Here is a 57,671-nt window from a genome sequence, read left to right as displayed (position 1 = left end):
CCGATTTGATTTTATATTCGGCACTCACCCTGCTCAATTTTATCCAGCCTATCCCTGCATTTATTTCGGCCTCTTCATCATCAATACCTTTAATGCTTTTAAGCTGGTGTTCCGCACTGGAACCGGTGCAGCACCATATCCCCCTGTCTTTTATGCTCAGCCATACATTTCTCCCATCCTTGCAATGATGTAGATCCTCCGTGCTTTTCGGTACGGTGAGATATTTGTTGTAATCCAGCAGTATATCTCCCTTCAATTCGGGAGTGACATAGGATTTCAGATTATTGTTGCATAGGGGAAAGTACATTCTTGAGTTCATTACAGGATTTTTCATCAGTAATGAACCATCCTTTTTATCAGTAAAAGTCCATCCAAACTCATTTTTTATTGCCATGATATTCTCTCCTTATTTTTATTTGATGCCAAACAGCTGTCTGAGAGATTTTTCTCATCTATTATTTCAGACCTGTAGTCGCAATATTTTCAACGATATGTTTTTGGAAAATCAGGTAAATAATCAGTATGGGAACAATTGAAAGGGACACTCCTGCATACAGAACACCGTAGTCGGTGGTGTACAGGCCCATTGAAAGTCTTGTCAATGCCACCTGCAGCAGCATTTTACCCTCGTCATTTATAAATGTAACCGGAACTATAAAACTGTCCCATTGCTGCAGGAACACAAGTAGCCCAAGTGTCAGCAGCGGTGTCTTGGCCAGAGGCATGTATATCCTGGAGAATATCTTAAAATGCCCGCAGCCGTCCAGAATTGCAGCTTCGTCAAGCTCCTTGGGGACATTGCTGAAAAACTGCCTCATGAAAAATATCCCGAAAGGTGAAGCTAAAAAGGGCAAAATCAGCGAAATATAAGTATCGGATAACTTCAAATCCACCAGCGTAAGATACAGGGATATTATGAGAATTTCAATGGGCAGCATTAACATGGAAATAAAAATCATAAATATAAAGCCCTTGCCCACAAAATTGATCCTTGCAAAGGCATATCCCGTAAGGGAGTTGATTACCAGACTTCCGGCCGTTACACTAAAGGCAACAATGAGTGTATTTATTATAATTTGCACCATGTTCAGCTGCTGGAACATCCGGTCAAAATTTACAAGTGTAAATTCCTTTGGAATAAATGTATATAGGGACAGGTCTGTAAACTGGCCTATTTCCGCATTTGGGCGGAAGGCATTTCCAACTACCCATATAAAAGGCACTGTAACCAGCAGGGCTACCAATGTCAAAAATATGTACATGGCAAACCTTAGAATAATGTTGGTTCTTCTGGCTTTAGAATTTGTATCCATCTTTTTCCTACCTTCCCTCCTCGTTATTTCTGCCGTCTATTTTAAATTGAAGGAACGTTATTATGATTATTATCAGGAAGAGTACCGTAGACATTGCTGTGGCCGGCCCCACCTGCTGCAAGCGGAAAGCCTGTCTCCAGATATAATGCACCGCAGTATCGGTGGAACCTAAAGGCCCGCCTGCAGTCATTGTAAAAGATGGGATAAACAGCTTGATGGCGTCCATTGTGGTGATTATTACCACAAAAATAGTTACCTTCCGCAACATGGGTATGGTTATATGGAAAAATCTCTGTACATTGTTGGCACCGTCTATATAGCTGGCCTCCTGAACCTCTCTCGGTATTTCCTGCAGCCCGCTTATGAAGATTACCATAAAGTAGCCCCAGGACTTCCATATACAGGTAATACCAACCGCTATAAGGGCCTGGCTTTTGGAGGAAAGGAATTGAAACGGTCCCAGATTAAGTAGGCCCAAAACCGAATTTGCAAGCCCGAAGGTTGGGTTGTATATCTGTTTCCACATAATGGCTACCGCTACAAAGGAGGTTATGGCAGGAATAAAGTATATTGTTCTGAACAGTTTCATACCCTGAAGCTTTTGGTTTACAAACACTGCCATTATCATTGAAATGATTGTCTGTACGGGTACAATAAACAAAGCCAGCTTGAAAGTCACCACAAGAGAATTGAGAAAATCCCCGTTGTCGGGCAGTGACTTAAAGTTGGCAAATCCCACGAAACCCATCTTTCCCGACATCAGATTATAATCCGTATATGCCAGGCTGAAGAGCTCGATTGCAGGATATATAAAAAACACACCGATTATTACCAGCGCAGGAAGAATAAAAAGATAACCCTGAAAATTCTCCATCACCGTCTTGCCGATTCTACGATTATTTAAGTTTGTCATTTTTTCACCTCAATGTGACCGATATGGCAGTAATTCCGGTACAATACCAATTACCGCCTCTGGAAACCAATAGTCCAGGTTTCAGACCGGAGCCTTTCAAACTCAGGAACCTGAAACCCGAACCTCCGGTTTATATTACTTGGCGGCTGCCAACGCTTCGTTCATCTTTTTTGTTGCCTTTTCCACAGCCTTGTTGACATCTTCACCAAAGGCAACTTCGGCAAAGCAATTGGTCAAGGCTTCCGAAATCTGCGGATATGCAGGTGTAACAGGTCTCGCTTTTGCTGTTTTTACCAGCTGGCTGTTAATTATATCAAATGGATATTCCTTGTAAGCAGGATCGGCTTCCAGGACAGATTTTCTGGCCGGAAGGTTTCCGGTTTTTGTGCACCACACAGCCTGCCCGTCCTTGCCTGTAATGGCCTGAAGCACTTTGTACGCATTGTCCTTGTTGGCTGAGGCCTTTGCTATTGCTATATTCCAGCTGCCTGCACCTGAAGCGCCCTTGGCATCCTGAGGCATTGGAGTTGCGCCCCACTTGACATCAGGAAAATCTTTTTTCCAGTTTCCTATGCACCAGGGTCCGTTGGTCCACATAACAACCTTTCCGGTTTCAAAGGCATTTACAATATCCTCAGTGGTGGCATAACCGTTTTTAAAAAGATCGGCATAGAACTGAATGCCCTTCTTTGAGGCTTCACTGTCAAAATAGCCTGTAGCCGTGGTGCCGTCAGGTGACAGAACATCTCCGCCCGACATCCATAACCAGAGCATCTGTGTATAGGTCATTCCCTCATTCTTGTTTGCAAGTGAGAACATCTGGGGCTGTATTGCATATCTTTTACCGGGTATTGTAACTTTTTTGCAAACTTCCATTAATTCGTCAAAGCTCCAGGCATCCTCCACCTTGGTTGGAGCTACAATTCCCAGTTCGTCAAAAACCGTTTTGTTGTAGAAAAGTACTGTGTTGGATTCATTCAAGGGTGCAGCCCATATCTTGCCGTTCCAGGTCATGGCTGCTTTTGATGCGTCAACCAGGTCATCAAAGTCCTGTTTGTCCCAATACCCGTCAAGGGGCTCCAATACATCACTGGCTGCATAGCTGGCTATATTGGGTCCGTCCAGAAGAATCAAATCTGTAGAAGTGCCTGAACCAAATGCCATTTTGATTTTGTTTTCGTATTCATTCTGCGGATACTCGATGATTTCCAGCTGGGTATCGAGCTTTGCGGATGCGACTGCTGCAAGTAACGCATCCTTGGGCTGATCCGGAAAGGATGCCAGTGTCACCTTTGCGGAAGCTCCGGCCGATCCGCCCGAAGCGGCTGCCTGTGAGGTCTGCGCAGCAGTCTGTGCTGCGGTTGACTGTGTGCCTGCAGTATTGCTGCTCCCGCAGCCGGCGGCCAAAGGCACCACCATAAATACCGATAAAGCCAGTGCAATTAATTTTTTCATAACATATCCTCCTTTAATATTGACTTACGCTTAAATTATAAGCCAGGAGGCCTCATATTGATTTTCACTATCTTTGGATAACTTTATAAAAATATTGGGTAATAGCAAAATTACTCCGGCAGCAAAAAAAAGCTGCGCCAGATCAACTCCGCACAGCTTTTTTACACATTCTCCCTCATTCGGTTAATTTTCCAATTGATCACGATAGCTTTTAGGTGTCACACCGGTCACTTTTTTAAAAAGAGAACTGAAATAGCCCTGTTCCTTTATTCCTACCTGATAGGCCACCTCATACAGTTTCAAGGATTTATCCTTCAACAGCTCCTTTGATCTGGCAATACGTTTATCCCGTATATACTGGCTGAAGGTCATGCCCACTTCCCTGCTGAAAAGATCCGACAAATACCAGACATTGAGATAGACCGCTTCGGCCACTTCTTTTAAGGAAATGTCCTCCTGGTAATTCTTATCGATATATTCAATGGCTTCGGCTATGGATTTCGAATATGCATTTTGATTGACATCATATTTTAAATCCTGAAAATATAAAATAGGTTCGTTGTTATTCACAGCTTTATCCAGAGCATAACTGGCCTGATTATAGCAGTCAAACAGTTCCTCTATTTCAGTCTTTACCTCACTTGCGCCAATATGTATTTTTACTTCGAATTTTTCCCACAGCATATTGACTGCCCGGAGGGATAAGTCTCTGACATAATCCTGCCAGCTGTCTTTGAGGAAGTTGTTTTCGGAAATGACAGTAAAATTTTGAATGCTTTCGGTAAGAAGTATATAGTGGCCTGCTTCATTTATAATTTCAGAAAAAATATTCTTTACTATAAAATCCATCAGCACAACATCCTCATAATTGGAACCGAAATTTTTGTTTTGGGACTCATAGTTCACATTGAGCACCATGAAGGTCTTAAAGTCTATTTCGTATTCAGTGCATTTCTGCAGGACATCCACACTTACAGGCAATAACCCGTTCATAACGTCCCGGAGAAATTTTTCTCTTAACGCTGTCTTGTTTTCACCGAGTTTTTTAATCAGATCATTTTGAAAATTCTGCTTTTCCCTTCTCTCCCTCAAATGCGTTTCAGCTCTTGTAAGGCTTTCAATGATGTCGTTATACCGTGTGGGCTTAAGCAGATAGTCAAATATATTCAGTTTGATTGCCTTTTGGGCATAATCAAATTCCGAATAGCCGGTGAGGAGTATCACCAGGATATCCTGATTTATCTTTCTGATTTTTTCGGCCAGCTCTATACCCGAGATGTTATACATGCGGATATCTGTTATGACTACATCAGGGCAGAGTTTTTCAATAACCGGCAGGGCATCTTCACCGCTGTTGCATTCCGCAACAATGGACCAATCCCTGTCTAACCGTTTTATAACGGTACTGATCCCCTGCAGCACGATACTTTCATCATCTACCAATATAATTTTCATAATAAGCCCCCCTCTATATTTTATCCTATAGCAGCGGGGGATTTAAATGAGGTGATTTTCAGATTTCATTTGTGATTTTCGGAATGTGAATGAGTATGATGCATATCCGGCGTATGCCTGTGTATGTGTTCCATTCTCTTATGAGTATGAATATGACTGTGTTCACTTTCAACTTTATAATCATGTATGTGGGTATGGTGATCATCGCTGTGGTTGTGCCGGTGTTCGTGGGTGGTTTCCTGGTGTATGTGCATGTGTTTGTGGTGCTCGGCTCCTGCGAAATATGCACCTGTTATCATCATTACCAGTGCAATGATAAACGATGTGGTAATTTGCTGGCTAAAGATTATAACAGATAAAAGCACCCCGATAAAAGGAGCCACGGCATAATAGGCACTTGTTCTTGCAGCACCAAGTTCCCGTTGCGCAATAATATAAAAATATATGCTGAGGCCGTAGGCTACAAAACCCAGCAATAATGCCATAAACAGGTATAAAATGTCTGTGCTGTACTGCTTTAGCACAAGTGCAATCACCAGTGATCCCATACCTGACCCAAATCCCTTGACTATGACTATTTGCAAAGGATCCTTTAAAGACAGCATGCGGGTACAGTTGTTTTCAAAGCCCCAGCAGATACATGCCAGCAGAACAAATATTGAGCCTGTTGAAAATGAAATGCTGTGAAAATCCTCAACCGATAAAATCATACTTGACAGGGTTATCAGTGAAATAGCGATCCACATTCTTTTTCCAATAGCCTCTTTGAATATCAATAAGGCTATAAGCGACGTGGCTGCAATTTCAAAGTTGTTCAGCAGGGATGCATTTGCAGAGGTTGTCATGGTCAGGCCCAGCATAAGGCAAACAGGTGCGGCTATATCAAGAACAATCATGCCGATGATATACGGCATTTCTTTCCTTGTCATCCGGGCTTCAACCCGTTCATTCTTGCCAAGTCTCTTTATAATATTAATTGTCAGCATTCCTATGCCCGCCCCCAGATATAGCAGCGAAGCCATCAAAGTAGAAGGTATTTCTGCCAGTAATAACTTTGAGACAGGCGAGCTTATTCCAAAAAGTGCCGCAGCCAGTATTGCCATAAATATTCCTGTTGCTTTATTTTTCACAATTTCAATATCCTCCGTATCCTCCGTCATCAGCCTTATGATATCGTTCAGCTGAATATCACTGTCAATACACTGTCAATATTTAGTTTATTATACTTGTTATTTGTTTTCAATGCATAAAAAAATTGCCTGTCCGGAGGTTTCATCCTCAAGACAGGCAATACAAAATGAATATGAATCAAATTAAAAACTGCTTTCCATTTTATTAGGTTTTTATATAAGCTTTGATTTTTGCAATAGATTTCTGACAATAATAGCTACCTCAGCCCTTGTGATATTGGACTTTGGTGCTATGATACCATTGCTTTGTCCCTTGACCAATTCAGCTTTCAGGCATGCCGCTATTGCTGCTTTGGAATACTCTGCGGCTTTAGTTCCGTCCTTAAATGCCGACAGCAGCTTTTCCTGTTCCCCGGAAGCCAATTGAACCTTCAAGCCTGTAATATTCATTGCCTTTGAAATAATGGCCATAGCCTGTTCACGGGTCACCTTATCATTTGGTCCGAATTTTCCATTGCCGCAGCCTGCCACCAGACCATACTCACTTGCAATGGATACCGCGTCATAATACCACTTATCCTTTTGCACATCAGTAAAGTTGGATTTTCCCGTTCCGGGACGCATTAATCCGAGTCCGTTTACAACAATTGCTGCAAATTCCGCTCTGGTTATATCTTTTTGCGGTTCGAACATTCCGTTGGGGCTGCCGGTAATTACAAGTCTTGAACCCATATCATTAACAGCGTCTTTAGCCCAATGTTTTTCAACGTCGGCAAAGGTCCTGGGGCTCCAGATTACAGAATAGGAGCTATTGGTTAAGCTGTTTATTCTGGCATAGTATTTTCCGTCTATAACCGTAATTTGAGTCGGTACATGTGAGAAGGTACCGTTTGAATTATACACCACTCCTGTAGTTATTTTGGATGTATCCACTCCCTGGGGAACAACAAGCATCCTCTCAACATAACCGTTAAATTCTGTTACATTCACTGATGAATTTCCCTTATAGCAGGTAATGTCAAAGTCAACCGGATTTACAACAACCTTATAGCCTTTGCTGTTTGCGGTATCTTCAACAAGTTTGGCAATGGCATCCGAAGAAGCCGAAATTTTTATGTCAACGGTGATATCCTTAAGAGCTGTCTGCCTGCCAAGCTTCTCGCTTAAATCATCAATATTTATTTGTGCTGCCGGTATAGTATATGTGGCATTTTCTGTTTTAATTTCCAGTACGGCCTGTTTTGACTCCATGTATTTTACAATCTGTCCGTTTAATTTACTTATATATATATCAGCAGATTTTTTTACAGGAATTGTAACAATGGCATTATTTCCTTCCTGCTCTATTTTTTCTTTTACTTTATTCTCATCAATAGTAAAGGTTAAAACAGACTTCCCATCTAATTTTGATACATTAACAGTTGCCGCATTCTGAGTTTTACCGTTAACCAGTATGACAACGCCGGTATCTTCGGCGGCAGACGTCTGAACAGTTGTACTATTTGTGTTGCTTCCGCTATTTCCACTGCCGTTACTTCCTCCGCCATTGTTTCCTCCGCCGTTATTCCCTCCGCCGTTATCTCCTCCGCCGTTATCTCCTCCGCCGTTATCTCCTCCGCCGTTATTCCCTCCGCCGTTATTCCCTCCGCCGTTATTCCCTCCGCCGTTATTCCCTCCGCCGTTATCCTGTGCCTGCGGAGTCACCTCATTTGAAGCGGAGGACTCAGGCCCTTCTCCTGCAGCGTTTACTGCTTTAACAGTAAACGAATAGGCTACTCCGTTGGTCAGGCCATCCACTGTTATAGATATTGCGCTGCCTGTTGTTGTAATTCCACCCGGGCTTGTTGTTACGATATACTCCGTAATGGGGCTTCCTCCGTCAAAGGGTGCATCAAAGCTCACTGTTACCTGACCATTTCCGGCTGTTGCCGTAACATTCAAGGGAGCTTCCGGTACAGTATAGGTACACGGAACATTATTGACAACCTCCTGGAGTTGGAAGTTCTCCAAAGCTCCTGTATCAAGTGCTTTTATGCTCCCTTTCGTATAGGAAAGCCTTACAGACTGCCCATATGCAATTGAAAAGGGTAAAGTCAATTCCAAGGTAGAATCTGAGTTATCATTACTCACTTCTATAGCGGAATAGTCTACATTATCAACAGTAACAGTAAATTGTTTATGCCTTCCAGCTGGATTACCCATCATATCTTTATCGAAAGTTGCATAGACTTTTCTGCCTGATGTATCGGTATAAGCACCCGTGAGAACAGGTGCCGCCTGAGCAGCAGTATTTCCTATCACTACCGTATCAATTGAGGAATTGCCATTTTTATCGGTAAGTTTGACGGTAACTATTCTGTTTCCGTCACCACTTGCCGAAGTGTTAAAAATAAGCATATTAACAAATCTGCGCACCAGCTCGTTTGTGGCATTGTTATTGAATTCTACGGTAAATTTCGAGCTGCCGGTAACAAAATACTTCAGATGCGTATTTGCCCCGGTGGATATAACAGGAGGTATGGTACCAAAAGTCACACCGTTTGAGGATACGTCGGTTCCGGAAATATTCAGAACCGGGGTTAACAGGGTTTCTTCGTAAACACCTATCCTGTCATTAACATTTGCATTTGAAGTTATCTGTACTTCAAGAGTACCGCCGTTCCAATCCTTATCACCGTCACGGTCATTGACAAATCCATACCCGAAGCCCGGTTCATGGGCACTGGTAAAATTGCATGCAATTATGCCGTCATTTAAATTTACAGTAGGAGCCGAATTAGCCGGAGATATCTCTCCGCCGGTTCCAACATTATTCCTGTTCGATAAAATAACATCTATGATATCAACCGGTCTTCCATTAAAAGTAATACGGGTATCATCATCCAGCTCATCTCCGTCAAAATCTCCGTATATGGCATTATCCAATATACTTCCTGTTGTAATTTCCGACACCAGTACCCCATCATGTTCCAGAAGCAATTTATCGCCGAACTTCAAATCCCATATAACTGTCCTGACGGCATTATCGGCCGAGTCAACTATAAATGTATTACTTCCGCCCATGCCAAAAAGGTTGTTATAGCCTGCGCCGCCATTTATAACATCATTTCCGCTGCCGAAATTGGGATTGTTCAACAAAAGAGTCCTGAGTACAGTTTCTGTGAAATATCCGAAAATACTGCCTGTACTGTCGTCATATGTATATTGATTGTCATCTCCGTCAGATCCTTTTAAACCGTTTGAGCCGCCGCCTGCATTTCCCCCTGCAGCTCCGCCGAAACCGGCTCCACCGCCTCCTGCAGATGCGGCTGACAAACCGCCCTGCCCGGGCACTTCACTTTCATTTGCCAGAGCACTGTTTCCGCCATTTCCGCCATTAGGTCCGTTTTGATAGCCTCCAGAGTTTCCAACTCCGGCAATCAAGGTTGCTCCGGGATAGCAGATTCCGCTGCCTCCGGCTCCTCCACCGCCTCCGCCGATTCCACCGATCCCTCCGGTAGGGGGTTGTCCAAAGATACCACCGGAACCACCGGCTCCTCCGCCGCCCAAGCCGCCGTTACCGGGATACCAACCCAAATAATCCTGTCCGTTGAAACCATCTCCGAATATGATGTCATCTCCGGCACCTCCGAAAATTATATCATCCCCTCCTCCGCCGGTTCCACCGCGCGGATTAAGTGAACTTCCTACGCTTCGGCATCCGGCTCCTCCGCCGCTGCCGTCACCAAATATAACATCATTTCCTGAGGTTCCTGTAATTGTGTCATTACCGCCGCCTCCATTACCTCCCGCTCCGCCGGCCAGGTTGGCTCCACCCGCTCCTCCGCCGCCTCCTCCGCTGCCGTCACCAACGATGTATTGTCCCTGTTCCGGCTGTACTGCACCGGCACTTGAAGGAACAAATACCGTAGTCAATACTATGGCTGCCGATAATACTGCATTAAGAACCCGTAATTTTTGTCTTCTCATAGCATTTCTCCCTTTAAAAGCATTATTTTTATCCTTGAACTTATAGCATTTCTCCCTTTTAAGGGCATTACTTCTATCTCTAAATTTACAGCAGATTACACTATATGAGTCCCGCCTTTTGCAGCATATTTCTTACAATAACGGCAACTTCCGCTCTGGTAATGTTTTTCTTGGGATCCAGAATATTGCCGTTCCTGCCCTGTACAACTCCTGCCTTTATGCATGCAGCAATGCCGTCCTTTGCGTAAACTGCCGTTCTCTCCCCGTCAAGGTAGGCGCCAAGAAGCTTCTGAACCTCACCCCCGTCCAGTTCCACCTTCAGAGGTGTGATCTTCATTGCCCTGGCGATTATAGCCATGGCCTGCTCCCGGGTAATGCTGTCTTTGGGTCCGAATTTTTCCGCATTGTAACCGGAGATTAAATTGTATTCAAAAGCAGTTTTAATATAGCCGCTGTACCAGTCGTAATCCTGAACATCGTTGAAGCTGACCGTTCCCATTCCCGGCTTCAGGCCCAGAGCCGTTACAACAATGGCTGTAAATTCCGCACGGGTTATATCTCTGTCCGGCTGGAAAATTCCGTTGCCCACTCCGCTTATGACCATTCTGGAACCCATATCGTTGATGGCCTCCTCAGCCCAGTGTCCGGCGGCATCCTTAAATTCCAGCGGATGCCATACAACAGAATATGTACTGTTGGTCAGGCTGTTAATTTTTGCATAATATTTGCCGTCTATTACCGTAACCTGTGTAGGTACATGTCTTACCGCGCCGTCCGGGTCCATGACAATTCCCGTTGTGATTTTATTTGGGTCAACCCCCTCGGGTATTGCAAGGGTTCTTTCCACAAAGGCATTGAACTTGCTCACTTCCACAGTCCTGCCTCCATAGCTGCCCTTTATCCAGAAGTCTACCGGAGGCGCCACTATGGCAAAGCTGCCCTTTTGCGCCGAGTTTTCAGCTATTTTTACAGTTTCAGGTGATGACTGGGTAATGGCTATCTGCACCTTGATGTCCTGCAATGCCACATCCCTGCCCATCTGTTCGGATATGAAATTAACATTGATCTGTTGTGCAGGCAGGGTATAGGCTGCTGTTTCAGTCTTTACCTCAAGTACTGCCTGCCTGTTTTCCATATTCCTGACCATTTGGGCGTTGAGCTCACCTATTACCACATCTGCTTTTGTGTTTACAGGAATTGTAACCACCGCATGATCTCCCTCTTCATCCAGCTTCTGCTGAAGTTTCTGGGAGTCCACCATAATGGTTGTCACTTTTTGACTTCCCTGTGTTGTGGTATTTGCAGTTCCCGCATTTTCAACTTTTCCGTTGACCAGTATATCCACTCCGGAATCAGGTTTTGAAGGTACAGAAGGGGAAGAGCTGCCCCCTCCTCCGCCCGAAGGTGTTGAAGGGGAAGAATTGCCTCCGTTTCCGCTGGAAGGGCTATAAGGCCTTGCTGCATTGGACGGTGCCGAGCCCGCACTCATACCGACACTGTTGATGGCTTTTACGATAAAGCTATAGTCTGTACCGTTGGTCAAACCGGTGATTGTAATGCTTGTACCCGTTCCGCCTGCGGTAATGCCGCCGGGATTTGCAATTACAATATATCCTGTAATGGGACTCCCCCCGTTGTCGGAGGGCGGAGTAAAGCTAACGGTTGCCTGGCCGTTTCCGGCTGCAGCAGTCACTGCGGTGGGCATCCCCGGATTTGTTGCCGGAGTGGCACTGATTTGTACGGAAGCTGCAATAACATTCATATCAGCGTCCATTGCCTTAACTTCAAAGTTATACGTTATTCCGTTGGTAAGTCCGGCAGCCGTATATGCACTTCCACTTACAGTTTCTATGAGTAAATTGTCCTTATATATATTGTAGTAAACCGCATCAGGAATATTATTCCAGGTTAAATTTACAGCTTGGTTGCCGGGCACGGCAGTAAGAACCAGTGATTCAGCCTCGTTAACTGTGAGAACAGCCGTATTGCTGGTTGTGTTTCCTGCCGAATTGCTTACATAGCAGGTATAGCTCCCTTCATCCGAAACCTGCACATTGTTTATTGTCAAAATATTGGAGGTTGCTCCGTCTATATCGACGCCGTCCTTTTTCCATTGATAGAAAAGAGGTGAACTCCCTGCAGCCGTCACTGCAAAGGTTGCCGTCTGTCCTATCCTTACAGCCCGGCTTTCCGGGTGCGATGTTATGCCGGGTGCTGTCAATACAGGCTCGGCCGTGGGTATTACAGCATTTGAGGGTTCTGATTCTCCGCTTTCCCCAATTTCATTCACAGCCCTTACCGTAAATGTGTAGCTCACATCATTGGTAAGCTCCGTGACAGTAATCGGACTCTCTGTTCCCGAAACCGTAATCCCTCCCGGGGAAGTAGTTACCACATATCCTGTTATGGGACTTCCTCCATCGTCAACAGGTGGGGTAAAGTATACCGTAACCTCTCCGTCACCTGCTATGGGAGTCACTCCTGTAGGTGCCTCAGGCAAACCTGCCGGTGTTGAAGCAGCCTGATCTGATATGGCAATAACTATGTGGTCGTCATTCTCTGCTTTGATTTCAAAATTGTAGGCCGTGCCATTTGTAAGATTCTCAACCATATAGGAATATTCATCCAACACCGTATCCACATAGGCACCATCTCTGTATATATTGTAATAAAGTGCATCCGGCACTGCATCCCAGTTCAGCCTTACATGCCTGCTGCCCGGTACCGCAGTCAATGCAAACCAGCCCGGAGCATCCACCGGCTGAATTACGCTGAAGCTAACGCCTTCGGGAAATTCATCCGAGGTGACGGTAACCATTGCATTATAGGTCCCTGCAGGCAGCCCTACTTTGGATGCCACCGTAAACGTTCCTGCCTCCCCATTGCCCAGAGTATTTATATCACCTGATAAAGTGAAGCAATCGGCATCATTGCCGCTTAAAACCACTTTCACATTACTGTTTGTTCCCGTGGAGGTAATCTTTACATTGAGGGTTTCCCTGTTTCCGGCACCATACCCCTCCATCAGACTATAAAAGCTTTTTGTATTCCCGGGTACATTATGTGCAAGAACCGATTTTGCCGGTTCATTATCTATAATGGTAAGCACTGCCGTATTCGGCGTTCCGAGAGTTGCCCCTCCTGCAGCATTGCTCAATGTAAGGTTTACGGTTTTATCTCCCTCATAGACTGAATCATCTATTATATCTACCGTAAAGGTATTGCTGGTTTGTCCGTTTGCAAAGGTCAGCGTTCCGCTGGCGGCGGCATAATCGCTTCCTGCTGCGGCTGTCCCGTTGCTGGTGGCATATTTCACCGATACGCTGCCATCGCTTCCTCCGGTACGGTCTACAGTGATGATAGCACTGGTTCCATCCTCTGCTGCGCTGTATTCACTGCTGCTGAATGCCAGCGTTCCCGGTTTGGGTGCCGCAGCCCGGCTTATTGCCACCGCATAATACTTTACAACGGAAGTATCCTCCGCAGTGACTTTAATATATGCTGTGGTGGTTCCCCCATCGGCAAGCGCAAGAGATGAGGTTGCATTTGAAAAATTGCTGTCACTGTACAAAGCAACTGCCGAACTTGCATCTGAACGTACAATATTGGCAGTAGTAAGGGTGGATACACTGTTGAGAACACTTATCTCCCATGCAATAGGACTTGTTTTAGTACCTGGCTGAGGCCCGGGAGTACTATCTGTCTGCCCTGCTACGCTGGCCAGGCCGGCATTTGTACTTTTGGGCTGTACTATATTCCAGCCATACCATTTATTATCGGTGGTATTGCCGTCATTTACCGCTCTGTAAGCTGCGCTGGCATTGGCAAAAGCCGTACCTGTCAAAGGAGTACCTGTTGAATCCACCAAAATCAGATCCCTGTCGGCAGGGTCATCTTCAAAGGGATCCTCGAACAATGAAACCGGAGGCACTCCTGTGAGCTTCAGGGTTGTGAGTTTCGGATTGCGGGCCAGAGCGAGGCCGCCAAGATTTGTCAAATTGCTCAGCACGGTAACTGACGTAAGATTTGCACAGTAAAAAATCGAAGTGTTGCCAATGCTTATCACGTTCTTCATTGTAAGTGATGTGAGACTGTCACATCGACGGAATACAGAGTGGTCAATAACTGTAACATTATCCGGAATATTGATTGCCTTAAGTGCATAGCAGTTGTCAAATGCAGCAAATCCAATGCTGGACACCGTACTCGGTACATTTATTGTTTCCAAAGCAGAACAGTAGTAAAAAGCTCTTTCGCCAATTCTTACCACATTATAGGTAGTGCCGCCGTTTGTCACCTGACTGGGTATTGTGTAACTTGTCCCCGTATAATTGTTTTGAGCTACTTCTACAGTGCCGGAGGTAAGTACATTATACAAAAGTCCGCCTGATACAAATGTAGCCGCAGAAACCGGAACCAGTGGCAGCATGGCGAAGATAAAGCATATGATCAGCCACATGGAAAACAGTTTACGCTTATTTTTATAATTTTTTTTCAGCTTTTCTTTTCTTTTGAACATTAGCATATTCTCCTTTAATATCTTTTTAATTGCATTACAATTTGGAAAATCTACTCTGTATTTCCCTCTCTTTTTTCATTATTTGACATTTATTTTATTTTATATGACAGCAATAAACAAAAAATAAACAAAAAAAGATTCCGGTGTTTCTCCGGAATCTTTTACAAACTGTATACCTGCTTTATTGAAAGAGTCTTCGTATTTTTGCCTTCGGCCTTATTCCCAGTTCCTCCCTTAAAAGTTTTTCCAACACCTGATACTGCTGACGGGCTTCATTTTTCTTTCCCAAGCCCATGTATAGAAGAATTATTTGATAATGGACATCTTCTCTTAAAGAATCAGTTTCAAGAATTTTGAATAACTTTGCCAACGCCTTTTGCGGCTGTTCTGATTCCGCATAAAACCGGGCTGCTTCCTCCAACAATTCCATATAGTCCTTTTCAAGATTACGAGCCTTTTCAAGAGCCCATTCATAACCTTTCCCGTTCAGAAAGCCTCCCGAATAGAATTCTATGGCTTTCTCACAAGTACCCGCATCCTTTATGCCGTTTTTTTTACTTTCTTTGATTAATCTTTCAAATTCAAACAGATCACAGGCAACCCTTCCCTTTTCAATACCGATTTCCTTTTTGCCCGTTTTTATGCAGTCCTCCAGCCCATAAACACTCAAAGCCTTACGGATATAATATATATTGGAATTTATATTCTTTAATGCCTTATCAAAGTCAAAGCCCTCCCACAGTGTATCAACAATTTCTTCCCGGTTTGTGGTTCCCTTATATACAATAAAGGCAAAAAGCTCTTCGGTTTTGGGGCTTCTCAGCTTTATTTCCCTTCCCTCATCTCCTGCCGTGCAAATTTTAAACCCGTTAAAAAAGGAAACCTCTAAACCGGGATTTGTTTGCACATACCTGCGTTTCTTTTTAATTTTATCCAGGGTCTTTTGCAGCCGTTCCGAAGTCACCGGCTTCAGGAGATAATCAATGGCATTCAGTTCAAAAGCTTTGACCGCATACTCATCATATCCCGTTATAAAAACTACATCGATGTCACTGTCCATATCCCGCAGCATACCGGAAAAAGTCATTCCATCCATATCCGGCATTGAAATATCCAGAAAGGCTACATCGATTTTATTTTCTTTTATGTATTCATAAGCCTCAAATGAATTGGAAAACGTATTGCATATTTGTATTTGGCCGCACTCTGTCAGAATTTTATTCAACCGTTTAATTGATAATTCCTCATCATCTACCAGGATGGTTTTTAACATGATTTCCCCTGCCTTTACACTTTACCGTATATATTTCTGCGCTGCTCCAATATATAACCGAATTTGAGATTCGGATTCCATATCTATACCGGAATATGGAATGAAACCCTGGTGCCTGCTCCTTCTCTGCTTTCAAATTGAATGCCTTTTCCATAAAGCAGCTTCAGCCGCTGGTTTATATTCCAGATCCCGACTCCCTTCGTTTCAACATTGGAGCCGAGTATTTCCTCCAGCTTTGCCCTGCTGATTCCGCTGCCGTTATCCTCTACAATGAAGCTAACACTGCCGGTCAGCTTTTTTATGGTTATTTTGACTGTTCCGCCCTGTAAATTTGACATCAGACCATGCCGGACCGCATTTTCCACCAAAGGCTGCAGGATCAGCGGAGGGATGAGGATATTCAAATATTCATCAATATCATATTCTACATTCAGCCTTGCACCAAAACGTGCTTTTTCGATATTTAAATAAGCTTTTAGCAGTTCCAGTTCTTTTTCTATGGTAACCAGGGAATCCAACTTTTTAAAATCAAAGCTGTTTCTTATGTACGCTGAAAGCTGTATTATCAAATCCTCCGCCTTCTGAGGCTCGTCTATGCACAATGCCGCAATGGAATTAAGCGCATTATACAGGAAGTGGGGTTTGATCTGTGAACGCAGAAACGCAATCTCGGCATCTTTTGCACTCTTTACGGATGTTTTAAGCTTGGTCAAGGTCTTTACTCTCATTTTCAGCTCTTCGGCCTCAAAAGGCTTACCAGCAAAATCATTAGCTCCATTTTCCAGTGACATGACAATATCTGCAATACGGTTCTTTGCCGTCAGCATCAAAACAGGCAGCTCAAACAGCGAAAAACGCTCGCGTATCTTTATCAGCACCTCATACCCTGACATATCCGGCATCATGATATCAAGAATGACCAGAGCCGTATCAGGACATCCGGCTATTTCGTCCAGCGCTTTCTGTCCGCTGTTTACTGCAGTAATTGAGTACTTCTCCATCTTAAGCAGGTTTATAATGGACTGAAGATTTGCATAATCATCATCCACTACCAGGATATTTTCTGGCAAATCGCCGCGAATGCGGATGGGATACGCCGAATCCGGTTCGTAGGTTTTCCCGGGCTGCGGTTCATAATGCGTTGTCTCATCCACAGCTGCCGGGCTGCCATGGGACACCGGCAGTGTGAAGGTAAAGGCTGCCCCCTCTCCCAGACTGGACTTCACACTGATTTCTCCGCCATGAAGCTCTACCAGCCTCCTGGTTATGCTCAATCCCAAGCCTGTTCCTTCATACCTTCTTGTTTCAGAGGTATCGACCTGTTCAAAGGATTTAAATATGACTTCCTGCATATTTTCGGCAATACCGATCCCTGTGTCTGAAACACAGATCTTGACCTTATCCTGGTACAGGGCGGCACTTACCTCAACATGACCTCTTTCAGTAAATTTTACGCCGTTTCCGATCAAGTTGTACAGGATTTGCGTCAGCCTGTCACGGTCTGCATAAACGGCCGGAATGTCAGCCTGCACATTATTGATCAGTGCGATTTCCTTGCCTCCCGTAATAAACCTGTAAACCTTGATTACCGACTCCACAATGGTTTTTACATCTATACTGCTCTTATACAGTTCAATGTCTCCGTTTTTCATTTTTGAATAATCCAATAAATCGTTTACAAGGTTTGAAAGCCTTCTTCCGCTTCCGACAACAATGGAAAGATTCTGAGCCTGCAGGTGGTTTACAGGGCCTTCCACCCCTTTTATAATGGAATCGGTTATACTGATGATGGCATTTAAAGGTGATTTCAATTCGTGGGAGGTATTGGCCAGAAAATCATCCTTCAGCCTGTCCAATTGGAGAAGCCGGTTTGACATGCTTTTGATGGTGCTGTATGCATCAAAATAGCGGAGGAATAACAGAAAGATCACCATGATGGCAAAGCAGATTATATAAATCTGTCCGTACCAGATATTTGTTTTTAAAGCTGCTCCAAGCAGGATGAGCTCGACGGAATACAGGTTTATGATCAGCACCGCAATAAAAAGTATCAAATGCTCAATGGTATCTTTTCTGCGGCTTTTAACAAAAAGTACTGCCGTTCTTGCAAGTAAGCCAATGAGGAATATCTCATCTAAAAGCACTATAAATATCTGAGCCCTTATATAGGTATGTATCGGCAGAAAAATAATTGCCAGGAGGTATACACCAAAAACAAAGGATATAAGTTTGGTAGTTCTTAAAGAAAGAATGCCTTTTTTTAATTGGTACATCAGACATGCCAACGCTATAAAACAGGCAAATATGAAGAAGTCCCTCAGCTTAAACACAACCACAAAGGGAATACGCGGCAATATGTCCAGAATGGGTCTCTCGCTTGTAAACGCATTGCTGACCGCAAGTATCAAACATAATACGGCAAAGGCCAGTAGTGAATAATCTTTTCTTTGGGATAAAACGGCGGTCATAAAAAATATAAAATATATCAGTGCAATAGTTCCCAATATGACGAAGACACAGAATTCAAGCAGACTGTTTTTTTGCTGGGTAGCCAGTATTGTTGATTGTTCTCCGATAACTATGGATACAGGAATACCTGAATTAATATATTCGTAATTGGCAACCTGTATAAGGATTTCCATTTCCCCGCCGTTGCTGTCGAAAAAGGCAATCTTCGGTAAATTACCCGACCTGTACTCTCCGTCATCTTTTGACGGATTCCCGTCTTCCATGAACTTGCTGCCATTAAGAAAAATTCTGCTGGAAAAACGGATAATGTTCTTTTTTAAACCATAAACCTGATTTGAAGGCATATTCTTCAGAACAAGCCTGTAAGTGGCACAGCCATATGCAGGCAGGGATATTCCGTTCAAAACCTTCCCGTTCCATTGGGAAGGCACTTTCATATATCCTGTCAATTCAGGCTTTTCTTTACCTTCTTTTTTGAAATCTTCAGGTGTCAATAATTGGTCCCAGTAGAACTCCCATTCCCCATTCAACTGAATCACTTTATCAATTTTAAGATCCCATTCTTCAAGGTTTATGATCCCTTTTACAGCCTTGGTGTTCTGCGTCAGTTGATTATGATCTCCTGCAATTGACAGGGGAATTAACAAGAAAGCTGTCAATATTAACAAACAAACCGCCAAAATCCTTTTCCCCAACGCATTCTCACTCCGCATTTATGACACCCGTATATTTTATATTTCATATTTAATTATTTCGGTTTCATTATATACCTGTTTCGACAAAAAATTCAAGTATTCATTATACTTGTAAATGTATTCTTGAACGCTCGGTAAGTTCCGCTTGCAATTGTTCCAGCTTACTTTCCAAGTCGGCTTGTTCCGTTTCGTAATCGTTGGACAATTCTTCAAAGCGAATATCACTCAATTTCCCATTAACATTGTCCTCATACATCCGTTTGAACAGCTTGGAAAGTTCAGATATTCGCCGTTCTGCCTGTGCAATCTGCTTGCGCCGCAGTGCGGTTTGTTTTTTTTCGGTCAGCGGTATGCTTGGCATTCATTTTCTCACGAAACATATCTGCATATGCTGTTACGAAGCTGGTAACATACTGTAAATGCCAGAGCACCATTTCTTCCAATACGACCGCACGAATGAAGTGCGTGGAACACGTTTCTACACCTTTGAGCCTTGAAGTAGAACAAACAAAGTGGTCTTGTCGTGTTTCAAAGCTTTTGCTGGTGCAGTAGTTCAATATCTACCTTTATTTTACCATGTGTACGGCTATTTGTCATGGTTGTCACCGCTCTGATTGTGAATTTGAGTAAAATGTTGTATAATAGCATAATAAACTACGAAAAATTATATAAAACTTAGAGCAAGGACTGTAATTTTGCCATGAAAGAAAATATGTTTACTATAACAACTTATAACTACTCTGACGAGAACTTCGATCAGTGGGTTTTAGAAAACGACTACCATTGTGTTTACATACTGGAAAACGGTCGAGATGCCTATATTGGCGAAACACAAGATGCAAAAGAACGAGCTGCTCAACATAACAGTGATTCCCCAAAGAATAAAAACAAAAAGTACCGTTTTATAAGAATACATATCATTACTGGGTTATTAATGGAAGAGACCCCAGCGAAGCACTATGAGAATTTATTTATAAAGCTGATGAAAGTAGATAATAAATTTAATATTGTGAATGGGAATGACGGTCAACGTCCCCATTATTATAGGAAAAATGAATTTGAATTATATTTTGATAAGTTGTGGCTTAAACTTGAAAAAAAGGGGCTTGTCAAAACTAAAGAATTTGAAACGATCATCAACTCAAGTTCCTATAAATATTCTCCCCATACTACGCTGACAGAGGCACAGCACAATACATTAACCAGTATCGTGCATACGATAGATTCAGACGAAACACAACCGCACAAAGAGAAAGCCTTTAAGACAAGGCCAATTCTGATTAGCGGGGATGCCGGAACTGGTAAAACGGTTGTGGCAACATCGCTGTTCTACTACTTAAAAAGCAACGTTCGTTTTAAAGATAAAAAAATTGCCTTGGTATACGCAAACCCTTCAAACGCGTAGTGAAATTCAAGAAGTTTTTAAAAACATCAAAGGCTTGCATAAAAAGGATGTTATTAGTCCGGTCGCGCTTACCAAACAACATTATGACATCGTTATCATTTTTACCGCGTCTTAGCCTTTGTGCTTCGTCGCAGAATTGGATTGGATTTTAGAAAACTCCAGATGCACAATTCTATTTTATGACAACAAGCAAAGTACAGGGCCTTCTGATATAACGCATAAGCATTTTGAGGAAAGACTGCATGATAGAAAAAGAGGAATACGTCCTATACAATTGGATGAACAGATGCGAATAAAAGCCGGTAGCGGCTATGTTCCTTACATTTACGATGTGCTATATCAACGTGCCACCGGCATTACATTATTTGAAAATTATGAATTTAAACTTTTTGACTCATTTGCCGATATGGTCGGACTTCTTGATGAAAAGGAACATGATGTAGGCTTATGCAGACTTTGTACAGGATATGCTTGGAGATGGAACGCCAGAGAGGACAAAACATTAGTAGACATTAGCTTAGATGGTGTCAATATTCAGTGGAACACTCAGACAGGCGGTTGGTTGAGTAATCCAGATGCGAAAAAAGAAATGGGTAGTATATACACGCTACCCGGATTAGATTTAAATTATGCCGGTGTTGTGATTGGCCCTGATCTCTTTTTCGATACGCATGATAATACAATAAAAGTAAATAAGGATAATTTTGTTGATGACAAAGTAAAGAATGGCGTAACAGATTTAGAATTGAGAGAATACATTCTCAATACATATGCAGTCTTTTTAACCCGTGGCATCAGAGGAACGTATGTTTATGTCTGCGATAATAATTTGAGAGAATATTTTAAAAAATATATTGTTGGATAGACATATTAGTGTAACTGTTAGGCACGGTCATATACTTCACAGAAGTATATGACCCACTCTGACACTTTCCGCTTTTTCATGGTGTGCCGCCGATCCGCTATGCGCGAAAGCCGCGGCACAAGGGCAAAGAGTTATTCCTTAAGCTGCTTTACCTTTTTTTGCTTGCTCAAATGCTTGAGAGCAGATTTATCGAACCGCTTATACTTCCGTCGGTCACTCCTTCTAGTCTTGCGATCTGACTGTATCTCATGCCGTCAAAATAATACAGTTTCAAGCGGCGTTGCTGTGCTTCGGTCAGATTTTCAATGGCAGTTTCAATTTCTTGTGTCGTTTCTTCCTTAATGTAAATTTCCTCCGGGGTTTCAGGTTTGATAACACACTCGTTCGCAATGCGTCCCCCATGTCTAACGTGGCAGTAAACATATTAAATCTTAAACTATCGGCCGATAACAAAAAGTTTCATCAAACGAGTTGTGGAAGTCTATTCCCACTTAAAAAAGCGGATGGAAATAGTAGTACATATCACTGCAATTACAATCATTACAACCACCGGAATGAAAACACTATCTATTGGCAGACCGAGCGAAGCAGCTTTGAGAAGTTTTATTCCTTGTGTCAATGGAAATACATCCGCTACTTTTTGGAGTGCAACAGGCATCACTTCGTAAGGCAGAGTAGCTCCTGAAAAAATAAGCATTGGAAAATACAGCAGGCTGGCAGCGGCACTTGCTATTTTAATGTTTGGCGCAATTCCTCCCACCAGTAGTCCAATGCTGAACATTGACAGCATAACCAGTAAGTATGCTCCTAAGAATTGAAGCCATGAGCCGTATAGCTGATAGCCGAAAAAGATTGCCCCTGTTGCATAGACAAGGATAAGTGAAATAATCGAATAAAGTGCGTAAATGACAACCTGTACCGCCAAGATAAGAGCAGGACTGGTAGGTGTGACTTTGAACCGCTTTAATATTTTTCTGCTTCGATAATCAGATACGACTAAGGGAAGCCCCATCACACCTCCGGCACAGATGGCAATGGTTGATACTGCACCAAAAGACTGTTCCAAAAAAGTATACTCTGCGCCATCGAAAGCAGGCTTACTTCCAAACACGGCTCCCAAGATAATAACGACAACAACAGGCATACAGATAGCAAAAATGAACATGTCCATCCCACGGATGGATAACCTGATTTCTGTTTTAAGTAAGGTTCTAAACGCTTTCATTTTCTACCTCCTCGTCTGTGTACCAAAGGTATGCGTCCTCAAATTTTTCATAAGGACTGGTAGCGATTGCTTCTTGTACTGTCCCGTAAAAAATACTTTCTCCCTTTTTTAAAATCATGATTTTGTTGCAAAGAGCTTCTACCTCGTCCATGAAATGAGAGGTTAATAAAATCGTAATTCCTTTTGCTTTTAATTGGGAAAGGCTTTTCCACACATCCCGTCGTGCTTTAGCGTCCAAGCCGGTGGTTAGCTCGTCCAAGAATACGACTTCGGGATTTGGAATTAGTGCCAGCACGATAAAAAGTCGCTGCTTCTGACCTCCCGAAAGCTCGCTGACCAGGCTTTTCAGCTTGTCAGAAAGCCCGAATTGTTTTAAAAGAGCGCCATAATCCAGAGAAGATTTGTAAAGCGAAGCCGTGACCTCACAAAGTTCAGATACCTTTATCTTGTCCTGATAGTTCGCTTCCTGAAATTGAACGCCAACCTTATCAAACAGTTTTTTTCGCTCTTTCTGCGGATGCATTCCTAAAATAGATATGGTTCCGTTATCTTGCTTTTTTGTTCCCAAAATACATTCAATTGTGGTACTTTTACCCGCACCATTTGCACCCAGCAAGCCAAATACTTCTCCACGGTAAACGGAGATATTGATATTCTCCACTGCTTTTATGTGATCGTAAGACTTGCATAGGTTTTTTATTTCAATTGTTGTTTCCATGCGATTAAATCCCTCCTTTTCTTTGCATAAAAAGAATAACACCAGAGCAAAGTCTGGTGTTAAAATGTAGGGTTTTCCGGAAATTGTTTTTTCATTTTTTCAAGATGAGCAAGCATAACTTTTGCGTTTTGTTCAGCGCAATGCAATGATGTGAGTAGCTTATCGCATACAGAAATAATATCGTCATTTTGCTTTGGAGTGTCAATTACCTGCCGAATGTCCGCTTCGGGATTCCGAGATAGGGTATTCAGCATTCGCAAAATTGCTGAAAGAGAATAATTGGCGCAACGCAAGGAACGTATGATTTTCAACCGCCGAATATCTTCGTCACCATAAACGCGATATCCATTTTGTTTTCGCTTTACAGTAAGTAGTCCGTTCATTTCCCAATTTCTTAAAGCGTCTATTGAGATTTGTAAATAATCGGCCGCTTCTTTTCTGGTTAAAAACGTAGTGCCTGTTTCCTGACTGTCATCTAATAACAGCTTTTCGGTAATTGCTATGGCTTCTTCGGCATTTTGTTGCTCATTTTTAATCTGTTGCAGATAGTATTCCGTCAGGTAAATTGCCTTGCTAAAGTTTCCAAGCGCGGAGGTCTTAATAATAACAATTGCTTGCTTTCTCAGGCCATTTTGCAGAACTTCAACCTTTAGAGCAATTCTAGCAAATTTAATCTGCTCCATATGAAAATCTGTAAAGATACGATAACCGTTTTCTTTACGCTCCGGCTTAGGAATCAGTTCAAGTTCTTCGTACAGCCGTACCGTATTAGGATGGATTCCAATACAATGTGCAATTTCAGATGTCTTGTAAGTGTTCATTTTTCACCGCCATTCTACTGCACCATAATATCAGCCTATAAAAGTCTGGTGTTATAATGGAGGGTTTTAATTTTAACTCATGAAAATAAAAAGTGCAAGCATGTGAAAACTATGAGTATCCCTATAAAGTAAAAACAAGCGTATCGCCCATTTGGAACGATACGCTTGTTTTTAGACATCTTACTTGGCAGTGCCCATAAACAGTTTAGTCTTTGTACTGTCTTATGCAGGACTACCCAAAAATGGCGGTTTTTTTTGCATTACAGCCCGGAGGCAATCATGCCTTATTTCAATTTTCAGAAATGATCTTGTAGTTGCCCAAGCAATACATATTAGAAATATAATTTATTAATTGGAGCTGCTGTTCCTCCGGTTAACTGGATTTTATATCCGAACCTTTCCGTTGGATCCCAACCGTAGGATTTAGCTTTTTTGTATCCGCTCATTGTCACATTGCTGACAACTGCAATTACAACACCATTTTTAGGGGGCTTGGTCAGTTGAATAGTAGTCTGTCCGCTTGATACCGGTGTGCTGAATACAGTAGTGCCATCCGCAGCGCGATATGCTATTTGAACTCTCATGTCAGCAGTAGTGCCATTGCTGCCCAGTGAATCAGGTGCGAAATTAACAATGACTGAAGTAGCTCCCTGGTTGACTGAAACAGGTATAAAGTTTCTTCCCGTATATCTTGGAAGCTTGCTGCTGTCTGAGGGGACAAGCCAACCGCTTTGGCTGGTGGTAGCTGCATACATGGATGTTGAAGCAACACCCTGGACAGCAGTAGAAAACTCCATAAAGTCTCCCAGGGCTAAACGGGCAGAATACTCTGTTACCATTGATTGTACTCTTTGCTTATCCAGCAGTCTTGTCATGGTCTGCAGATTTTGTTCGGTAGTTTTGGCTTCTTCAAATACTTTAAAGTAAAATGTCATTCCCACACGCTGTGATACAAATAGAGGGAATAAGTCATTATATCTGTACCCCGTGCTGTCATTCATATAATCAGATGGCCCGGTAGCTTCTCCCGCTGAATTGATCCCACAGCTTTCAATGGGTACATGCGGCTGCTTGTATACTTCCCTGTCAAGATAACCGATTCCGGAAGGGAACGGAAATTGCTGTGATTGTCCCGGTGTTGCACCGCTTCTCCACTCGGCAAGGCGAAGTATCATATAGTCGTTTAACGACTCCTGAATCCAGGATACCGATTGCCCGGGTACAGTGCCGTATGAATTTAAGAGAACATGATTAAATTCATGGGTAATATTATACCTGTTTTGGTCGCTCATTCCGCTGGCATCGCTTTCAACAAACGGGTATGAACCTTCCCATGCCTGATCTCCCGTAGGTCCGGGATCACGCGGCAGTCCCGTATTGGTAAAGAAATAGTCCATGTATTTTGTTCCGGTTTTTCCGGTTGACCAGGGAGGCATATGTACGCCCATGGTCTGGCTTTCCCATTTTAAATCTTCATTAATACGCTTAAGTATGGATATTTGAGTGGCCTGTGGTACCTGTGATGTGCCGTTTGGACCTTGACTCAATAAAATATAGCCGTATGGAATTGTAAGCGAAGGGGTTCCGTAGGGATTAATGTTAATCGGTGTGAGGGTCGGATTATCGTTCCAGGGTTCTATGGCTGCACCTGGAACATTCCCATAATTCCATACATATGAGCCGGAACTGCCTGCCGGATTTACCGTTATGGTAACGGTATCGGAAGCCGTCAATGCCGTATCACTGGCAGTGAGCTGCAGCACATATGTACCTTCTACCGAGAATGTTACTGCAGTGCCCGGTGAGCCTGGATTTGCAAATGTCACTGTTCCGGGTCCGCTAACCTTGCTCCAGGCTGCAGTAACTGCAGCACCGGCCGGAAGTCCGTCATCCGATACCGTTCCTGCCAATATTGTACCTGGCATAGTTACAGCTGCATCCGGTCCCGCATTGACCACTGGTGCAGCATTTGTACCGCCTGAAGCAGGTGAACCCCATACTCTCCACTCGAGAATTCCTGTGGAGTACCCGGCTTTAGCCGTCATGTTCAGGCGTATCTTGCTGGTTGCAGCTGATGTAAAGGTGGTTGCATTGAAGGTATTGCCTGTCACGCCTTTTCCTGACTGGTTGCTGAAATCCACCCATGAAGTTCCGTTCCAATACTGGAAGTTGCAGGATGCCGGAAGATCCAGACCTTCGTTGTCATCGAACCAGTATACTTCACTCTTGGAAATTGCATAATTCTGGGCAAAATCATACTGTACCCATTGCGTGGTCCCGGGGTTGTCCCAGTTTCCGTATGCGCCATTGCTATGGTCTGCTGAACTGGCCGGTGTATAACCGTCATTGACTGCAGCCAGTGTTTCCCATGGAGAACAGTAGGATGTAGTTGGGTTTCCGAGGGGTGCGATGTTCGTGTCTGCTGCAAATGCGGTAAAATTAAGACTCACCGACATGTAAACAACAGCCAGAAGACAAATTAAGGCTTTCCTGATGTACCTTTTGCTGTTTAACATAATCTTTGCCTCCTTAAAATTTTGTGTTTTATTTATACATCAGTCAGTATAGTTATAGTAACTTTACACCGTCTGATGGTATAAAATTTTCTTATTGAGACACCCTCATCCAATAATTTTGCGCAGCTGTCATACAATAGCCGTTATATGACTGAAATTGATAAATACATTATACAAACGATTATTGTAAAACAATGTAAGGAAATATTTTTATTTCCAAATAAAATTATATATGGAAAAATATAGATTGTAAGTAGATTTATTTTAGTTTTAGTGGACTATATCCACATCGGAAAAATAAAATTAGATTAGCCGAATAGCGGCAGAACACCCGCATTATCTGTTAATTTGTCCTTTGAAATACCGGTATACGAATAATGGGAAGTTGACTTTAAGTACGCCAGCTTCCCATTGTGCTTTTAATACGCAAGTATTTCATAACCCGTTTCTGTTACCAGCACGGTTTTTTCCCATTGTGCAGAAGGCTCCCCATCGGCTGTATAAACTGTCCAGTTATCTCTCTCATCCGTTGCCGTACCGGCCTTTCCCATATTGATCATAGGCTCTACTGTAAAAACAAGGCCTGGAACCAAAAGCATCCCTGTTCCCTGTTTTGATACATAACTGACCCAGGGGTCTTCATGAAATTGCAGGCCAATACCGTGACCGCCTATTTCCCGAACAACAGAATATCCATTCTTCCTGGCATGGTCATGAACCGCCTGCCCCACATCTCCGAGAAATCCCCAGGGTTTTATCTGCTCAATGCCCAATTCCATACATTCTTTGGCAACATCCACAAGTCTTTGTTTTTCAGCCGAGACATCACCAACGCAAAACATGCGGGAAGAATCCGAAAAAAAGCCGTTGTAAATGGTAGATACATCGATATTGGCAATATCTCCGCTTCTCAGGATCACACGTTCGGATGGGATACCATGACATACAACGTCATTTATTGAAATACAAACACTTTTAGGGTATCCATTGTAATTGAGAGTAGCGGGTATTCCTCCAAGCTCCCCTGTTTTTTCATAAATCAGCCGGTCAAGTTCTCCGGTGGTTACCCCAGCAACAACATAATCTCCGATAAAATCCAGCAGATCTATATTCAGTTTACCGCTGTCCCTGATACCTTGAATTTGCTGCTGGGTTTTAAGCAATCCGAGGGGAGGCACTTCGCACGCTTTTGAACGGTAGATGGCCATTTTCTCCTCAATCAGGGCATGGCATTTTTTGTACTTGCGTCCGCTGCCGCACCAGCAGGAATCATTTCTTCCCTGTTTGTCAGACATATTTTGCTCCTTTACATTAACAAACTCGGAGGCAGCAATACCTTATGAATTACTCTGTTCAAAAGAAGCACCTGAAGCTTTCCGGTATTGGCGGGGTGAACATTCGAATGCTGCTGCAAATGCTCTCGTCAGAGATTCGGATGACGAGTAGCCGTAGCGGAAAGCAATATCGGTTATTTTGTCATTAGTGCTCAGAAGATCATTAGCAGCAGCTTTTAACCTGCATTGAGCGAGAAATTGTTTATATGTCATTCCCATGTGTTCCCGAAACTTCGCAGAGCAGTAAAACGGTGAGTAACCAACGTATGATGACATATCTTTCAGAGTCGGACCTTCGGTTAAGTGATTCTCTACCCATTTCACCATTATTTCCATCGTTTGAACAGACATTTGCTTCACTCCTTTCCCCAGTATATCAGTCAATGCGGATAATTACCTGACATAAGTTGCAAATATGCAAACATTCTTTCCAAAATGGAATACCTCCTCATTGATCTTGCGGGAAATTACCGGTGAGAACCATTTTTTTGAAGACCTCATAAAATGATACTACATTATCCTCAGGACCGTTTTTCAACCTCTTGAATGCCTTATCAATCGGATAAACCCGGTTATTATTATCAACCTTTATATGCAGCACAGCACCCGTTCCGAACTCATCCTCGTATACCCATTTATATATCCCCCAATCCTTACATATAATGCTGATTACTTGCCTTGCAGGCATATGGGATACAGCCCCTAAGTTCTCCAAATTTACTGTAACGCCGGTACACCCTCAGTTGGTCACCTGTCCTGAACTATCGTGACTGCTGCTGCCACATGGTTATGGTTTCCTTGCTAAATATAAATCTATTGTATCATAAACTTTTATGTTATTATTGAAATCATAAATTGTATCACGGATTCCTGTTAAAAACTGTGATTTTATTGGCTCGGGCAGAGTAATATTCTCAGAATATGTACTTATTAAAGAAACATATTCATCTGCGGTAAATTCCCTTACTTGTTTATACAGGCGGCATTCAGCTTTAACAAAACCGTATCTTTCAATTGTGCCCTTTATTTTTGCATAGCGCTCCTGCGGATTTTCACGTTCAAGTCTAGCCTTTTCGACTATTTCCGGACCGAAATATTTTTGATAAACCTCTTGCATTTTCAGGTGCAGCTGATCATCAAACCCCTTGGGAGCCGGTTTATTCCAGAAAAGTGCTATTGTTCCTCCGCTTTTCAATATATTGTAAACTTTTGGATAGCCGATTTCCTCCGGTATCCAGTGAAAAGCCGTCCCGGAAAACACAAGGTCGAACCTGTTATTTTCTAAAGCAAATTTTTCAAAATCGGCATTTTCTACTTGAAAATTCTTATAAGGCTTGAATTTATTTCTTGTAAACTCTGTAAAATTCTCTCCAAGCTCTATTGCCATAAGAGAGCTTCCCGTCTTTAATATGGGTTCGGTAGCCTGCCCTGTACCACAGCCTATTTCAAGAGATTCTTTTTCAACATTGAGCTTTGAATATTCTATAATATCATTAAAAAGTTCATTGCAATAACGTGGCCTCCACCTATCATAATTTATAACATCATTATCAAAAGATTTTCTTAAATCCATAATGACCTCACCTCACCAAATATGAATTTTCCGCTTGGTATTATATCAATTATTGATATTTTAACATATCCGAGCACAGGTTGTAACAGAAATAGCCCATCGTGACAGATAAAGCCATGTATAAAGGTACGCCACCACCCCTGTACTACATCCATTCCCCATACCGGCGTATATACAATCTTTTGACCATCTGAACGCACAGCAGGTAACCTGCCAGAATCACCGCCAGCCAAGGAATAAACATGAGCGGCAGGCTCTGCATGTCAAAGCCGATTGAAATGTTTGTAAAGCCTGTTGCAAGTGCTGCCACCGCCACAAGAAACGTGGACAGGAACAGAGGCATGGACGGGTTGCTTTGCAGGAACGGCAATTTGGCCGTACGAATCATGTGGATGACCAGTACCTGGGATACCGTGCCAAACACAAACCACCCGCATTGAAACAGCGGTGAAAGCTCCACCGTATTTGCACCGACAGCCCGCCACATAATAATGAAGCACAGGATATCAAATACCGAACTCAGCGGTCCTAAAAAAGCCATGAAGGACTTGATGGACCGTGTTTCCCATTTGTGCGGCTTTTTGATGTACTCTTTATCCACACTGTCAAAGGGTATGCCCATTTGAGAAAAATCGCACAGCAGGTTTTGTGTCAATATCTGCACCGGCAGCATGGGCAGGAATGGCAGAAAAATGCTGGCAACAATTACCGAAATCATATTGCCGAAGTTTCCGCTTGCCGCCATTTTAATATATTTGATAATGTTTCCGAAAGTACGGCGGCCTTCGATGACGCCTTCCTCAAGCACCATCAAATCCTTTTTCAGCAAAATGATGTCGGCCGTCTCCTTGGCAATATCCACAGCGCTGTCAACCGAAATACCCACATCTGCCTGGCGCAGCGGAGGCGCATCATTAATGCCGTCACCCATATAGCCGACTGTATGCCCCGCCGCCTGGAACGCTTTCACCACCCGTTCCTTCTGGGACGGGGACAATTTTGCAAACAAATCGCAGGTGTCCGCTGCCTCCTGTAACTGTGCGGCATCCATCCGGTCTATGTCGCGGCCCGTCAGCAGACGGGAGTTATTGACACCCACCTTGCCGCAAACTTTCACGGCCACGCCTTCGCTGTCTCCGGTGAGTACAACAGTCCGCACACCGTGTTCACGCAGTGCCGAAATGGCTGACCTGGCACTTTCCTTTGGCGGGTCAAGAAAGCCGACAAAGCCGATTAAAACCATATCCCGTTCATCGGACACGCTGAAGGCACCGCTGTCGGGAACCTCGTTTTTCTGAGCTACGGCAATCATCCGAAGACCATCGGCATTGTACTTTTCATAAGTTGCCAGTGCCATGCGCCTGCTTTCCTCATCCATGGGCCAAACGCGCCCGTGCATTTCCACAAAGGAAGATATGGCTATAATCTCCTCCACCGCACCCTTGGTAATAAGCTGCCGTTTTCCGCTTTTATCGGCTAAAACCACACTCATTCTGCGCCGTGAAAAATCAAAGGGGATTTCATCCACCAGGTTATAGGCGTCCAGCATATTTTGCAGTCCGTTCTGCACGGCCCGGTTGATGATGGCAAGATCTATCAGATTTTTAAGGCCGGTCTGGAAATAGCTGTTGAGGTAAGCATGGCGCAGGATACGGGCGTCATCCTCTCCGTGCAGGTCCATGTACTTTTCCAGCACGATTTTATCCTCGGTCAGCGTCCCTGTTTTGTCGGTGCATAGTATATCCATCTCTCCAAAGGTCTGTATTGCACCGAGAGTGCGGACGATCACCCTGTGCCTGGACATGGATACCGCACCTTTTGCCAGTGTTGAGGTCATAATGACAGGCAGCATTTCAGGGGTAAGTCCCACTGCAATGCTGATGGCAAAAAGCAGTGCACCAGCCCAATCTCTTTTAGCCAAGCCGTTAATCAGGAATACGATGGGAACCATGACCAGCATCATCCGTAACAGGAGTCGGCTGACCGAATCCACTCCCCGTTCAAAACTGGTTTTTGCCCGGTCACCGGACAGGGATTTTGCCATTGACCCGAAATACGTGCTGTTGCCGGTAGCCAGTACTGCAGCAGTGGCACTGCCGCTCACGATGTTGGACCCCATGAACCCGATGTTTCGTATATCAGTCAGCCCATCATCCTGCTTATCCCTTATGTCGCTAAATTTCTCCACAGGATTGGATTCACCGGTCAAAGCCGCCTGCGCCACAAAGGTGTCCTTTGTGGTCAAGAAACGCACATCGGCCGGCAGCATGTCACCTGCCGAAAGGCGGACAATATCCCCGGGGACTATCTCGTCCATAGGTACTTCGATCAGCTTTCCATCCCGCCAGACATCAGCTTTGTTGGAAATCATTTTTGACAGTTTTTCGGCAGCGGCATTTGAGCGCTGGCTCTGCACGAAGGCAACCAGACTGGACAAAAGAACCAGCGATAGAATGATAATAACTGTGAGATAATCAGGTTTTGATGCTGCCACAACATCGGTAAAATACGTGATAATGGCAATGAGAAGTAAAATGATATTGAAAGGGTTGACGACTGCTTCTCTCAACCTGTGCAACACCGTATTTTTATTTCCTACGGTAATTACGTTTTTTCCAAAGCTATCCTGTCTGTTTTCTGCTTCTTCACTCGAGAGGCCTGCCTGTGTGGTAGACAGCTGTGCCAAAAGTTCCTCTCGTGACAGAAAAGCATAGAAACGGAGCTTTACTTCGGTGTCCTGTTTGTTTTCCTGGATCTGTCTGCCAAGTCTTTTTTTGCTCATGAAATTCACTGGAATCATTCCTTTCTTTTTTTAGGATTCCCCAATGAAAACATAATAAAGAAAATAAAAAAAGCCGTCCCTAATAGACGGCAGTATTTGCACAGGCAGATTAATCCATCAATGTTAAATGAGCAATGGACAACAGCCCGCGATAAACGCCGACCAATGGGTTTACGTTTTCACACTGGGGTTTGAAGTCACTTATCGGACTTCGGGGATTGCCGTCCATTGTTTCACATCCTTTTTAAAAAAATTTAAGTTGGATGTTAATTAACATCCAACTTATTTAAGTTACCTGATAAACGATAGAAAGTCAATACCTAATACCTTTTTCCCTTCTCATTTTCATAAGTTCAATTCCGGATATTTCAGGCATACGTATTATTTTATAGCTCCCAAAGCCTGTGACAGGTCATTAATCAAGTCCTCAGTATCTTCTATTCCTACCGACAATCTCAGGGTATCATCATAGACACCTGCTTTTGCACATTCTTCCTTATTCAGACCAAAATGGGTAGAGGTCGCGGAATGTACAATCAAGGATTTGGCATCGCCCACATTGACCATATAATCAAAGACCTGAACATTTTCAAGCACAGTTTTTGCTGCTTCCAGGCCGCCCTTCAGGCGTATGGACATAATTGCTCCGGGGCCTTTGGAAAAATATTTTTGAGCCAGGCTGTTATACGGACTGGATTTCAATCCCGGATAAGCAACAGATTTCACCTGTGGATGCTTTTCTAAAAATTCCGCTACAGCTTGTGCATTTTTTGTATGCCTTTCCATTCTTAATGAAAGAGTTTCCATGCCCTGTAACAAGTAAAATACCGTCTGAGGGCTCACATGTGAACCTAAATCTGTCAAAAACCTTATTCGAAGCCGTTTAGTAAACATTTCCCTTTTAAGTGTTTCGGGTTCTATATTATTTTTAAATTCATCATAAAACTTTTCAAACTGTGGAAATTTTCCGTTAAGCCAGTTAAATTTACCGCTTTCAACCACCAGTCCGGCAATAATTGTACCATGCCCCGCCAGATACTTTGTAGCGGAATAGCAAATGATATCCACGCCATACTCAAAAGCCTGAAATAAATACGGTGTTGCAAAGGTATTATCAATAACCAGCGGTATATTGTGCTCATGTGCAAGTGACGCAATTTTTTCGATATCCAGGATTGTAATACCGGGATTACCTAATGATTCTATGTAAATAGCACGTGTACGTCCGTTAATCTCTTTTCTGTAGGATTCTATATCATTCTCATCTTCCACGAAGCGCGTATGAATACCGTAATCCGGCAAGGTCTTTGCCAATAATGCGGTACTTCCTCCATACAACGTGTGAACGGCTATAATTTCATCTCCTGCGTTTGCAAGATTCAAAATTGTATTTGATATGGCTGCCATCCCCGAAGCAAGTGCAAGTGCCGAAGCTCCCCCTTCCAATGAAGCGATTCTTTTCTCCAGAACCGTATTTGTAGGATTGGAAAACCGTACATATGAGTGTCCTTCTTCAGAATACTCAAATAAACGGATACACCGGTCAAAGTCACCCAGTTCAAATGCTGCCGTCTGATAAATAGGTACAGCCTTTGAACGGTAATGTTCAGCCGGATTATATCCCGCATGCAATTGCCTTGTAGTAAATCCCAATGAATCATTATCATATGCTCTATAACTCATAAATATCTCCTTTTATTGTTGCCTGGCGGTCTGTAACATCTAAAACTTATATTGCCGGCGAAGGTTACAGACCACTGGTTATAAGTTTCAACGCATCCTTCGGACATCCCGTAACACAAACTCCGCAGCCGATGCAGCTGCCGGTATCAGCCTGAACCGGCTTACCATATGAAAACACTCCAAACTGGCATCTTTTAACACATAAACCGCAGCCAATACAGTTTTCATGTTCCAGTTCAACTTTGTAAAAAGATTTTGGCCAAAATTGATGACTTTGCATTTTTTCCCGGCTCCTGAATAAGTAGCAGCAATCACCGCAGCAGTTGCATACACCGGTTTTATTAACGGTATGTACCAGACCCTGTTTATCTGCATCCAGAACAATTTGTTTTGCTTCTTCCTTTGTAATTTCTTTTGATATGCCTCTGTGCGCACGGGAATTTATGCCGTTCTTCCAGCTCACACAGGTATTCAGGGGCAGTCCGCAATCACCGCTCAATGCACGGCAGTCACAGAGAGATAAATAAGCCTGTCCTTCCTGTTTGTCAATATATTGAAGAGTTTCGTCCAAGGGCAGAATGATATCACCGGTAGGTACCTTTTCCGGATTTTTATCAAGCCCTTCATAGTATGCATCAAAATACCAGCCATCAATAGCCTTTCTGCCTTCTGCCGGTATACTGCGGTATTCCGGAATTCTTGTCACCACGAAAGAATCAAGGTAACTGTAAAAATCCGAAGTCCTGTATTCCCCCTTTTCCATATTTTCATAAGAAACCAACCCTCTGGAGTAATAATCCTGCAGCAGCTCTCCTGCTTTCTCCTTATCATATTCGGTTATATCCTCTGCTTTAAAAATGCGGTCCCCGTACTTCCCCAGAATACTGATTTCTTCCGGGGTAAAAAAGATATCCAGGTACGGCCGGGCAGCTTCAGGAATCTTAAAATTGTCATAAAATATTTGTTTATCCGGCATTCCCCAATCTCCCTTCGGCTCTCTTTAAACTGTAGATTTCCAATCTGGAAAGCACCCAGTTGACAACCAGCGCAAGTCCGGCAGTGTAGACAGTTCCCCAGAGCATTTTTATATAATTCATGGAAGAAAGGCCATCGAACAAAACCTTTCCCAAACCTCCCGCATTCACAGTCTGTGCTATTGTAGCACTTCCAATAGTTACAATTGCCGCTATACGTATACCGCCGATTAAAACAGGTAAAACCAGCGGCAGCTGTACACCGGTGAAAATCGTAAATTTTGTCATTCCCATACCTATGCCTGCTTCAATAATATTTTTATCTAACTGGTGAAAGCCTGCAAGGATATTACGAACCAAAATAAACTGACTGTAAACAACCAATACAAAAATTGCATTTTTCTTTCCAAGCCCTAAAAAAGGTAATAATAAAGAAAAAAAGGCCAGGCTTGGTATGGAATACAACGCCCCAAGGAGAGCCATAACCACTTGCGATATTTTTTTCAGTCTCAATAAAATCAAGCTTACCGGGATTGCAATTAAAAGTGATATGAGCAATGCTGTTCCCACGAGCTGGATATGCTCCAGCAAACATTTTACAAGCAGGTCGGTATGTTTTTGAGCATATTCTACAAATTTTATCCAGTTCAAGTCTGTTTCCTCCTTAGACAATATTTGCTATCTGATTCCAGGAAACCATTCCTGCAATTTCACCGGCCGCATTTTCCACATAAATTACTTTACTTCTGTCTTTCAGGAATATCGGCAGGGTTTCTTCTACAGGACTGGTTTCTGATTTAAATATACCCTGGGCATCTATATCCCCATGAACCTTTTCCATTATTGCACCTAATGAAATTACCTTCATACGGACTATAGGGTCGTCTGCCGATACCAGTTTTGAAACAAACTCATTTGCCGGATGAAGCATAATTTTATCCGGTGTATCGTATTGCTGTAATTTCCCTTCGTGCATGATAATAACCCTTGACCCCAATTTAAATGCTTCCTGAATATCATGAGTTACAAACAGAATCGTCTTTTTCGTCTTTTCCTGTAAACGCTGCACTTCGGCCTGAAGTGCAGTTCTGGTTATAGCATCTATTGCTCCGAAGGGTTCATCCATCAAAAGAACATTTGGATCTGCGGCCAAGGCTCTGGCTATTCCTACCCTCTGCTGCTGACCTCCTGATAATGATCTGGGGTAGCGGTTCCTGTAGTCTTCGGCATCAAGGCCGATGGTATCAAGAAGTTCATCTACCCGTGTCTCAATCCTTTTTTTATCCCATTTCAAAAGCTTGGGAACCGTAGCTATATTATCTCTGACTGTTTTATGAGGGAACAGTCCACCGGCCTGCACAACATAGCCGATATTCCTGCGATGGTCTACTTCATTTATTGCTTTTATGCTTTTTCCATAAAACCGGATATCACCACCGGTATAATCGTACAGGCGATTTACCATCTTCAGCAGCGTCGTTTTTCCGCAGCCGGATGAACCTAGAATAGTAATAAATTCACCATCATAAATATCCATGGTAATATCATTAACAGCATCTGTCTTCATGCCCGGGAAACGTTTATATACATGATTGAATTCAATTGCGGGTATATTTTTATCTTTCATACTTTTTACCTTCCATGATTTGGCTTATTCCACAAGTCCCATCCGTTTGGTCAGTACGTTCTGAACACCTTCCAATAACAGATCCGCAGCAATTGATATGACAGCGATGGAACCTCCTCCCAACAGAGTTATGAATACTCTGCCATAACCTATTCCTGATGATACCAGTACTCCCAGACCGCCTGCACCTATATAGGAGGCGATTGCTGTTGTTGCAACGACCTCTACGACAGCCGTTCTGATGCCCGCTGCTATTAAAGGAAGTGCCAGAGGAAATTCCACTTCAAGAAAAACCTGCTTTGCAGACATTCCCATTCCAATGGCAGTTTCCCTGATAGAATCTTTTACCGACAAAAATCCGGTTATAGTATTAATAAGAATAGGCGGCAACGTAATAATTATCAATACTATTGTTGCAGGGAACCGCCCTATCCCTATCAAAGGGACCATAAGAACCATTAATGCCAGACTTGGGATAATTCTAAGGGCGTTTACCGTTCCTGTTATAATTCCCGATAACTTTGGCAATTTGGCACAGACGATCCCCAGAGGAATTCCTATAAGAATTGCAAATACAGTTACCACCAGGCTGATAGTAATATGCGTTGCCACATAAGACCAATATTTCGATGTATTTTCCAGGTAATATTGAATAAGATCCGAAAACATTTTCCCTCCCCCAATAAACTTTTAAATTTTCCGGCAGCATCAAAGCTACTGCCGGAAAATTATTCTGCTTCCTGACAAGGTGCTTATTTTAAAGAGGCTTTTATGCTCTCATAATATTCCCTGGCCACATCGTCATATTCCTTGCCGTCTGCATCAACTTCAGCATTCATTTTAATAACATTATCGGTAGTAAATGTTGCAGTAACCAGATTTATAATCCTCTCAGCTCCCGGATTTGCTTTTAAAGCATCATTGCGGATCACAGGAATTATGTAGTACGGTACCCATGCTCCCAGGTCGTCCTTGAGAACAGTCCACTCGTCTCCTGCCAGATTACCTTCTGTGGTATACACACTGAACACATCAACATTTCCTGATTTTGCCGCTGAAAATGAAAGCGTATGCTCCATAACTGACAATTTAAAAGGCAGCTTTCCATAAACCTGTTCGAGTCTTGGAATCTGAGCTTCAGTAAATTCCGCTTTGCAGGAGAAAACCAGTTTTTGCTTCTGAGCAGCCGCCCATGCCTCTGAAATGGTAGATATGCCAAGTTCCTTTGCCCGTGTTGCCAAAACGGCAAGACCTTCCGAGTCATTTACATCGGCCGGATCCAGAATTGCTATGTCATACTGTTTCTCATATTGTTCCTTTACAGTCTTATACACTTCATCCTTATCGTATATAGGATCAAGCCCCAATACAGAAACTAAAGCCGTACCGGTATATTCGGGATATAAATCCACATCCCCTGTCTTTATGGATTCTCTTATGACCGCACTTGCCAATGATTCGGCACGTTTAACCTGGTATCCGCCATTTTCAAGGGCCAATGCATATATTTCCGCAAGGACCTTGGATTCGGTAAAATCTTTTGAACCTACTATAATAGGTTTTTTACCAACCGATTCTGATGTTGGAGCAGCAGATGCCGAACTCTGAGTCTGAGTCGCACTCGAAGTTGCGGAAGAATTACTTCCGCAGCCGGCTGCCGATAATATAAAACCTACGCAAAGTGTTAGAGCTAATAATTTACTTTTTAAATTTTTTTTCAAAATAATACCCCCTAAAATTATTATGTACGATACAGATGTTCCGAAATACACATCTGTCCTTTGAAAACTGCAGGCTATCTGCGTCCATCACAAACATACTAATCATATAAGTTACATATGAATTATTATTAACATAATATTCATTTTTTCATACTATGTCAATAGGTATAGTATGATTTTTTCATTGACTTTAATAAACAGCAAAGTTATAATGAACTCACTAATAATTACTTATGCTGGGGAGACATTATTATGAATAACAATAAGATACTATTTATCAGCGGAAAAGATATCGAATCCATGAATCTGACAAATGAAGAAATTTTAAATTCGGTGGAACAAAGTCTTGTCGCACAGGGAAGCAGCCAAACCGTAATTGAACCCCGGGTTCACCTCATTCCCAATCCGTCTGTTAACGGTCACTTCAATATTTTAAGGGGCTATATAGAACCTCTCAATGTTGCAGGTGTAAAAATTGTAGGTGACTATGTGGACAATTATAAAAAAAATCTCCCTTCCGAGCTTGCCCTGTTAAATCTATATGATCCCGGTACCGGTATGCCTCTGGCAATCCTGGATGCAACAGCTATTACCGATATGCGGACCGGAGCCCTCACTGCAATCGGTGCAAAATATCTGGCCAGAAAAGACAGTAAAATTCTTGGACATCTTGGTGCCCGTGGAACCTCATACTGGAATGTAATATTGCTGGACAGTATTTTCAATTTTGATGAAATCCGTGTTAACAGCAGAAGGCCTGAATCAAGAGAAGCTTTTGCAAAACTTCTTACCGGGAAATTGGGCAAACCTGTTATTGCCGTTGACAACAGTGAGGATTGCTTAAAAGGAGCAGATATCATGGTTGAGGCAACAAGGCTTATAGAGCCGGAGCCTTTTCTTTTAACCAGGTGGGTAGCACCCGGAACCTTTGTTGTTCCTTATGGTACAATAAGCGCAGTTGAAAATGATTTGACCGATGTCATGGATAAAATAATAGTTGATGATTGGGGACAGTGCAAGGGCGGTAAATTTGGCAGTCTCCGCTATCATGTCGACTCGGGAAAGCTGTCTCAGGAAACACTTTATGCAGAATTATGCCAAATAGTAACCGGACAGAAAAAAGGACGTGAATCAAAGGATGAACGTATTCTATTCTGGCACCGCGGTTTGTCACTCAATGATATAGCTTTAGGATATCTGATATGGCAAAAAGCCATAGATGCAAAAATCGGAACAGAACTTACATATCGTTAGCAGGTGAAAACAATTGAAAAACTTTATTATAGACGGCAGCCATCTTACAACTAAACAAATTTATGAAACTGCATACAGAATATCTGTTCCCGTAATTCCCGAAAAGGCTATGAACAGGGTAAATGAATCCCATCAGCTTCTGCTCGGGATAAGTTCCTCAAATAATCATAAGGTCTATGGTATGAATACAAGTGTAGGCTTTAACAAGGACCGGAGCGTAGCTCCTTCGGATGTGATGCAATTCAACCTTTCGCTTCTCCGGAGCCATAACGTGGCCATACGTGAGAGCTGTACCAAAGAAGAAGTACGTGCAGTACTTCTGGTTTTGATTAACGGCTTCCTCAGGGGAAATACCGGTGTTTCTCCCGCACTTGTCAAATATCTCGTTACTTTCCTGGAAAAGGATGTCTGTCCAATAATGAAATGGTGCGGCTCCATCGGCGAAGCTGACATCGGTCCGCTTTCATCAATAGGCCTGGTGCTTACGGGAGAAGGTGAAGCAGAGTACAGGGGCCGGATAATGGCAGGCAGTGAAGTTCTGGCCTCTCTGGGTCTTTCCCCGCTCATTCTGGGTCCCAAGGAAGGTTTGGGTTTAATCTCCTCCAATGCACAGTCTCATGCTTTTACAGCACTTTTTCTGGAAAGGGTATTTAACTATCTGGATATGAACCAGTTGGTATATTGTCTCAGCCTGGAGGGTATAAATGGTGTTGTTGACCCTTTAAACCAGGAGGTAAATCTTCTGAAAGGCAGTCCAAATCAAATAAGATGTGCCGAGCAATGCAGAAGCTTTCTGGAAGGCAGCTACCTGTGGCAGCCGGATAAATCCCGTAGTTTACAGGACCCATTGAGTTTCCGGAATCAGATAGCTGTTGCAGCTGCGGTTCTCGATGCATTGCAATTTGCTCAAAATCAGCTGGCCCTTGACCTGAATCACACACAGGACAACCCCTGCCTGCTTCCCCAAGAAAAACGCTTTATTGGTAATTGCAATTTTGAAACCCTCTCTTTAGTCCAGGGAATTGAGATGTCCTCAATTGCACTGGCTCATCTTTCAAAAATGATATGCCACAGGATACTGAGAATCTCTGATCCGCGTTTTTCCGGGCTTGACCGTTTTTTGACTCCAAATGCCAATGTATTGGGTTTCCCAACGGTACAAAAAACTGTCAGCATTTTAGATACGGAAATCCGCATGTATGCCAACCCCAGTTCGCTGGATTTTCTTGAAGTCGCAGGAGCAATAGAAGATCATGCTGCCAATACAGCTTTTGCAGTAAAAAAGATCAGTTCGATTTTAGACAACCTGTATTACCTGTCTGCAATAGAACTGATCCACGGCGCGCAAGCCGTAACACTGCGGGGAAACCCACGGCTCGGGGAAAAAACCCGGAAACTTTATACCTCTTTCCGTGAGATCATCCCGGCTCTCTATGAGGACCGTGATCAATCCGCGGATATTGAAAAAAGCCGGCAATTCGTACAAGATGCAATTGATAAATTGACCCAATAAACCTCTTCACTTCGCTTATAAAATTATTTCTTATTTAATCTCTTTTTCAGCTACTCATCCATTTGTAATCTGGGATATTCTGCCAAACTTCTTACAGGTAATACCCAGCCATTTAGTCTTGGTAGTATATACGGAATTGCAGAAGAACTACTAACAGCGATAATGCTTCCATCCCTCATATTAACAGGAATTATTACTCTTTCGCCTTCCCTTGCGGATATAGCGCCTTTTCTCAAAATCATTTCATTCATATCTATATAATTATGAATTGTGGTGAAACTATCTTTGACCTCAAAACCCATTTTGCGCACAATTACCTCTGCTATTGCTTTTCGGTTGAATTCTGCAAACATCTGAGCGATCCTCATATCATGAATATAGTCTTCAAATATTATATACAGAGAAAATTACTGTACAGCTCAAAAGATGCGGGATCTTTTACCTGATTATTTTTCATCAGTTCCTACAATATATCACTATCTTCATACTGCCAGAAGTAAGTTTGAAGACGTTATGAATACAGACCAGGTTAAGATTAAAAAATATTTCTATATATTAAGACCAATTCTGGCATGTATGCGGATTGAAAAAAAGAATACCATTCCCCCAATGGAGTTTAGCAAGCTTATGGCTGAGCAGCAGTTGGATGACATCTTAGTAAATGAAATTTATAAGCTGCTTGATAAAAAGATTTCCGGCTTGGAGATTGATATTGAGCCAAAAAGTCAAATAATAATTGATTTTCTTGGAAGTAGAATAGAACATTATGAGCAATATCTTACAACTGTCAGAAAAGATAAAAAATCCGATTATGAGCCTTTAAACTCGTTGTTTAGAGAATCTCTTAGGGAAGCCTGGGCTTAGCTGTTCGAGGAGGATCGTATGAATATTCAAACTATAAAAGATAAGCTAAATTCAAAAGAATATGAGTTTTTAAGGAAAGACCCGCACCTCGGGAATAATATTTTAATCCTTACAACTGCAGGCTCCATAGCCTACGGAACTAATGTAGACAACAGTGATATTGATGTCAGGGGTGTTTCTGTGGAAACGAAACAGGATATTATGGGATTATCAAGTTTTGAGCAGTTTGAAAACAGGACAACCGATACAGTTGTATACGGACTAAAGAAATTTATATCTCTCTGTGTAAATTGCAACCCAAATGTTCTTGAGATACTTGGCACAAAACCGGAACATCTTCTTTATCTGACCAAAGAAGGACAACTCCTGAGAGACAATGTTGATCTATTTTTATCTAGAAAGGCTATTCAAAGCTTTGGCAACTATGCCGCAGCTCAGCTTAGAAGGCTTCAAAATGCTCTTGCAAGGGACAACTATCCCCAAGCAGCAAAAGAGCAGCATACCTTAAATAGTATATTGGGACAGATGGATCATCTCAAAAGGACTTATAAAAGCTTTACTGGCAGCGAAATAAGCTTATATATTGATAAATCTGCAAGAGAAGAAATGGATACAGAAATATTTATTGATATAAACCTGAAATACTATCCCTTGAGGGACTTTAAAAATATTTATTCTGATATGAACAACATAGTTAAAGATTATTCCAAGCTTAATCACAGAAATAGCAAAAAGGATGAACTCCATCTTAATAAGCACGCAATGCACTTGATTCGCCTTCTTGTAACAGGTACAGAAATCCTCGAAGGTAAGGGTATAAACACTTATAGAGAAAAAGAATTTAATTACAATTATTAACTCGCAGGTCTAATAACCTAAAAAGATGTATACCTGTTCAATATTTTTTATTGAAATCGGTATACATCTTTATTATTCAGTATACAACTTTATTAAACTGAAGCACAACTTGTGGGTTCTCATAAAGTTTGGTACTAAAATACATAATATTAGATATTCTATTACTATCAGGAGTACGGGCAGATTTTTGCAATTTCTGTACGTTAAGAGTACGAATGGTTAATAACGGTTAAAATATTGCACGCTAAGGCTTGGGAGCAATTGGTTATCTTGGGGGGTTTGTGTAGTTATGAACAGCATTGCTACACAGAAGCCTATTTATAAATATCCTTTTTATACTATGCAAAGTCTGTAGTGTTTTACATAAACAATTTTTATATAAATTGTTAAACAAATACTTCAAATATGGTAAATATCTGTGGATTGCTGTATTTTTTGAGGGGCAAATTAGTGAAAAAAGTTAAAATATTCATAGCGTCTTCGTTTGAGCTAAATACTGAGCGTGATCAAATAGAGATTTTCATTGGCAGGGAAAAAGATAAATATATAGAACAAGGCGTTCATCTGCTGTGTGTAAGATGGGAAGAAACAGGAGCATTCCTTTCACCCTTTAAGAATTCAAGACCGCTTTAACGAATCGCTTCTTGACTGTAATATCCTGTTTTCCTGTTTTTCAAAAAGGTCGGAAAGTATGCAAGGGAAGAGTTCCAAAAAGCATATAAAGGTTTTAATGAAGAAAAAAAGCCCAACCACCTATATGTCTTTTTCAAGAATGTCCCTGTCCTGTCTGGTGATATTGACGAAAGTTTTCTTGAAGTCCTCCAAATGAAAAAGATGATATAAGCAAGACCTATATAAATCCATCAGATGAAGTCAGATCAACTATTTACAGCAACTCAAGAGAGTATTACAATTCCCTCCAGAGCATAAACGGAAGGTTCTACCATTTGAATATTTGCAACACCATCCTTCCCGGCACCGGATTGATAAATACTTGTGTAAGGTTAGGTGAACATTGTATAGTGGTGATAAACATGCAGATCGTATAAGTTTAAAATTTAACAAGTCATGCATATAAGGTGCTCAATCTGAGCACGAATTTGGTCGCTCCCATAAAAACTCCTCCTTAGCATTATGTTAATAATTTTTGCCAAGAAGGAGTTTTTTCCTCATTCCAAACCAACAAAATTTTTTACAGTCTCTTTAATTTATTCAACACCATCAGTAGAAAAATAGTTGGAAGCTCCATACCCTTTTGTACCATTTTTATCTTCTGCATATGACCACCAATAACCGTCAGCATCTATGGTATCAGTATAATCACCATTAATACATTTTGCCGCTTCTAAATAGTGATAAACAAAGCAGGAATTGTTATGAAGAAGAAATTAGTAATTAGTTTTTTAGCATTAGCGGTGGTTGTAAATAGACCCGGTGCCGCCCAAGAAATAATTTGGCGTCGATCCAAATTTGAAGTAGTAGCGGTTACTTGTACTTAAGTTGTAAAATTTCACAACAGTCCCTGCGGGCAAAGGCTTACCGACCCAAGTTGTCGCAAGCGCATTGGTGCCAGACACATAGCACTCAATGTACATATCCTGATTGTCGCTTGTCATGTTTGTATTGTCGATGAATATTTCGCCACTGCTATTTGGATTAAAAATATAGTTCGTGTATGTCCAAAGAATGCCGCCTTGCCCATTCGGCCCCATTTGGACGGAATAAGCACCTTTTGCAGTTAAATCCCAAAAAGTCGTTGGTATGTTGTTACCCCGCAAACGCGGATTGATATTATACAACGTATCCGCATTCTGTGTGTCAACTGCCGGAACTGCGCTGACTTGAACTGCATCAGCAGATGGTATTGGTGAACCTGCCGCAGCCACAGGAACGCAATTTAATAGCATTGCTCCCATCACTATTACTAATACAAAGGACATCATTTTTTTCTTTAACATTTTAAAAACCCTCCTATATTATAAAATTATATGTGTATATTATACTACAATTTATGGTAAATTCGTCAATACATACCAATTAAAAAATATTTTACTTATTGTACTTTAAATTGTTCTTCCAAAGACATTTTGTTACTGAACAAAATCATCTGATAAGCAGAATCATCATTAACTGTAATATCTGGGATAAACACCCCACTTGGATTCTTTTCGCACTCATAAGGAATGATAATAACCTTATCTGTGATATTAACATTTGATTGGTCAATGTTTTTATTTGAGACTGGACTTTGTGTACTCTTTTGCATATCAGCAACCTGCTTGTCCTTTGTATTCATAAATCTAATAATCACCGCACAAGCCTCAGCCCTGTTTAGGATTCCGTTATACCTGAAAGATTTATCCTCATATCCAGATAGCAATCCTAAACCATAGGCTTTAAGAACATAAGTTTTGTATTCGTCAGGAATTGCACTATAATCTTTAATTTCAGTTTTATATTGTTCCACTGAATTTGATATTATTACAAAGTATAACCCCTGATTTCGTTCTATACGATTCACTGTATGAATCGAAAGAGTACATAAAAGATGAAATAGCAAGTCTTTTAAAGGACTGTGATGCAAGCAGTCTGAGGCTCATCACGAAACTGATAAAATCTGTTTTGGAAGAACAGGAAACCAACAAAAAATAAGCCAATCAATAAGAAAGGCTTATTTTTATTACAATTTTTATAATGTTCATAGACGCTCTCCGCATCTTTTCACAAACATCATTATTAGAGTAGTTATCGCTATCGACAATATATACATCACAATAATGAATGCCATTGCCAGCGCAGAAACTGCTTCCACCTTGTGTTTGCTTCTGTATATATGTCTATCTGTTCCCGGCTTTTAGCCATTTCTTTTTACCACCATGAAAGGGTTATATACAACAAGTGTACTCAATACCATTAATAGAATTGCTATCGGTATGGAAAATAAGCCAAGTAGTCCTAACTGAATACCACTTCCTTGACCGGGTTGTTGATATATTGAAAAAAGTGATAGGAAAATCATGGTAATATTGTAGTTCCTGGCTTTTACAAAATAAATACTGTTTTCTGCCAGATCTTCCGGACCCATTTTTGATAATTTAGTTTCCAGACCGCTGTTGTAATCAATGTAATCGCCAACCCAGTTATCCCAGTCTTTATTGGTTATGTCCTTCAGACTTTTCCTATCAGGGGAGCAGGCAAAACTGTCATGTCTCCCAGCATCAATATATGCCCCAATGATTTTCCCATCATATTTTAGGGTAATTCCTCTTGCATTCATTCTGGGCTTCATAAAATCAGGAAGCGGCTCTCTAAGCCTGTATATTTCAACCTCTACATTTTTCCCAAGATAACTGCTCCTGGGTCATATTTCTTCCCATCAATGTCTAAATACCCAACTGCAAATGCTGGGTCATCAAACGCAAAAGTAATTTCCTTTTTGCTGTCTTTGATTTGAGTAAGTTTAAATTCTCTATACATGCCATTTGAGTTAAAAGAAACATCAATTTCTACTGTGTCATTATATATTCCTTCAAATCCAGGCACCGCAGAATCCTTTATTGCATTAGGTTTCTCCTGCTTTGATATTTGCTGTGTATTTGTACTTTCCGTACCCACTGTACTTTTTGTAGAACCACAACTTGTAAAAATGATTACCATTCCAAGGCATATACCAACAAATAAATTCTTTTTCAGCATAACTCACTCCTGCTCCCACATTCTCATAGACAAGTCTATATCTTTTAACCGATTATGTTTGGCTAACTTATCCATGTGATGTCAGCCTTATCAACCATCCAATTCCCATTTTTATATTTTAAAGTGCATTTGACTCCTATAGCACCGTCTCCAGAACGGTATTTCGAGCCTTCCACAACTATCTCTTCATCTGATACAATTGTCACATCCTTAACACTTAATAGTACTCCTTCCAGGTATAACTGTTTTTCATTGAATAGGCCCACTTTCTTTAACTCTTCAAGGGAAGCATCCATGACTTTAACCTTGTACTTTTCAAAATTCTTCAGAACTACATTTCTTTTATCGGCCTGTAAATACTTTAGTGTGTTACCCGCAATAGCAATAAACTTCATATCCCCGTTAAGTCCTTCATCCAATGGCATAAATGAATCAAGTGCTATGCTGTATACATCAACGAGGCTCCCCTTAATATTGATATTCTCCTGCTTTTTATCTTTTAAATAATTCTCATACCACTCCCTACCGCTGCTCCAGTTCTTTTGCTCTGGCTTCTCTCCAAGGATTTCAGAGCAGGCTATAGCCATAACATACTCTTTCAATCCGTTTTCATTGGACTTCTTAAACTTACTCAGCATGTACTCCAGAGCCTTATCCCCTTGGTTTACGATATATTCGTAGTCCTCGTTTTCTTTTGTATGGTCATATGGATTGGAAGAAGCCATGTGTTTTGGATTGGAAATAATGGCATTTAATTTATCGTCAATCAATTTTGAAATTTGCTCAGATGTTTTTTGAGATTTCTGGCTGTTATAATCTTTTTTCCATCTATCTGACCATTCCTGAAAACTCAATCCTGTTACTTCTTCCAGCGTTTTTCCATCAATAGAATACACCCCTCCATAATGAACCTCATCGTAATCTGGGAGGGAATACCCGCCAATAACCGTATTTTCAACTACCATCACCCAAACTTTCGTCTGATGCTTGTTATTATCACGGGCGTTATCCAGAGGGTGCCCTTTGACTGTAAATCCATAGGTATCAACTGTTTTACCGATGTAACTCTTTACATCCAGCATCTGTAATCCCCATATATTAGAATAACTCCCACTGCTTAACTTTTCTTTACTTAAAACATATGAATCTGCCTTATCATTTGTTTTTACAATATCAAATCCTTTTGTTTTTAGAAAATCCTCAGCATTTATAGGACTTACAGCACCTATGTTATTATTGGGATTCTTATGAGTACTGCATCCATATAAAGTACTGACGCAAATCAAAAGTAGTATTAATGAACTAACTGTTTTATTCACTTAACCACATCCCTAATTTTTTAACTTTTATTCTATTCTACTTAATACTGATATTTGACACATATCTCAAGATACTTACTCTATATTAGACATAAAAAAAGAAAAATAAGTTCCATTCGCTATTTTCTTATCAACATTCAAAAAGACTCATACAGCCTGTCATGAACCTTTTGTAGCACCCAAGGTACTGTGTTTGAGTATATAATTAACAATCTTTTTGTTTTCTGAGATAGGCTGTTAAAAAATAGCCTAATAAAAATAATAACGGCTGAATTATAACCATAGATTTAATCAGCCCTTCATTTCCAAAACACATCCCCTGAATCGGAGCAGACCAGGAGAAAAATAGCATCGCCCCAATACCTAAAGGCGTTCCAATAAATAACGTGCCACATGTTAATCCGATTATAGGAAACGCTGAGTAAATCATTGCAGATATAAATATTTCTTTATACCACTTATAACCCGCTAATACTGACAGTCCAAACCAAAGAATGATATATGCAAACGATGCAATAATGCCCTCGCTTTTTAATACCCCAGTTGCTCCAGCAGGTGAAATTATAAGTCCAAATACCACACAATATATTATCATTATGAGAGTAAACACTGCCAGCCAGAATAGTACCCTTGCATATTCCTTATACCTATCTTCTTTGCCCATAAATTCACCTTTTTCAATTATGCTTTATACAATATATTCCTCAAGAATTTCTTTTACGCTATCTGCAAAATCATCTCCTGCACCCCAGTCAAAATTGAAAATCACTCCCTGGGAACTCGCAGTTGCTATTACACGAACTTCGGTTTCACCTTTCGTATTATCGAAGATTACTATCAAACCTGCTCGATTGCTTACCCTAAAAAAGTACTTTTCAAATACAAGAATGGCAATATATTTTTGGTCTCCCACATTATTTATTTCTTCGTGAATTAAATCAGCATCTTCACTTTCTTTGACAAGTTGAAATGCTTTCACTGGGTTAATGTTTACTTTGAAACTTGTTTTACTCATAAATCATCATTCCTTTCACAAATATAATATTTAAATTATTTTGGACTCTTTTTAAATAACATCTCAACATGTGGAATATTATCTTCTAAATATTGTTCAGAAACCTCGTGGAATCCAAGACTCTTATAGAATTTAAGCAGGTATGCCTGTGCAGAAATTCTTATTTCCCTTTCATGTAAGTTTTCATCAATATATTTTAAGGCTGCGAGCATCATTTCCTTCGCTAAGCCTTTTCCACGATAATTTTTATTAACAACCACCCTACCAATAGAAATTTCATTGTATGAAACACCCTTTTCCAAAATCCTTAAATACGCAGTAATTTCATCCTTATCTTGCAAAAACAAGTGAAGCGCTTTTTTATCTTTATCATCACAATCTTGGTAAGCACACTGCTGTTCAACAACAAATATTTCGTTTCTCAATTTTAGGATTTCATACAGTTCCTCTGTGGTCATTTCATTAAACTTTTTCAAATTCCAATTCAATCCTTTTGCCTCCCTAATTTCTTTTGTTTGATGCAGTTTATTTTTCCAATCTTCTGTACCAATACCGATATTCCTCTTTGAAACCTATTTTATCATATAGTTTCTCGGCAGGAGTATTACCCACAGCAACCTGCAAATATGCAGTTCTTATTTTCCGTTGTAATGCTGGCCCGAGAATTCCATTCATAATATCCTTGCCATAGCCATTTCCTCTGAAATCTTTATCGACTACAATATCAAAAATACCAATATAATCTCTTTCAACTGCACCGTACCCACATCCGACAACCTTTCCTTCAACTTGTTTTGTCACACATATGACTGCTCCCAGGATATTATCCAGAATTCTCTTTGCAGTTAACTGAGTTTTTTCACCTACAATATTTGAGCAATAGAAGAATCCTTCCAACCATTCATTGCTAAATTGTGATTCGATAGTAACACCTTGAGATTCATTACGAACGTATTGACCTAAATCCAATATTCTCAGTGCAGCAACATTATCTCTTACATATCCTCTCTCTTCCAGTCTGGTATCAATTCCTTCCGGAGTACTCTCAGCCGTTAATTTGAATAAAGTAGGTAGATTATGTGACGCATATTCTTTTTCACAAAAATCTATTTTTTTATCTAATAGGATTGTGGATTCATAAATTGGAATCACAGCATTTGCTCTTCTGGTATATCCATCTGCAAACCTGAGTACCCACCCATCGTAGTGTTTTGTCTGTAATGCTGGCCACGCATTCATGGCCAGTTCCTCCATCTTTCTAATCACTTTTAACGCCCCCATAATAACTCTACCATTTGTACAGTTTCATCATTTTGCTAAATAATCTGTTTTTGTTATAGAATAACAGACATCATCGTAAATTGTTCCATTTCAATGAATGATTGCAATATTTTTAGCGATACAAACTATACTCTCAAATTATACCTCGCCATCAGGTATTCATCCGCATACTTGCCATTCCGAATAGCGGCATACTTCTTAGTTCCTTCTATCTCGAATCCTAAAGACTTATAAAGTTTCACTGCCCCCTCATTTTCAACAAACGCAGTTAATTCAAGTCTCACCAACATCAACCAATTATCAGCCAGGTCAATTAACTTTTTCAGAAGTGCTGTGCCAATCCCTTTTCCCTGATAGTCAGCATGCACCATGATACCTACACTTGCGGAATGCCTTAATCTTGGATTTCTATTAGTATGAAGCCCTGCAAGTCCTACCGCTTTCTTAACTCCATTTTCATCAACTTCGGCAACAAGAAGATGTTCATATTCACTTAACCCTTTGATAAAATCCTCAGACCGTGTAACTCTCTCACTGAATATCCCCAGCGTATTTTCTCTGACCCCATCCATTCTCCTCATCTCATTGATGGATGGAGCATCCTCTAATTTTACAGGTCTTATGATAAAATCCATTCCAATCCCCCATTTCTACTTATAGTCTTTCAGCTTACTTCTAATTATGACCATCGAATAAACATCCCAGGCCCATGCTTTTCATCTGGCCGTGCAATAAACCCATACTTCTCATAAAAAGCGGTAACTCCCTTTGCTGCCATTAATCCAACAATGGAATTGGGAGTACAATTCTTTTTTAGATGTCGTATAATGTCATCCATGATTAATCTGCCAACACCCTGTTTCTGAAATGCTGGTAAAACAATAATATCTTGTATGTAATATGCTAATGCACCATCACCAATGACACGTCCCATCCCAATTATGTTTCCTCCAAACTCAATACATACAGCATATAATGAATTACTTAACCCCTTTTGGATTGATTCTCTTTCAGCAATACCCCATCCTACGGAATTTCGCAGTTTTATGTACTCTTCCACGGTAGGAATCCGTTCTATTATAGTGAATCCGCCGGTCATATAATCACCCCTCCAGCAAAATATAAAAAACCCCGCAGAACCACTCGTAAGAGTGACTCCGAAGGGTTTATCTCCGTTCGTGTAGGACTTACATTGTCCCTATGCTGCTTGCAGTTTACTGCGCAAGCATACTCACTTTTCAGGTATTATTGCATATATTTTCCACATTGTCAATATGGATTTGCAAACCATTGGGTTATCCCTTTTACCACCTCATCCGAAGTGGGAAACTGATGGTCATAAATTTCAATACTCCGATGCTTCTTTACTCAATATAATTACTCATCATTCAACTTCCGTATCGGGAAAAAAATATATCCTTGCCCATCTTCAGGACAGTTATAATCGTGAGCAGCACCCACAAGTTTGATATTATTTTCTTTCAGATACTCTATAACCTCTTTGAATGTATTTTCGTTCCCATTCTTTACATATACATATTCATATGATGGAATCGTCCACTTTACCCATCCTTGTGGTGCTTGAGCATTATCCATAACTTCAATACCTGCGAGGTAAAGCCCTTTGGTGAAATTATCTTCCCAGGGATTGAATGAGCGGGATAAATCTGACATTGTACCCCATATTCCAAGAAGATTTCCCTTCTCATCTTTCTTTGCCATTGAGGCCACCTCTGCAAAATTAGAATTAGCATCAGCCCATAATTTTTGAATAAAATCTTCCCCATCTTTAGTAGAACCTTCTTTGCCTATAACTGAAAACGAATTTTTTACACATTTTTTTATTTCCATTTTTTTACCTCCTGTTATATAAAAAACTTTATGTTCACAATATTTTACTTTGGATTACCAACAAAATATGTACTAAGAATGTCTGTTAAATCGTCTGTATCAACGGAATATATTGCGCTTTTTCGAACTTTTGGTGAACTGTTTATAGCGATAGATTTTCCACAGTATTCAAATATATCTAACACCCCATCCATAGTTATTTCCGAACGGGAAACGGATTTCAGATTCAATATCATAGGAACTATTGAAAAACTCGTCGACTATTCTCCAGTGTTTTGTTCCTTCATCTCCAATTATACTAAATATCTCATCCATTGTCGGTTTAATATTCTTTTCCAACATGCGCTCATACACTGTGTATCACTCCTCATGTATAATTGATATATATTCTTTATACTTGGAGTTCTCATATATATAAGGAGCATCGCAGCCGACAGATTAACAACACTGGACTCTGCAAGTGGTAATGGTGTCTTTTCATCATATACAAGTTTGATGCTGGTCAATCGGGACCGTATTTCTTTATCCTTTACAATATACGGGAGCATCCAGTCCTCCAATACGGCAAAGCAATTATCCTCCTCATCCAATCCTTGTATAAGTTGCCGAAACTCATCTTCTGACTTACTGCTTATATAGACCCATTCCTCATCACTTCTCCCTCTTATAAGAACAGAATCACCGACCGAATCAAATGTATGAATAGGATAACTTTGGATAAAATTGATGAAATTGATATTTCTTACTTTATCTTTTTGTAAAGATTCTACCAAATTTTCACTTAGATACTGCCATACTTTCTGCTGAAGTTGCGGCTGTATATCAGGATAGGTAACGCTCTCTGGCATCTCTTTCATTAATCTTACTTCTCCTATTTCACTTTCGGGCAGCTGCCCCAGTTCCGTTATTCTGGCATAAAACAACCTGCCAAAAGTTGTCCATCTTTTTTTCACAAATATAATGCAAATGAATTTAACTGTTATGTTGCTCCAATTCTATTTTTTTGATTAACTTATTTCCCCTTTTAATCTGAGCATCTGTTAGCGATTCTTTCCTCTTTAAAAGAACATCCAGAAATTCTTTTGAGTTGTTTTTATTCACGCACACAAAAGCCCTTTCCGAATGCTGGGCGACTTCTCTTGGCCTGCACGTCGCCAGATGCTTTAGAATATATTTAAAAACTATCTTCTCATACCCCTCATTGGCTTTACATATCCCTGCAAATACACTAATAGCATTATCTACTGTTATGACGCTTCCGTTTTCGTAGGCTTTTATATCAGTATCCAGGTCATTATATATCTCTTCAGGCTTTAGATAAACAATTTTTAATAATGCTGTCATGCCTCCCCATACAAGTCGGTTATTTTTTGATTTTAATAATTGAATAAATTCAAAAACATATTCTGCAATTAATTCAGGATTTCTTTCACCTATTTCATATAAAACTTTGATACAGTCATTAGCCACCTGTGTTTTTTTATCCCTCAACCCCTGTACTATTTCCTTTATACCCTCCGTATCTTTGGTTTTGCATAACAAAATTGCCAGTTCAATATTTGGCTCTTCATCATTTCTTCCTAAATTCGATGCTATTCTTTCTATCATGACTTATATCTCCTTAAACCCTCAGTTTACCAAAAAGCAAATCTACTTTTAATGATACCCAGAGACCTTTTTGCTTCTTTTCTTATAATTTCCTTACTGTCACTCTCCATAATGTTATTCAAGATATCTATTACCATTTTATTGTTAAAACCTTCAAAAGCCCTGACTATTTTCCATCTAACAATGTCATCTTCTATGTATTTATCGAAACATACCATTAAATCATTTAAAACACTTTCATTATGAGTATTACTATAAAAACATATAAAACCTATTGAATCTATAACTTCTCTAATCGCATTAATATTGTCAGTTTTTAATATTTTCGTTAACTCAGGCAATACATCAACGCCCATATGTGCTAATGTTCTTGCTATAATATCTCTTGGAAGCGGGTAACTTTTCTTATTAAATTCCTTGTCAGGCAATTCCTTATATTGATTGTTACCTATAAAGCCCAAATAATTAACCATAGTTTTAGCCGAATCAACAGAAGCCTTTAATAATGTATTACACAACTCAATTTTTGTATAAAGTTTTTTCTCTTGCAACAGCATACTGCAAAATAAATTTATCATATCATTATCCAATTCATATTTATTGGATAATAAATTTACTGCAATTGTCCTTTTATATGCTTCCTTTGATTTTAATAATTCCAATAGTTCAGTCTTACTAAAATCAGTATAATCGTATGTATCTTCCGCATATATATATCCACGGTTTCTTAATTGTATGTCAGAACTTCTCATATGCTCCCCCTAACAGTATTTATTACTTCATCAATATATCAGTTGGATAGAACCCCTGCGGAACATGCATAAAACGGCTTATAATTGAAATATTTCAAAGTTTATTTTCCCTTTTGCTACAGCATGGATTCAATTTGCTTTTTGCTCTTTTTATCAAGTATTTCTCCTGAAAGCGCACTAAAAATATAATTTTCTATTTCATCGGTAGTCTGATATTTTCGGATTACTGCAAGAATTTCCAATATGTCAAGTAATATAAGTTTTCTCATTGTTTCTTTAATATTCGAGATATTAATACCCATGATTGCGTTAGCAATTTTCTTGTTCAAATGTTTTTTATACGGGACTATATTACGTAGTGCTTGAATACACTGGCGTATAGTTATCGGCTTCTCATCATTCAATAAGGCAAGGTATTCATCAAGAGTGTCGTCCATTCTGTTATCCTTATCCCATTTTGCGTTATCAGCGATAAGCATAAGACCTATACTTCTCTGATACGAATTCTCACTCTTTAATTTTTTTCTGAATATGTCCCAAAACGGATATACATAATCAGAGGATGAAGAACGACGTTGGAGTAAGAGTAATGACTGATATCTTATTTTGTCATCCTTTTCCGACAGCCATTCTACAAGTTGCGGTATATCATTATTGTCAATGGCTTTTGACGCTTCTTGCAGGTCATCCTTATCAATTGACATTAGTTTCTCAATAGTAATCATATCCGCCACTCCTTTAGTATATGCTTAACAAAATATAGTCTATTTGCCACCAGTAAAATCATTAATAATTATAGCGTGCTAAATGTGACAACAGCATGACATATTTAGTGATTAATTATGAAGTCAGTTCAATTTGAATTTTGAAAAAAATTATATGTACCTTATGCATATTAACAAAATGGGTCATTATCTTTATCTCTATTCCAGATATATTCAATACCCTTTGCTATTTTTTCTGCAATTTCTACTCCCATCATGTCGCTCACAAAACCTAATGTCATATCAATACCTGCCGAAACACCAGAAGAAGTGTAGTATTTACCATCATGAACCCATCGGGCTTCCCTTATCCAATTTACTTCATTATCCTGTTCAACAACCCAATCAAAAGCCATCTTATTTGAAGTGGCTTTCATGTTTTTCAATAGCCCCGTTTTTGCCAATAAAGCAGAGCCAGTACAAACTGTCAAAACAAATTTCGCATTCATAGATAGTTCTCTTAGATGCTGAAGGAATTCTTGGTTATTTACTTCGTTTCTGGTTCCAAAACCACCCGGTATTAACAAAATATCAGGCTCTATTATATCAGATATTGGTAATGTCTCAACCCTAACATTTTGGTTGCTTCTGATAATGCCGCCCTTCTCCGCGTAATACTCAATTTTATAATACTTATCAAGTTTTCCTATTACTTCGATTGGGCCAAAAACATCCAATGTTTCAAAATCATTAAAAAGTACAACGTTAAAATTTATCATGACATCCCTCCAAGGAAAATTTCTATTGATATGCTATCCATTCTTTAAATTCGCTCAGAAAAAATCTCTATTTCTTCCATAATCTTATCCTTTTTTGCAATAGAAAACAGTACAACCTCTATTTCTGTTTGCTCTGGATATATTCAAGTCATAGCATGGGTTTCGCATATTCTGAGTAATTTGGTCCATTTTGAGCCGCCTGTCCGGTCAAAGTGAGCCACCCTTTCGGTTCTGAGTGAGCCACTGTTTCTGACAAGTGAGCCATTAGCAATAATCCTTTATAATGTATCAGTGCATCAGTTTTCTGATGTAAATACATGTAAAGGAGGTCATAAGCATGACCGATTATCGTGAAATCCTAAGGCTAAAAAGCTTAGGGTTTAGTGAACGGAACATAGCACTTACCTGCCCATGTTCCAGAAATACCGTATCAAAAGTTTTGAAGAGAGCCGAAGAGTTAAGTATTTCATGGCCACTGTCTAATGAGCTAACCAATGCGGCTTTAGAGGGTAAGCTATACCCAAAGGATGGTAAAAGCTTACACAGTAAGAAAATGCCCGACCTTACCTCTATTCGTAAGGAACTGCTCAAAAACGGAGTCAGCAAGAAGCTTTTATGGACAGAATACATGGAGGAATGTCGCCTTACAGGTGCGGATCCACTCATGTATACCCAGTTCTGCCATTACATCCAGCAGGATGAGCAGAAACGCCGCGCAACCATGCATATCGCGCGTAAGCCAGGTGAACAGGTTGAAGTAGATTGGGCCGGTGACCCTGCCCATATTACTGATCCTGATACTGGAGAAATTGTTGAAGCATATCTTTTTGTGGGAGTTATGAGTTACAGTCAGTATGCCTATGTAGAAGCATTTATCAATGAAAAACAGCAGGCGTGGATAACTGCCCATGTTCATATGTATGAATATTTCGGCGGAGTTGCTAAAATCCTTGTACCTGATAACTGCAAGACAGCAGTAGTACATGCAGGAGGCTGGTACAATCAGCAGGTAAATGCTGTTTATCATGAAATGGCGGAACACTATGGTACTGCTATTATTCCAGCCAGGGTCAGAAAACCAAAAGATAAGCCAAATGCAGAGAATTCTGTCGGGAATATATCCACATGGATAACCGCCGCATTACGAAATGAACAGTTCTTTTCACTGGCTGAACTAAATCACGCCATCAAGGAGAAACTTAAAGCCTTCAATGCCCGTCTTTTCCAAAAGAAAGAGGGCAGCCGGTTAAGTCTCTTCCGCGACGAAGAACTGCCATTACTGGCACCATTACCTGCTACCCCTTATGAACTGGCGGAATGGAAACAAGCCACCGTTCAGTTCAATTATCACATATCCCTTCACGGAATGCTATACTCAATCCCTTATGAGTACATAAAACGCAAGGTAGATGTGAGGATTACAGATAAAACGCTAGAAGTTTTCTATAACCATAACCGAATAGCTTCTCATCGCCGTTTGTACGGGCGACAGGGACAGTACAGCACCATCGTGGAACACATGCCGGAAGACCACCAAAAGTACTTAGAGTGGAACGGTGATCGCTTCCGCAAATGGGCTGAGCGGATTGGCATTAACATATATCAAGTGGTTGATGCAATACTTACTTCCAAACGTGTGGAGCAACAGGCTTACAAAAGCTGCATGGGACTTCTAAAGCTGGCTGATAAATATTCAGTCGAGCGTCTTGAAACCGCCTGTCAGAAGGCACTTTCCTATACAG

52 protein-coding genes and 1 pseudogene (1 of these 53 running past the window's edge) are annotated in these 57,671 nt (G+C 41.0%); 8 read left to right on the top strand and 45 right to left on the bottom strand.

From position 1 onward, the window contains the following. From T344_RS0115085 to T344_RS31595, 11 genes are all read right to left on the bottom strand, one after another. Positions 1 to 394, bottom strand: partial view of a GH36-type glycosyl hydrolase domain-containing protein gene (locus tag T344_RS0115085; protein WP_027629408.1) — the start only. Its footprint begins 2,363 nt before the window's first position; 394 of the gene's 2,757 nt are visible here — the first part of the coding sequence; it begins with the start codon at positions 392 to 394; its stop codon lies off the left edge, out of view. A 61-nt stretch (positions 395 to 455) separates the two neighbouring features. After that, complete coding sequence (locus T344_RS0115080; RefSeq protein WP_051571921.1) at positions 456 to 1,313, bottom strand: carbohydrate ABC transporter permease; 858 nt, start codon at positions 1,311 to 1,313, stop codon at positions 456 to 458. A gap of 7 nt (positions 1,314 to 1,320) precedes the next feature. Beyond that, positions 1,321 to 2,226, bottom strand: coding sequence for a carbohydrate ABC transporter permease (locus tag T344_RS0115075; RefSeq protein WP_051571919.1), 906 nt, complete (start codon positions 2,224 to 2,226; stop codon positions 1,321 to 1,323). Between the two features lie 135 nt (positions 2,227 to 2,361). Then, the gene (locus T344_RS0115070; RefSeq protein ID WP_027629405.1) at positions 2,362 to 3,681 is read right to left on the bottom strand and encodes an extracellular solute-binding protein; all 1,320 of its coding nucleotides are present in this window, start codon (positions 3,679 to 3,681) and stop codon (positions 2,362 to 2,364) included. Positions 3,682 to 3,864: 183 nt separating this feature from the next. Further along, positions 3,865 to 5,136: a response regulator transcription factor gene (locus T344_RS0115060; protein ID WP_027629404.1), complete on the bottom strand. Its 1,272-nt coding sequence runs from the start codon at positions 5,134 to 5,136 to the stop codon at positions 3,865 to 3,867. 65 nt (positions 5,137 to 5,201) lie between these two features. After that, positions 5,202 to 6,269, bottom strand: coding sequence for an EamA family transporter (locus tag T344_RS0115055; RefSeq protein ID WP_117407512.1), 1,068 nt, complete (start codon positions 6,267 to 6,269; stop codon positions 5,202 to 5,204). 210 nt (positions 6,270 to 6,479) lie between these two features. Further along, positions 6,480 to 10,235, bottom strand: coding sequence for an S-layer homology domain-containing protein (locus T344_RS29860; RefSeq protein ID WP_051571915.1), 3,756 nt, complete (start codon positions 10,233 to 10,235; stop codon positions 6,480 to 6,482). 100 nt (positions 10,236 to 10,335) lie between these two features. Continuing rightward, entirely contained in the window at positions 10,336 to 14,754 is a 4,419-nt protein-coding gene (locus T344_RS29855; RefSeq protein WP_051571913.1) for a fibronectin type III domain-containing protein, read from the bottom strand. A 181-nt stretch (positions 14,755 to 14,935) separates the two neighbouring features. Then, on the bottom strand, positions 14,936 to 16,027 hold the full coding sequence (locus tag T344_RS0115040) for a response regulator (RefSeq protein ID WP_034861694.1): 1,092 nt from the start codon (positions 16,025 to 16,027) through the stop codon (positions 14,936 to 14,938). An 83-nt stretch (positions 16,028 to 16,110) separates the two neighbouring features. Beyond that, positions 16,111 to 19,164, bottom strand: a complete 3,054-nt coding sequence (locus tag T344_RS0115035; protein WP_027629401.1) for an ATP-binding protein — start codon at positions 19,162 to 19,164, stop codon at positions 16,111 to 16,113. Positions 19,165 to 19,294: 130 nt separating this feature from the next. After that, the gene (locus T344_RS31595; RefSeq protein ID WP_027629400.1) at positions 19,295 to 19,552 is read right to left on the bottom strand and encodes a hypothetical protein; all 258 of its coding nucleotides are present in this window, start codon (positions 19,550 to 19,552) and stop codon (positions 19,295 to 19,297) included. A gap of 339 nt (positions 19,553 to 19,891) precedes the next feature. Here T344_RS31595 and T344_RS31380 point away from each other — a divergent pair, with 339 nt between their 5' ends. Continuing rightward, the gene (locus tag T344_RS31380; protein ID WP_207641843.1) at positions 19,892 to 20,596 is read left to right on the top strand and encodes a GIY-YIG nuclease family protein; all 705 of its coding nucleotides are present in this window, start codon (positions 19,892 to 19,894) and stop codon (positions 20,594 to 20,596) included. A gap of 118 nt (positions 20,597 to 20,714) precedes the next feature. Further along, complete coding sequence (locus tag T344_RS31375; RefSeq protein ID WP_340140761.1) at positions 20,715 to 21,461, top strand: DNA/RNA helicase domain-containing protein; 747 nt, start codon at positions 20,715 to 20,717, stop codon at positions 21,459 to 21,461. A 166-nt stretch (positions 21,462 to 21,627) separates the two neighbouring features. Here the strand turns inward: T344_RS31375 and T344_RS31590 are convergent, their stop codons facing one another. From T344_RS31590 to T344_RS0114950, 16 genes are all read right to left on the bottom strand, one after another. Then, complete coding sequence (locus T344_RS31590) at positions 21,628 to 21,780, bottom strand: sigma factor-like helix-turn-helix DNA-binding protein (RefSeq protein ID WP_278246160.1); 153 nt, start codon at positions 21,778 to 21,780, stop codon at positions 21,628 to 21,630. A 162-nt stretch (positions 21,781 to 21,942) separates the two neighbouring features. Further along, positions 21,943 to 22,686: an ABC transporter permease gene (locus T344_RS0115020; RefSeq protein WP_027629399.1), complete on the bottom strand. Its 744-nt coding sequence runs from the start codon at positions 22,684 to 22,686 to the stop codon at positions 21,943 to 21,945. Further along, on the bottom strand, positions 22,673 to 23,404 hold the full coding sequence (locus T344_RS0115015) for an ABC transporter ATP-binding protein (RefSeq protein ID WP_027629398.1): 732 nt from the start codon (positions 23,402 to 23,404) through the stop codon (positions 22,673 to 22,675). Before T344_RS0115015 ends, T344_RS0115020 begins: the two co-directional genes overlap by 14 nt. 59 nt (positions 23,405 to 23,463) lie before the next feature. Next, on the bottom strand, positions 23,464 to 24,225 hold the full coding sequence (locus tag T344_RS0115010) for a MerR family transcriptional regulator (protein ID WP_027629397.1): 762 nt from the start codon (positions 24,223 to 24,225) through the stop codon (positions 23,464 to 23,466). Positions 24,226 to 24,557: 332 nt separating this feature from the next. Beyond that, positions 24,558 to 26,741 (bottom strand): PKD domain-containing protein, encoded by a 2,184-nt coding sequence (locus tag T344_RS0115005; RefSeq protein ID WP_027629396.1) that lies wholly within the window; start codon positions 26,739 to 26,741, stop codon positions 24,558 to 24,560. 419 nt (positions 26,742 to 27,160) lie between these two features. Beyond that, positions 27,161 to 28,036, bottom strand: coding sequence for a methionyl aminopeptidase (locus tag T344_RS0115000; RefSeq protein ID WP_027629395.1), 876 nt, complete (start codon positions 28,034 to 28,036; stop codon positions 27,161 to 27,163). Positions 28,037 to 28,078: 42 nt separating this feature from the next. Continuing rightward, complete coding sequence (locus tag T344_RS0114995) at positions 28,079 to 28,426, bottom strand: helix-turn-helix transcriptional regulator (protein WP_027629394.1); 348 nt, start codon at positions 28,424 to 28,426, stop codon at positions 28,079 to 28,081. Positions 28,427 to 28,523: 97 nt separating this feature from the next. After that, the gene (locus T344_RS0114990) at positions 28,524 to 28,763 is read right to left on the bottom strand and encodes a hypothetical protein (protein WP_027629393.1); all 240 of its coding nucleotides are present in this window, start codon (positions 28,761 to 28,763) and stop codon (positions 28,524 to 28,526) included. Positions 28,764 to 28,862: 99 nt separating this feature from the next. Then, positions 28,863 to 29,648 (bottom strand): class I SAM-dependent methyltransferase, encoded by a 786-nt coding sequence (locus tag T344_RS0114985; protein WP_027629392.1) that lies wholly within the window; start codon positions 29,646 to 29,648, stop codon positions 28,863 to 28,865. Positions 29,649 to 29,793: 145 nt separating this feature from the next. Further along, positions 29,794 to 32,430 (bottom strand): magnesium-translocating P-type ATPase, encoded by a 2,637-nt coding sequence (gene mgtA, locus T344_RS0114980; protein ID WP_242842090.1) that lies wholly within the window; start codon positions 32,428 to 32,430, stop codon positions 29,794 to 29,796. A gap of 381 nt (positions 32,431 to 32,811) precedes the next feature. Next, positions 32,812 to 34,113 (bottom strand): O-acetylhomoserine aminocarboxypropyltransferase/cysteine synthase family protein, encoded by a 1,302-nt coding sequence (locus T344_RS0114975; protein WP_027629390.1) that lies wholly within the window; start codon positions 34,111 to 34,113, stop codon positions 32,812 to 32,814. 64 nt (positions 34,114 to 34,177) lie between these two features. After that, a complete protein-coding gene (locus T344_RS0114970; RefSeq protein WP_027629389.1) occupies positions 34,178 to 35,089 on the bottom strand; it encodes a 4Fe-4S binding protein in 912 nt (303 codons plus the stop codon). Beyond that, positions 35,079 to 35,738, bottom strand: a complete 660-nt coding sequence (locus T344_RS0114965; RefSeq protein ID WP_027629388.1) for an ABC transporter permease — start codon at positions 35,736 to 35,738, stop codon at positions 35,079 to 35,081. The genes T344_RS0114970 and T344_RS0114965 overlap by 11 nt, the downstream gene beginning before the upstream one ends. Before the next feature lie 13 nt (positions 35,739 to 35,751). Beyond that, positions 35,752 to 36,714 (bottom strand): ABC transporter ATP-binding protein, encoded by a 963-nt coding sequence (locus tag T344_RS0114960; RefSeq protein ID WP_027629387.1) that lies wholly within the window; start codon positions 36,712 to 36,714, stop codon positions 35,752 to 35,754. 24 nt (positions 36,715 to 36,738) lie between these two features. Then, a complete protein-coding gene (locus T344_RS0114955) occupies positions 36,739 to 37,383 on the bottom strand; it encodes an ABC transporter permease (RefSeq protein ID WP_027629386.1) in 645 nt (214 codons plus the stop codon). Positions 37,384 to 37,466: 83 nt separating this feature from the next. Then, positions 37,467 to 38,435, bottom strand: coding sequence for a glycine betaine ABC transporter substrate-binding protein (locus T344_RS0114950; protein WP_027629385.1), 969 nt, complete (start codon positions 38,433 to 38,435; stop codon positions 37,467 to 37,469). 252 nt (positions 38,436 to 38,687) lie between these two features. Here T344_RS0114950 and T344_RS0114945 point away from each other — a divergent pair, with 252 nt between their 5' ends. Together T344_RS0114945 and T344_RS0114940 are read left to right on the top strand one after the other, a co-directional pair. Continuing rightward, positions 38,688 to 39,689 (top strand): ornithine cyclodeaminase family protein, encoded by a 1,002-nt coding sequence (locus T344_RS0114945; protein ID WP_027629384.1) that lies wholly within the window; start codon positions 38,688 to 38,690, stop codon positions 39,687 to 39,689. Positions 39,690 to 39,702: 13 nt separating this feature from the next. Next, complete coding sequence (locus T344_RS0114940) at positions 39,703 to 41,202, top strand: HAL/PAL/TAL family ammonia-lyase (protein ID WP_027629383.1); 1,500 nt, start codon at positions 39,703 to 39,705, stop codon at positions 41,200 to 41,202. Between the two features lie 50 nt (positions 41,203 to 41,252). Here the strand turns inward: T344_RS0114940 and T344_RS31945 are convergent, their stop codons facing one another. Then, entirely contained in the window at positions 41,253 to 41,579 is a 327-nt protein-coding gene (locus T344_RS31945) for an RtcB family protein (protein ID WP_479692232.1), read from the bottom strand. Between the two features lie 49 nt (positions 41,580 to 41,628). Here T344_RS31945 and T344_RS28380 point away from each other — a divergent pair, with 49 nt between their 5' ends. From T344_RS28380 to T344_RS0114920, 3 genes and pseudogenes are all read left to right on the top strand, one after another. Beyond that, positions 41,629 to 42,066, top strand: a complete 438-nt coding sequence (locus T344_RS28380; protein WP_084331241.1) for a DNA polymerase beta superfamily protein — start codon at positions 41,629 to 41,631, stop codon at positions 42,064 to 42,066. Between the two features lie 18 nt (positions 42,067 to 42,084). Further along, positions 42,085 to 42,906, top strand: a pseudogene (locus tag T344_RS28375) (DNA polymerase beta superfamily protein); the annotation flags it as partial. 468 nt (positions 42,907 to 43,374) lie between these two features. Next, a complete protein-coding gene (locus tag T344_RS0114920) occupies positions 43,375 to 43,557 on the top strand; it encodes a hypothetical protein (protein ID WP_027629381.1) in 183 nt (60 codons plus the stop codon). A gap of 776 nt (positions 43,558 to 44,333) precedes the next feature. Here T344_RS0114920 and T344_RS0114910 read toward each other — a convergent pair. The 17 genes from T344_RS0114910 to T344_RS0114815 all read right to left on the bottom strand — a co-directional run bounded on the left by T344_RS0114910 (position 44,334) and on the right by T344_RS0114815 (position 55,929). Further along, the gene (locus T344_RS0114910) at positions 44,334 to 44,882 is read right to left on the bottom strand and encodes a hypothetical protein (protein WP_027629380.1); all 549 of its coding nucleotides are present in this window, start codon (positions 44,880 to 44,882) and stop codon (positions 44,334 to 44,336) included. Between the two features lie 95 nt (positions 44,883 to 44,977). Beyond that, the gene (locus T344_RS0114905) at positions 44,978 to 45,445 is read right to left on the bottom strand and encodes an S-layer homology domain-containing protein (RefSeq protein ID WP_162178039.1); all 468 of its coding nucleotides are present in this window, start codon (positions 45,443 to 45,445) and stop codon (positions 44,978 to 44,980) included. A gap of 333 nt (positions 45,446 to 45,778) precedes the next feature. Then, complete coding sequence (locus tag T344_RS0114895; RefSeq protein WP_034861688.1) at positions 45,779 to 46,201, bottom strand: hypothetical protein; 423 nt, start codon at positions 46,199 to 46,201, stop codon at positions 45,779 to 45,781. Positions 46,202 to 46,254: 53 nt separating this feature from the next. Beyond that, positions 46,255 to 46,620 (bottom strand): hypothetical protein, encoded by a 366-nt coding sequence (locus T344_RS0114890; RefSeq protein ID WP_027629377.1) that lies wholly within the window; start codon positions 46,618 to 46,620, stop codon positions 46,255 to 46,257. A 62-nt stretch (positions 46,621 to 46,682) separates the two neighbouring features. Continuing rightward, positions 46,683 to 47,939: a hypothetical protein gene (locus T344_RS29850; RefSeq protein ID WP_051571911.1), complete on the bottom strand. Its 1,257-nt coding sequence runs from the start codon at positions 47,937 to 47,939 to the stop codon at positions 46,683 to 46,685. Between the two features lie 205 nt (positions 47,940 to 48,144). Next, positions 48,145 to 48,603: a hypothetical protein gene (locus T344_RS0114875; RefSeq protein WP_027629376.1), complete on the bottom strand. Its 459-nt coding sequence runs from the start codon at positions 48,601 to 48,603 to the stop codon at positions 48,145 to 48,147. A 24-nt stretch (positions 48,604 to 48,627) separates the two neighbouring features. Then, a complete protein-coding gene (locus T344_RS0114870) occupies positions 48,628 to 48,954 on the bottom strand; it encodes a DUF6054 family protein (RefSeq protein WP_027629375.1) in 327 nt (108 codons plus the stop codon). Positions 48,955 to 48,989: 35 nt separating this feature from the next. Next, the gene (locus tag T344_RS0114865; RefSeq protein WP_027629374.1) at positions 48,990 to 49,442 is read right to left on the bottom strand and encodes a GNAT family N-acetyltransferase; all 453 of its coding nucleotides are present in this window, start codon (positions 49,440 to 49,442) and stop codon (positions 48,990 to 48,992) included. Positions 49,443 to 49,479: 37 nt separating this feature from the next. Continuing rightward, positions 49,480 to 50,220, bottom strand: coding sequence for a GNAT family N-acetyltransferase (locus T344_RS0114860; RefSeq protein WP_162178038.1), 741 nt, complete (start codon positions 50,218 to 50,220; stop codon positions 49,480 to 49,482). 140 nt (positions 50,221 to 50,360) lie between these two features. Beyond that, positions 50,361 to 50,870 (bottom strand): GNAT family N-acetyltransferase, encoded by a 510-nt coding sequence (locus T344_RS0114855; RefSeq protein ID WP_027629372.1) that lies wholly within the window; start codon positions 50,868 to 50,870, stop codon positions 50,361 to 50,363. Between the two features lie 44 nt (positions 50,871 to 50,914). After that, entirely contained in the window at positions 50,915 to 51,334 is a 420-nt protein-coding gene (locus T344_RS0114850) for a GNAT family N-acetyltransferase (protein WP_027629371.1), read from the bottom strand. 278 nt (positions 51,335 to 51,612) lie between these two features. Further along, entirely contained in the window at positions 51,613 to 52,086 is a 474-nt protein-coding gene (locus T344_RS0114845) for a GyrI-like domain-containing protein (RefSeq protein ID WP_027629370.1), read from the bottom strand. Positions 52,087 to 52,254: 168 nt separating this feature from the next. Continuing rightward, entirely contained in the window at positions 52,255 to 52,440 is a 186-nt protein-coding gene (locus tag T344_RS30765) for a DUF3788 family protein (protein WP_027629369.1), read from the bottom strand. A gap of 618 nt (positions 52,441 to 53,058) precedes the next feature. After that, complete coding sequence (locus tag T344_RS0114830; RefSeq protein ID WP_027629368.1) at positions 53,059 to 53,694, bottom strand: hypothetical protein; 636 nt, start codon at positions 53,692 to 53,694, stop codon at positions 53,059 to 53,061. A gap of 26 nt (positions 53,695 to 53,720) precedes the next feature. Beyond that, positions 53,721 to 54,446, bottom strand: a complete 726-nt coding sequence (locus T344_RS0114825) for a HEAT repeat domain-containing protein (RefSeq protein ID WP_027629367.1) — start codon at positions 54,444 to 54,446, stop codon at positions 53,721 to 53,723. 116 nt (positions 54,447 to 54,562) lie between these two features. Then, the gene (locus T344_RS0114820; RefSeq protein WP_027629366.1) at positions 54,563 to 55,171 is read right to left on the bottom strand and encodes a hypothetical protein; all 609 of its coding nucleotides are present in this window, start codon (positions 55,169 to 55,171) and stop codon (positions 54,563 to 54,565) included. 170 nt (positions 55,172 to 55,341) lie between these two features. Further along, on the bottom strand, positions 55,342 to 55,929 hold the full coding sequence (locus tag T344_RS0114815) for a DJ-1/PfpI family protein (protein ID WP_207641840.1): 588 nt from the start codon (positions 55,927 to 55,929) through the stop codon (positions 55,342 to 55,344). 337 nt (positions 55,930 to 56,266) lie between these two features. Here T344_RS0114815 and istA point away from each other — a divergent pair. Next, on the top strand, positions 56,267 to 57,671 hold a 1,405-nt coding region (gene istA, locus T344_RS0114810; protein WP_027629364.1), incomplete at its 3' end, for an IS21 family transposase.

This window comes from Ruminiclostridium cellobioparum DSM 1351 = ATCC 15832 (assembly GCF_000621505.1).
Classification (GTDB): domain Bacteria; phylum Bacillota; class Clostridia; order Acetivibrionales; family DSM-1351; genus Ruminiclostridium; species Ruminiclostridium cellobioparum.
Note: the sequence above shows the minus strand (reverse complement) of the source record. Positions and strands in the feature narration are given on the sequence as shown.

What these genes read in the sequence shown, in the direction of transcription:
- T344_RS0114910 (WP_027629380.1), bottom strand. Translation starts at nt 44,882, where the DNA reads ATGTTAAAGAAAAAAATGATGTCCTTTGTATTAGTAATAGTGATGGGA.
- T344_RS0114825 (WP_027629367.1), bottom strand. Translation starts at nt 54,446, where the DNA reads ATGAGAAGTTCTGACATACAATTAAGAAACCGTGGATATATATATGCG.
- T344_RS28380 (WP_084331241.1), top strand. Translation starts at nt 41,629, where the DNA reads ATGCGGGATCTTTTACCTGATTATTTTTCATCAGTTCCTACAATATAT.
- T344_RS0114995 (WP_027629394.1), bottom strand. Translation starts at nt 28,426, where the DNA reads ATGTCTGTTCAAACGATGGAAATAATGGTGAAATGGGTAGAGAATCAC.
- T344_RS0115010 (WP_027629397.1), bottom strand. Translation starts at nt 24,225, where the DNA reads ATGAACACTTACAAGACATCTGAAATTGCACATTGTATTGGAATCCAT.
- T344_RS0114890 (WP_027629377.1), bottom strand. Translation starts at nt 46,620, where the DNA reads ATGCTGAAAAAGAATTTATTTGTTGGTATATGCCTTGGAATGGTAATC.
- T344_RS0115070 (WP_027629405.1), bottom strand. Translation starts at nt 3,681, where the DNA reads ATGAAAAAATTAATTGCACTGGCTTTATCGGTATTTATGGTGGTGCCT.
- T344_RS0115020 (WP_027629399.1), bottom strand. Translation starts at nt 22,686, where the DNA reads ATGAAAGCGTTTAGAACCTTACTTAAAACAGAAATCAGGTTATCCATC.
- T344_RS0114990 (WP_027629393.1), bottom strand. Translation starts at nt 28,763, where the DNA reads ATGCCTGCAAGGCAAGTAATCAGCATTATATGTAAGGATTGGGGGATA.
- T344_RS29855 (WP_051571913.1), bottom strand. Translation starts at nt 14,754, where the DNA reads ATGTTCAAAAGAAAAGAAAAGCTGAAAAAAAATTATAAAAATAAGCGT.
- T344_RS0114985 (WP_027629392.1), bottom strand. Translation starts at nt 29,648, where the DNA reads ATGGATTTAAGAAAATCTTTTGATAATGATGTTATAAATTATGATAGG.
- T344_RS0114970 (WP_027629389.1), bottom strand. Translation starts at nt 35,089, where the DNA reads ATGCCGGATAAACAAATATTTTATGACAATTTTAAGATTCCTGAAGCT.
- T344_RS0114975 (WP_027629390.1), bottom strand. Translation starts at nt 34,113, where the DNA reads ATGAGTTATAGAGCATATGATAATGATTCATTGGGATTTACTACAAGG.
- T344_RS0114895 (WP_034861688.1), bottom strand. Translation starts at nt 46,201, where the DNA reads ATGAATGCAAGAGGAATTACCCTAAAATATGATGGGAAAATCATTGGG.
- T344_RS29860 (WP_051571915.1), bottom strand. Translation starts at nt 10,235, where the DNA reads ATGAGAAGACAAAAATTACGGGTTCTTAATGCAGTATTATCGGCAGCC.
- T344_RS0114960 (WP_027629387.1), bottom strand. Translation starts at nt 36,714, where the DNA reads ATGAAAGATAAAAATATACCCGCAATTGAATTCAATCATGTATATAAA.
- mgtA (WP_242842090.1), bottom strand. Translation starts at nt 32,430, where the DNA reads ATGAGCAAAAAAAGACTTGGCAGACAGATCCAGGAAAACAAACAGGAC.
- T344_RS31380 (WP_207641843.1), top strand. Translation starts at nt 19,892, where the DNA reads ATGAAAGAAAATATGTTTACTATAACAACTTATAACTACTCTGACGAG.
- T344_RS0114955 (WP_027629386.1), bottom strand. Translation starts at nt 37,383, where the DNA reads ATGTTTTCGGATCTTATTCAATATTACCTGGAAAATACATCGAAATAT.
- T344_RS0115060 (WP_027629404.1), bottom strand. Translation starts at nt 5,136, where the DNA reads ATGAAAATTATATTGGTAGATGATGAAAGTATCGTGCTGCAGGGGATC.
- T344_RS0115080 (WP_051571921.1), bottom strand. Translation starts at nt 1,313, where the DNA reads ATGGATACAAATTCTAAAGCCAGAAGAACCAACATTATTCTAAGGTTT.
- T344_RS31595 (WP_027629400.1), bottom strand. Translation starts at nt 19,552, where the DNA reads ATGCCAAGCATACCGCTGACCGAAAAAAAACAAACCGCACTGCGGCGC.
- T344_RS0114875 (WP_027629376.1), bottom strand. Translation starts at nt 48,603, where the DNA reads ATGGGCAAAGAAGATAGGTATAAGGAATATGCAAGGGTACTATTCTGG.
- T344_RS0114850 (WP_027629371.1), bottom strand. Translation starts at nt 51,334, where the DNA reads ATGACCGGCGGATTCACTATAATAGAACGGATTCCTACCGTGGAAGAG.
- T344_RS0114855 (WP_027629372.1), bottom strand. Translation starts at nt 50,870, where the DNA reads ATGGATTTTATCATAAGACCTGTAAAATTAGAGGATGCTCCATCCATC.
- T344_RS0114830 (WP_027629368.1), bottom strand. Translation starts at nt 53,694, where the DNA reads ATGATAGAAAGAATAGCATCGAATTTAGGAAGAAATGATGAAGAGCCA.
- T344_RS0115005 (WP_027629396.1), bottom strand. Translation starts at nt 26,741, where the DNA reads ATGTTAAACAGCAAAAGGTACATCAGGAAAGCCTTAATTTGTCTTCTG.
- T344_RS0114845 (WP_027629370.1), bottom strand. Translation starts at nt 52,086, where the DNA reads ATGGAAATAAAAAAATGTGTAAAAAATTCGTTTTCAGTTATAGGCAAA.
- T344_RS0114945 (WP_027629384.1), top strand. Translation starts at nt 38,688, where the DNA reads ATGAATAACAATAAGATACTATTTATCAGCGGAAAAGATATCGAATCC.
- T344_RS0114815 (WP_207641840.1), bottom strand. Translation starts at nt 55,929, where the DNA reads ATGATAAATTTTAACGTTGTACTTTTTAATGATTTTGAAACATTGGAT.
- T344_RS0115040 (WP_034861694.1), bottom strand. Translation starts at nt 16,027, where the DNA reads ATGTTAAAAACCATCCTGGTAGATGATGAGGAATTATCAATTAAACGG.
- T344_RS0114870 (WP_027629375.1), bottom strand. Translation starts at nt 48,954, where the DNA reads ATGAGTAAAACAAGTTTCAAAGTAAACATTAACCCAGTGAAAGCATTT.
- T344_RS0115015 (WP_027629398.1), bottom strand. Translation starts at nt 23,404, where the DNA reads ATGGAAACAACAATTGAAATAAAAAACCTATGCAAGTCTTACGATCAC.
- T344_RS0115075 (WP_051571919.1), bottom strand. Translation starts at nt 2,226, where the DNA reads ATGACAAACTTAAATAATCGTAGAATCGGCAAGACGGTGATGGAGAAT.
- T344_RS0115000 (WP_027629395.1), bottom strand. Translation starts at nt 28,036, where the DNA reads ATGTCTGACAAACAGGGAAGAAATGATTCCTGCTGGTGCGGCAGCGGA.
- T344_RS0114820 (WP_027629366.1), bottom strand. Translation starts at nt 55,171, where the DNA reads ATGATTACTATTGAGAAACTAATGTCAATTGATAAGGATGACCTGCAA.